General features: G+C 58.0%; 30 protein-coding genes and 1 pseudogene. 15 read left to right on the plus strand and 16 right to left on the minus strand.

The genetic code is table 11. The features are described from left to right. Both GBC55_RS22985 and GBC55_RS22990 read right to left on the minus strand, forming a co-directional pair. A pseudogene (locus tag GBC55_RS22985) lies at nt 1-695 on the minus strand (3-phytase); the annotation flags it as partial. Between the two features lie 63 nt (nt 696-758). Further along, entirely contained in the window at nt 759-3,302 is a 2,544-nt protein-coding gene (locus GBC55_RS22990; RefSeq protein ID WP_162440530.1) for a TonB-dependent receptor, read from the minus strand. Between the two features lie 394 nt (nt 3,303-3,696). Between GBC55_RS22990 and GBC55_RS22995 the strand changes: the two genes are divergently transcribed. Continuing rightward, a complete protein-coding gene (locus GBC55_RS22995; protein WP_162440531.1) occupies nt 3,697-4,611 on the plus strand; it encodes a GGDEF domain-containing protein in 915 nt (304 codons plus the stop codon). A gap of 9 nt (nt 4,612-4,620) precedes the next feature. Beyond that, nucleotides 4,621-5,658: an AraC family transcriptional regulator ligand-binding domain-containing protein gene (locus tag GBC55_RS23000; protein ID WP_162440532.1), complete on the plus strand. Its 1,038-nt coding sequence runs from the start codon at nt 4,621-4,623 to the stop codon at nt 5,656-5,658. Between the two features lie 806 nt (nt 5,659-6,464). Here the strand turns inward: GBC55_RS23000 and GBC55_RS23005 are convergent. From GBC55_RS23005 to GBC55_RS23025, 5 genes are all read right to left on the minus strand, one after another. Further along, nucleotides 6,465-6,839 carry a hypothetical protein gene (locus GBC55_RS23005; protein WP_162440533.1) on the minus strand — a complete coding sequence of 125 codons (375 nt, stop codon included), beginning with the start codon at nt 6,837-6,839 and terminating at the stop codon, nt 6,465-6,467. Next, nucleotides 6,836-7,810: a hypothetical protein gene (locus tag GBC55_RS23010; protein ID WP_162440534.1), complete on the minus strand. Its 975-nt coding sequence runs from the start codon at nt 7,808-7,810 to the stop codon at nt 6,836-6,838. Before GBC55_RS23010 ends, GBC55_RS23005 begins: the two co-directional genes overlap by 4 nt. A 7-nt stretch (nt 7,811-7,817) precedes the next feature. Next, entirely contained in the window at nt 7,818-8,306 is a 489-nt protein-coding gene (locus GBC55_RS23015; RefSeq protein ID WP_162440535.1) for a type VI secretion system tube protein Hcp, read from the minus strand. A 235-nt stretch (nt 8,307-8,541) separates the two neighbouring features. Continuing rightward, nucleotides 8,542-9,408 carry a DUF6216 family protein gene (locus tag GBC55_RS23020; RefSeq protein ID WP_162440536.1) on the minus strand — a complete coding sequence of 289 codons (867 nt, stop codon included), beginning with the start codon at nt 9,406-9,408 and terminating at the stop codon, nt 8,542-8,544. Between the two features lie 476 nt (nt 9,409-9,884). Further along, nucleotides 9,885-10,157, minus strand: a complete 273-nt coding sequence (locus tag GBC55_RS23025) for a hypothetical protein (protein ID WP_162440537.1) — start codon at nt 10,155-10,157, stop codon at nt 9,885-9,887. Nucleotides 10,158-11,023: 866 nt separating this feature from the next. Between GBC55_RS23025 and GBC55_RS23030 the strand changes: the two genes are divergently transcribed. The 4 genes from GBC55_RS23030 (at nt 11,024) to GBC55_RS23045 (ending at nt 15,688) form a co-directional block, all read left to right on the plus strand. Further along, complete coding sequence (locus tag GBC55_RS23030; RefSeq protein WP_162440538.1) at nt 11,024-12,679, plus strand: methyl-accepting chemotaxis protein; 1,656 nt, start codon at nt 11,024-11,026, stop codon at nt 12,677-12,679. 194 nt (nt 12,680-12,873) lie between these two features. After that, complete coding sequence (locus GBC55_RS23035) at nt 12,874-13,416, plus strand: DUF3833 domain-containing protein (protein ID WP_162440539.1); 543 nt, start codon at nt 12,874-12,876, stop codon at nt 13,414-13,416. A gap of 179 nt (nt 13,417-13,595) precedes the next feature. Then, nucleotides 13,596-14,888 (plus strand): MFS transporter, encoded by a 1,293-nt coding sequence (locus GBC55_RS23040; RefSeq protein ID WP_162440540.1) that lies wholly within the window; start codon nt 13,596-13,598, stop codon nt 14,886-14,888. Between the two features lie 23 nt (nt 14,889-14,911). Then, the gene (locus GBC55_RS23045; protein ID WP_162440541.1) at nt 14,912-15,688 is read left to right on the plus strand and encodes a substrate-binding domain-containing protein; all 777 of its coding nucleotides are present in this window, start codon (nt 14,912-14,914) and stop codon (nt 15,686-15,688) included. On the opposite strand, the gene GBC55_RS23050 is transcribed toward GBC55_RS23045, so the two are convergent. Further along, the gene (locus GBC55_RS23050; protein WP_162440542.1) at nt 15,678-16,583 is read right to left on the minus strand and encodes a LysR family transcriptional regulator; all 906 of its coding nucleotides are present in this window, start codon (nt 16,581-16,583) and stop codon (nt 15,678-15,680) included. The genes GBC55_RS23045 and GBC55_RS23050 overlap by 11 nt on opposite strands. Before the next feature lie 266 nt (nt 16,584-16,849). Between GBC55_RS23050 and GBC55_RS23055 the strand changes: the two genes are divergently transcribed. The 3 genes from GBC55_RS23055 to GBC55_RS23065 all read left to right on the plus strand — a co-directional run bounded on the left by GBC55_RS23055 (nt 16,850) and on the right by GBC55_RS23065 (nt 20,662). Beyond that, on the plus strand, nt 16,850-18,415 hold the full coding sequence (locus tag GBC55_RS23055) for a PAS domain-containing methyl-accepting chemotaxis protein (protein ID WP_162440543.1): 1,566 nt from the start codon (nt 16,850-16,852) through the stop codon (nt 18,413-18,415). Between the two features lie 316 nt (nt 18,416-18,731). Next, nucleotides 18,732-19,976, plus strand: a complete 1,245-nt coding sequence (locus GBC55_RS23060; RefSeq protein WP_162440544.1) for a serine hydrolase — start codon at nt 18,732-18,734, stop codon at nt 19,974-19,976. Nucleotides 19,977-20,152: 176 nt separating this feature from the next. Beyond that, on the plus strand, nt 20,153-20,662 hold the full coding sequence (locus GBC55_RS23065; RefSeq protein ID WP_162440545.1) for a DUF417 family protein: 510 nt from the start codon (nt 20,153-20,155) through the stop codon (nt 20,660-20,662). Between the two features lie 43 nt (nt 20,663-20,705). On the opposite strand, the gene GBC55_RS23070 is transcribed toward GBC55_RS23065, so the two are convergent. Further along, nucleotides 20,706-21,551, minus strand: a complete 846-nt coding sequence (locus GBC55_RS23070; protein ID WP_162440548.1) for an AraC family transcriptional regulator — start codon at nt 21,549-21,551, stop codon at nt 20,706-20,708. 240 nt (nt 21,552-21,791) lie between these two features. Here GBC55_RS23070 and GBC55_RS23075 point away from each other — a divergent pair, with 240 nt between their 5' ends. Both GBC55_RS23075 and GBC55_RS23080 read left to right on the plus strand, forming a co-directional pair. Then, entirely contained in the window at nt 21,792-22,949 is a 1,158-nt protein-coding gene (locus GBC55_RS23075) for a two-component system response regulator (RefSeq protein WP_162440546.1), read from the plus strand. A gap of 43 nt (nt 22,950-22,992) precedes the next feature. Beyond that, complete coding sequence (locus GBC55_RS23080; RefSeq protein ID WP_247266975.1) at nt 22,993-27,372, plus strand: response regulator; 4,380 nt, start codon at nt 22,993-22,995, stop codon at nt 27,370-27,372. 246 nt (nt 27,373-27,618) lie between these two features. Here GBC55_RS23080 and GBC55_RS23085 read toward each other — a convergent pair whose 3' ends face one another. The 3 genes from GBC55_RS23085 to GBC55_RS23095 all read right to left on the minus strand — a co-directional run bounded on the left by GBC55_RS23085 (nt 27,619) and on the right by GBC55_RS23095 (nt 34,334). Next, complete coding sequence (locus GBC55_RS23085) at nt 27,619-28,554, minus strand: diguanylate cyclase (RefSeq protein ID WP_247266976.1); 936 nt, start codon at nt 28,552-28,554, stop codon at nt 27,619-27,621. 11 nt (nt 28,555-28,565) lie between these two features. After that, a complete protein-coding gene (locus GBC55_RS23090; protein ID WP_162441023.1) occupies nt 28,566-33,116 on the minus strand; it encodes a CHASE domain-containing protein in 4,551 nt (1,516 codons plus the stop codon). A gap of 93 nt (nt 33,117-33,209) precedes the next feature. Then, entirely contained in the window at nt 33,210-34,334 is a 1,125-nt protein-coding gene (locus tag GBC55_RS23095; protein WP_162441024.1) for a response regulator, read from the minus strand. 359 nt (nt 34,335-34,693) lie between these two features. On the opposite strand from GBC55_RS23095, the gene GBC55_RS23100 reads away from it, so the two are divergent. Beyond that, nucleotides 34,694-34,930 (plus strand): CbrC family protein, encoded by a 237-nt coding sequence (locus GBC55_RS23100; RefSeq protein ID WP_162441025.1) that lies wholly within the window; start codon nt 34,694-34,696, stop codon nt 34,928-34,930. Between the two features lie 237 nt (nt 34,931-35,167). Beyond that, complete coding sequence (locus GBC55_RS23105; protein WP_162441026.1) at nt 35,168-35,419, plus strand: hypothetical protein; 252 nt, start codon at nt 35,168-35,170, stop codon at nt 35,417-35,419. Nucleotides 35,420-35,467: 48 nt separating this feature from the next. Here GBC55_RS23105 and betA read toward each other — a convergent pair whose 3' ends face one another. From betA to speB, 4 genes are all read right to left on the minus strand, one after another. Then, nucleotides 35,468-37,156 (minus strand): choline dehydrogenase, encoded by a 1,689-nt coding sequence (gene betA, locus GBC55_RS23110; protein ID WP_162441027.1) that lies wholly within the window; start codon nt 37,154-37,156, stop codon nt 35,468-35,470. Next, on the minus strand, nt 37,153-38,730 hold the full coding sequence (locus GBC55_RS23115; RefSeq protein ID WP_247266977.1) for a cytosine permease: 1,578 nt from the start codon (nt 38,728-38,730) through the stop codon (nt 37,153-37,155). The genes betA and GBC55_RS23115 overlap by 4 nt, the downstream gene beginning before the upstream one ends. A gap of 226 nt (nt 38,731-38,956) precedes the next feature. Then, complete coding sequence (locus GBC55_RS23120) at nt 38,957-40,468, minus strand: aldehyde dehydrogenase family protein (protein WP_162441162.1); 1,512 nt, start codon at nt 40,466-40,468, stop codon at nt 38,957-38,959. A 55-nt stretch (nt 40,469-40,523) separates the two neighbouring features. Then, nucleotides 40,524-41,525 (minus strand): agmatinase, encoded by a 1,002-nt coding sequence (gene speB / locus GBC55_RS23125; RefSeq protein WP_162441161.1) that lies wholly within the window; start codon nt 41,523-41,525, stop codon nt 40,524-40,526. A gap of 152 nt (nt 41,526-41,677) precedes the next feature. On the opposite strand from speB, the gene GBC55_RS23130 reads away from it, so the two are divergent. Together GBC55_RS23130 and GBC55_RS23135 are read left to right on the plus strand one after the other, a co-directional pair. Further along, complete coding sequence (locus GBC55_RS23130; protein ID WP_162441160.1) at nt 41,678-42,592, plus strand: LysR family transcriptional regulator; 915 nt, start codon at nt 41,678-41,680, stop codon at nt 42,590-42,592. Between the two features lie 69 nt (nt 42,593-42,661). Next, nucleotides 42,662-43,375, plus strand: a 714-nt coding sequence (locus GBC55_RS23135) for a sigma 54-interacting transcriptional regulator (RefSeq protein WP_247266978.1), incomplete at its 3' end; no start/stop codon positions are given.

Genomic DNA, 43,375 nt, shown 5'->3' on the forward strand with positions numbered 1-43,375 from the left:
GCCAGCGCACCGGCGGCACCCTTGATGTCGCCGAAGGGTTCACGCATCGCCACGGGCGTGCGGGTCACATCGGCTTCCGCGTGTGCCGGGTACGCCCACCAACCGACGTTTTCTTCGTTGACTACCAGTTGATGCGCAGCGTCGTCGACCTGACAAAATTGCGCCGACGGCGGCAGCGGCACACTGCGGACCTTTTGTGCCTGGGCGTTCAGAACGTTGCCGTTGCCCACCAGCCATTGCTCACCCTTGCCCTCCTCGCCCACCAGAAAGACAAACAGGTTGCTGGCGTCATCGCGGTACAGGCACAGGCCATTCACCCCGAAGTCCCGCGTTGGCAAATACAGCGGCGTACTCCACGTGCGCTTGGCCGAATCAAGGCCGACTACTAGCGCTTGCTGGCGGGTAGTGTCGAGGCTGGCAACGAACACCTGCTGCGCGGTGGAGCGGCTGTCGAGGCTGCTGAATGAACCGCTCATTCGCGCCAGTTCGGCGCCTTTGGCGTCCAGCAACAGCAAGCCATCACGGGGGCTGACCGCCAGGCGTTGATCGGCGGACAGGAAGGCCAGTTCCTCGACCTTGAGATTCGGCGCCCATGGCGTCAGCCTCAGCGCAGGTGTCGCCGCCAGGGTCGGGCCAGCGGCCAGGCTGATCATCGCGGCCAGCAGCCAGTGTGTGTATCGCAAAGAAATAGTCATGAACAGGCAAAGTCCTTGTCGTGCATCCATCGCGACGGCAGCACCGGGCTGCCGTCCCGGCGCTTAGAAATGGGTGAAGGTCAGGCCGAGCTTGTAGGTCGGGCCGTACTCTTCGTATTGGCCGTTGTAGGAGCGATTGCCGGTGTAGACGAAGTACGACTCGTCGGTGAGGTTTTGCGCCTCGAAGCTCACTTGCAGGTTTTTCGTCAGCGAGTAGCGCGCGCTGAAATCGACGAAGGTCTGGGCATCGACGTGCAGGTCGTGGGCCTTGTCGTTGATCGGGGCCAGCTCGTAGAGGTAGTCCGACTTGTAGTTGGCCGACAGGCGCAGGCTGAGTTTGTCGTCTTCCCAACCGAGCATCAGGTTGCCGACCGTGTCCGACTGGTTCGGCAAATCGATGCTGCGCTTGAGGTTCGTGCCACTGGCGGCGTCGAAGCCTTCGATCTCCGCATCGGAACGACTGAAGGTGGCGTTTGCCCCGACCAGCAAGCCATTCCACGGCGCCGGCAGCCAGTCGAACTGTTGCGAATAGGCCAGTTCCAGACCGTAGAGTTTTGCGCTGTCACCGTTGGCAAAGGTGTGGGCTTCGGCGAAATCTACCCAGGCCCCGGTGCCGGCCAGGTCGGTGTTGTAGACGAAGTTCTTGATATCCTTGTAGAACACGAACGCCGAGACCGTGCCGGCACGTCCCATGAAGTGCTCGATACCGAGGTCGAGGTTGCTCGACTCCAGCGGATTGAGATCAGGATTGCCAAACGTGGCCTCGTCGCCGTCGATGACAAACCCCGGCGCCAATTGACCGAAGGTCGGGCGCACCACGGTCTTGGTCCAGGCCGCACGCACCTGAGTGTTTTTGTCCAGTTGGTAACGCGCATGCAAGCCCGGCAACCAGTGGTGATATTTTCGTTTGGTGTCGGTGGCTTCGAACTCGCCATCGTTGACGCCGGTGCCTTTGGCATCGAACTCGGTGCCCTCGTAGCGCAAGCCGGCGATGAACCGCCAATCGTCGATGTCGAAGGTGTTCATCAGGTAACCGGCGTTGATGTCCTCCCTCATCTTGAAGTCGTTGACCGTCGATTCCACGGGGTCGTAGAAGTCGTCCCGGTTCAGCCCGCCGATCAACTGCTTGATCGCACTGCCGCTGATGCCGGGCCCGAACTGGCCGAGGCGGTAATCCACCGAGCCTTTGCGGAACCGGCTGAGGTTGAGCTGTTCATCGTTGAACCCCAGGTCGTCGAAGTCTTCGTAGACCCAGGCGTCGAGGTCGTTGTCCTTGTTGCGCCGGCTGACCTTGCCGCCGAACTTGACCTGCGAGGCGTAGCCGTTGAGGTCGTAATCACGGGCCAGGTCCAGGCGCAGGTTTTTCTCGGTGTCGGTGGTGTTCTGCTTTTCCCAGTCGACTTTATCGAGGGTGAAGTTGTTCGGGTCGTAGAAGCCCTGACCAATGATCGGCCGTGGCTTGTCGTTGCTATAGAAGCCGCTGTCGGTGAAATCGTCATTGGCATCGAACGCGGCGTTGGCGATGTGGCCGGGGCTGTCTTCACTGGAGCGGCTGTAACCGGCTTGACCGCTGAGGGTCCAGAGGCCGAACAGGCGTTCACCGCCCAACACGTAGGACTGAATCTCCTGGGTCTCTTCGCGCTGCTTGAGCTTGCGTTTGCCTTCGGCATCGCCCAGCTCGCCAGCCGCCTGCGGATCGGCGAATTCGATGCTGGTGGAGTTGCGGGTCTCACTGTCTTTGTAGCGGCTGTACAGGGTGCGCAGGTAATAGCTGCTCAGGTCATCGGGCTTGTAATCGAAGTTCAGGCCGCCGCCGGTGCGTTCCCGGCTGATGTCGTAGTCGCGCTGCTCGAATTCTTCCAGGCGCGCACCGCGCTGGAAGTCCCAGGCACCGCCGGTTTCGACGTTGTCCGAACCGAAGTCACGCTTCTGCCAGCTCAGGGCCGCCGCCACGCCAAAGTTATCGATGCCGTCGCCCAGGCTGAAACGGTCGCTGGCTGCGCCGGAGAATTTCGGGCTGGTCTGGTGGGTGTTCTTGTCGTAACTGGCCTCGCTGCTGCCGGTGTAAAACAGCCCCGGATGATCGAAGGCCGACAGGCTGCGCACATCCACTGTGCCGCCCAGGGAGTTGGCGTCCATGTCCGGCGTCAGGGTCTTGATCACCGACAGTGATTGCACCAGCTCCGACGGCAAAACATCGAGAGCCACGGCGCGGCGCTCGCTTTCCGGCGACGGCACCAGCGTGCCGTTGATGGTGACGCTGTTCAGGTCCGGGCCCAAGCCCCGCACGCTGACAAACCGCCCCTCGCCCTGATCACGTTCGACACTGACACCCGGCAGGCGCTGCACCGCTTCGGCGACGTTCTCGTCCGGCAACTGCGCCATGCCATCGGCATGCACCACGCTTTCAATGTTGTCGGAGCGGCGCTGCTCCTTGAGCGCCGAATTGATGCTCGCCGCCTGACCGACCACTTCGACATGCTCGACATTGGCCGTGGCGTCTGCGGCGCTCAACCGTTCGCTGACCAATGCCATGGTCAACGCCGTGAGCGTGAAACTGAAGATCCCGACGGTGCCGCGGCGCGGATGACTGCTGCGCTGGTCCATGAATGTCCTCCCCCAAAGAGTCCCTTAACGCCAGGCAAGTGGCCCGGCAACTGGGAGGGCAAGCTAGGCACGGGGCGTGACGGTTCTGTGACAGCACAGGGCAGCAAGCCCTTTAAACCGCCTGTTTGCCGGGCATTGGGGGTGGGAATGAGCTGAATTGACCTGCTGGCAATAACGGTGAGTCGGTCAGGCTCGTTGTCGGATGTGCTGATACCCGCGCCGGGACGCGGTTCGAAGCACGCCAGCGCTCATGGGAACGCACGGCGCGGCGCTGAAAAAAACAATTCACGGTGAGCTGATTCGACCTCCCCCTTCCCTTCGCGCCTCGTCACCCGACTGTCACAAACTTCTGCTGTGCTGGCGCGCATCGCTTCCTCATCCAAGGACCGCTGTCATGTTCTCAGTGCTCAAGCCCCACCGTTGGAAACTCACCGCCCTGCTGCTGGCGGCCAACCTCGGGTTGCTGCTGCACCTGGCCTGCGGCGACCTGAAAACCGTCAGTGAGTGGGTCTGGCTGGACATCATCGGCGAAGGCGGCTCGGCGCTGCTGGCCCTGGTCTGGCTGGGGCTGGTGCTCAAAAGCCGCCCTGCCGGACGGGTCACTAACTACCTGGCGCTGGGGCTCAGTTGCATCTTTTTCTCCTGGTGGATCGACAGCCTCGACGAATTCATCCGCCTGCCCGACAGCATCACCTGGGACCACTGGCTGGAGTCCGGACCGATGCCGGTCGGCATGATTCTGTTGACCATCGGCATCTATCACTGGCATCGCGAACAACTGGCGATCAGCGCGCAGATGGAGAAACGCGAGCGGCTGTTTCGCGAACACCGACTGTTCGACAAACTCACGCCGCTGGGCAGTGCCGACTACCTCAAACGGCAACTGACCGACAGCCTCGCCGACAGCATCAGGCAACAACAACCGCTGTCGCTGTTGGTACTGGACCTGGACAACTTCGCCGCCATCAACCAGCACTTCGGCCATGCCGAAGGCGACGCCGTACTGCAGGCCCTGAGTCATTTGCTGCTGCTCAACCTGCGCCGTCAGGACCTGCTCTGCCGTCTGGCTGGCGACCGTTTTGTGGTGCTGCTGCCCAACACCGGCGAGCGTCAGGCGCAGCTCCTGGCGCAAGAACTGCAACACGCCGTGCACAGCCTCGCGCACAAGACCCGCCAGCATGGCGAACGCCTGCAACTGGCAGCCAGTACGGCGGTGGTGATGGCGCTCGACGAGACGCCTGAAACCCTGCTCAAACGCCTCAACCTGGCGCTGGCACGGGCCAAGCAACCACTCGCCAAAAGCGCCTGAGGCCCGGCGATGACCGTCAAAACCACCTGGTACGAAGCCGACAGCCGATTCATCCCCGGGCATTACCAACCCGCCACCCTGATCGATCTGGCCCTGTCCCGAGACATTGACAGCCATCGCCTGCTACGCGGCACCGGCCTGTTTCACGAAGACATTCTGGCGGGCCAGACTCGCCTCAGCCCGCAGCAGTTTCTGCAACTGATCGGCAACAGCCGACGCCTGCTGGACGCCGACGACAGCAGTTTCCTGTTCGGCCAACGGTTATTGCCCGGACACTACGGCGCCGTCAGCCACGCCTTGCGCCACGCACAAAACCTGCACCAGGCCCTCGATACGCTGGTGCAGCAACAGGCATTGCTCAGCCCGTTGGCCACACCGCGCTTGCTGCTGGATGAACAGTTCGCCTACGTCTATTGGCTGGACAGTTGCGGCGCGGGCGAGCAATGGCGATTCCTGCTGGAAGCGAGCATGACCTCGCTGGTGGCCATGAGTCAGTGGCTCAGCGGCCGCCGCCTGCCGTGGGTGTGCAGCCTCAGCCACGCCGAACCGCGATATGTCGAACAGTATTGGGTGCACCTGGGCGAAGACACCCAGTTCAAACGTCCACTGGACCTGATGCGCATCCCAAGGGAATACCTCACCCAACCCTGGCCCAACGCCTCAGCCACCGCCGGCCAGGTCGCCCGCCTGGAAGCCGTGGGGCAAATCGAACAGCTTGGTTTTGCGGCGAGCTTCACCGACTGCCTCTACACCTACCTGCTCGAACAGGTGCGCCAACCCCCGAGCCTTGAACAAGCCGCCCAAGCCTTCGCCATGAGCCCCGCCACCCTCAAACGCAAACTGCAAAAACACGACACCGGGTTTCAACAACAAGTGGATCGGGTGCGCAAACAGGTGGCGCTGTATCTGTATCAAGTCAAAGGGCTTAGCAATGAGGAAGTGGCGGACTACCTGAGCTTCAGCGATGCAGCCAACTTTCGTCGCTCGTTTAAACGCTGGACGGGTAGTACGCCGAATTTGATTCGGCAGTTGTTTAGTATGGGTTGAGCGATTCCAGGAAAGCCGGAGCGATCCATTGGGCACCTCCAACACGACCACGACCACGACCACGAGGATAATTTATGCTCGCTTTGCATCTGTACATTTAGATAATCCGCTACCCATGATTCCATCCCACTTCGTTCACTACGTCGCGATCAATCGTTGCGGTGATGCGGACAGGCATAATCGAACACAAATAAAAAGCGACTCTAGTGAGCCGCTTTTTTATTTTACTCCCCCTGTTTATGCTTATGAGGTTTCAGCTCTGGATGTTCCTTTTGCTTTTCGGGCGTGACTCTCTGCCTCTTATCCGGAGTGCCATCCTCATTCGTTCTCTTAGGGCCAGGTTTGATACTCATGGTCGACTTCCTTTATCGTTCGGGTTGTTAAATCCTAATTTGTAGATATCCCACCCTCTTAAAGCTGTCAAGAGGGTTGAGTATGGGCTGCGTAGTGGCAGTGCAGTTATTCAGTAGTCAATCGACGAATGCACCACTCCTGAGCAGCCGTTTCATTACCTGCCTACCAATTCGAAAACTGTTCCACAACAACCGGACTGACAAGTCAGCCCCAGAAGGATTTTGGGTCACCTATAAATCCCCCTAGTGTTGTTGAATAACCTCCAAAACCGCCCCCCCCGTCAAGCTGCCAGCCAAAGAAGCATCCTTCACATACGTGGCCTTCGTACAAGGCGCAATGGGTGCTCGAGTCGATGACGGGGGTTGATGTTCGGTAGGTTGCGGGTCGTGGGAAGCCGCATGTTACTGGTCCTGAATTCACTATGAGGGAGTTTTAAGAAAACCAGGAAAACCTCACTTTAGGTACTTCAGATAACTTCCAAAGACTAACAGTGCCAAACAAAGCAAGAAATTCGCAGCCCATGTTACAACGAGCATCCTCTTAAACTTCTTAGGAAAGTGCTTGATCTCTTGGACGTCAACAATACCCCTCTTCGCTGTCAAATGTGGAGTAAGCAATACCATAGTGAGGAAGCCATTCCGTATAGACTTGCCGAAAATTCCAGCTTGAGAAAAGGCTTTTTTATTAGCATCAACAAAACTGCTGTTCGGCATCAACGCTTCCGCTATCTCAGTGTATACGTGCACCATATAGGTTAGCCAAACCACCATTAATATGATCGGAGCACCGATAAGTAGTCCAATTAAGCCAAATGGCAACAGACTCATTGTAAGATTCCATCGTACAAATACTCACCGAAACTTTCACCTAGTTCGCTTCCTAATGAACCACCTGCCCATCCACCTAACGCACCACCTACGACACCACATACGAGTACTCCGGGACCAGTGGTAATGCTAAGCACGACAATGCAGCCAAATGTGGCGGCAGTCCCACCTAGATAACCTAATGCGGCCCCGCCTCCCAAACTGAAAGCCAACGATGAACCCTCTACGTATTTAGCTTTTCTGCACTCATCCTCCCGCCCCAGCACACACGCGTTTCTGATTGCAATTCCAGAGGAGGCAACAGTCAATGCCGTACCGATATAGACTCCGTTCTTGATCAGCTTTGCAGCCTTGGCCACGCCAGAGACTTTTTCCGCATACCCCGCAATCTCCCCGGTATGCAAAAAGCTCTTGGTCGAAATTCCCAGCATTCGTTTTATCGAGCTTTGATAACGAAGTCCTGAGCCATACGACGCTGCTTTTGCAAGCTGCTGATCCAGCTTGCCAAACACAATGGCGCGCTCAGCTATGAATTTTTTCCTGGCAGCCAATGATTCAGTGCGCAAAAACTCCTTGTGTAGCGCCTCGATCTCTTCCAGGGTTTTCCCTATGGCCGCCATATGCCTGCTCCACCCATCACTGACGACACCCGCGCCAATTGAGCTGTATTTGAGCACCTCCTTCAGCAGCTCGAAGTTATCCAGAAAAAAGTCGTCCGCATCGACCTGATTGATCAGCAAACCAATGTGGATGTCCCGTGCCTTTGCCATCAAGTACGCTTCCTGGCTCGTACAAGATGCAGTGGACGAATCGCCGATGATAACGAGCTCGCCGGCCAACACCACGGTGTTGGCAATATGCCCATTGAGTGCATCGAATTTGCTGTTAGAGGCGCCCGTCAGTCGCAATTGAGTTTTCAGCGCTTGATAGGTTTGTGTCTGTGAATTGATAAACGCTAGAGGCTCAGCCATTTCAGCCTCACGAATACTTTTTATTGCTGATGCGATCCCAACCGCCCGCGATGTTGCCGCCGCCGGCACCGTCGCTGCGTTTTTGCTGGGTGTAGATGGTTTTGATGCGGCCGTAATTCAGTTGCACGACTTCTACGGGAATTCCGGCAGAGGCATTTTGCGTGTAGTCGGAAATGATGACCTCTTCGAGGATGATCTCGAAGTATTTGACCTTGTCGCCCCCCGCACGGCTCAGCACCAGACTGACCTCCTTCAGATGCTCCCCGGCACAGCTCGCCTCCATCAGTTTGCAGCTGGATTTGTCCAGTAACTTGGTGAACGTGAAATTGCTCAACGTCGTCCGACCGGAACCGGCGCCCCCACTGGAGCTGGCCGTTGCGGAAGTGCTTTGATGGGTGCCGAAGCTGTATCCGTTGACCTCGATCCAGTCGCGATACTGTTCATCCAAAGCTTCGCCGGGGATACCATCGATTTTTACAAATGCGTCAAACGCCATGCTTCCGCTCCTTGGTGATGGAATAGCTTTCATCTCTTGAGGAGTGAATGTACGGCGCTTCAAATAGACGACGGACCTGTTGGATGGCTTCGAAAACACAGAATCAGACCGTTCCGACCCTGTTCCCGATCCATGCTGTAGGACGTTTCCTCATTAGCAGTTTGGGTAACGGAAAAAGTAGTGACGGGCGCCTCGCGGATTTAAATCGCCTATGCCTTATTCGTCACCATTTGACCTAGTCATAATAGTACCTTGCATATTCTGGAAGAGGGCTGTCCCCGAAGCGGAGCTTTTTCTGGCTGCGTTTTTGAAACTCTATTGCGTATCGTCGCCTGTGACTTCCTTGCAGTACAGCAAGAGGCACAAGGAGCCAAGGAAGCGAAAAAGTCCATGCCAAAATTTTCTGCTCTCTGATAGTTTTCGCTACTTGCCCTTTCTGGTTGTCCAGTAAAAGATAACATATAACCTTTTTATCCCACTCGTTGGATAATGGAGCTGACGTATTATCCAGCAAACAATTGCCTGTGCTCATCTCCCAAGAGCCAGAAACATGCAGTGATTGCGGAAGGTAGGAGGTGAAGGAGAAAGCATGGCTATCGGCAACCCAAAACCATTGGCCGGTTTTATTGACTTTAAATAATGCGGCATTGGGAGTGTAAATAGCGAAAAATATCAGCGCTGCAAAAAGCAGGACTATTACCGTGAATGTTTTTACAAATTTCGGCTGAGGAATTTTGAAAGTTTGCTCAGTTGGATTGAAATAGGGCCGCGCTCGTTTGATCTCGTTCAGTCGTACGCCGGATCGGTCTGCCCAAGCGATTAATTTATCCATCGCATAAGGTGTTTTGACATTTAACTTAAACTTGAAATTAAAATAATCTAGGTCTAGCTCTTGTTGTTGATGTTTTTTTAGTTTTTCGTGATTGAATGAGTGCTTCATCCCGACAAGATCAGATATCCGATTTCTGATTATGGATAGGGACTCCGTAATTGTGCAAATATAAACTATATATAATGCACCCATCCCCGCCACGAATAGAGGCGCGACTTTCTGCCATTTTTCCACAGAGACAGAAATATAGCCAAAGAATTGTGGATCCATTAATTTTCCTTATTAAAGTTTCAAAAACATGCAGTCTAGATTGCGTCTAAAAATGCTTGTAGTTTGGCCGGAACCGTAAGTTTTGAATCGCCCCTCCTTCTGTAGACACTTCCAAGCCTCAAGAAACGGCTATTAACCCTGCGTAACCGTCTGCTTTTGGGCCGTTAGCTGCCCTTCTCGAAGGGCAAACTCGGACTATCCATTGCCATTTGTTACAGGCTCCAACCAGCCTCCAACCCGCTCTTTTTCAAACCGCTTTGCACGTCAACGATGTGAAATATTTGCTGGCTAGTCTCGTGACACGGTCAGCGTTGGTCACGAAGACCTTACCACGCTGACCTACGTATGGAGTTGGTTGTCAGGTGCCACTGGTGCCGGTGAATCCAGCAACGTCGAGCTTCCCGCCTAGTCTTTCAACGCAGCGACGGTATCGAAGACCACAACAAAACGGGCACCTTCAAGGTGCCCGTTTTTACTTACTCCGACGCCTGCGCCCGTAACCGCTTTCCAATCACTTCCATCAAATCACAACCATCGCGCAACGGAATGGCCAAGAGTTTGGAAAAGTCCGCCAGCACCACAGTGTCGCAACCAATCTCGGCGCGGAAGGCGATGTTTTCCAGCACCTGCGTGACCGTGCGGATGCGGTAATCGGCCATGGCCTGGAGGACGTCGAGTGGGGCTTGGGTGTCGATGAGCAGTGCGGCCGGGATCTCGTCGAGTCCGGAAAGGGGGGTGTATCTGTCCATAGGTAAAACTCCGATCAAGCAAAAGTTGACTGCCCCCAATCGTCGCCAAACGAATGGGTGACAGCTGTACGCAGGTTGGCGAACCGGGATCGGAATACCGGCAGACCCGAAGGTCTCCCGCGCACAGCTGCCATAAAAGACAGCTTTTGCGAGCGTGCAACAGCACCTGCAAAAAGCACAGAGCTGTCGCACCCGATCGATCAAGTCGCCAAACCTGAATCGCCATTGTGGGCGACGGGGCGGACTATAAGCTTCATCGGAACAGCGGGCAAGGTCAGGTCCAATCAGCAAAGAGGCAGTGGCCGACTACCTGAGCTTCAGCGATGCCGCCAGCTTTCGTCGCTCATTCAAAGGCTGGACCGGCAGCCACCCTCCCCCCCATAACCGGGAGCCATTTCTCGCAGCATCGCGGCTCGCGATGAAACGGCAGCAGCGCTAGCGCAGCGCATGCTCACAATTAGCGCGCCCTAGCTCACCCCCCATACAAAATACCTGTACAGAAATAGCGCTACGCATTTTTACAGCGCCCGCAGGATTCTATCGGCCCGCCCAAAGATGGCCTTGGGCTGTATCGCCGCCAAACAGTAGTCAGCCCGATAGCCAGACCTCTATTTCTCGCGCTTGCCAGAAACCGGAGGTTACTGACCGTTCATCGGGATTGAGTGATGTCATGACGACATCATTCAAATATAGCTGTACAAGACTTGTACACACGCAATAACTTGTACAAGTTTTAGCTAGCCAGCAAATAACGCCGCTACTCATTGCCGTCGAACAAAAGAATACCTGCGCAGGATGCGGACCGAGGGCGGATACATACCCCTGCAGGTGTCCCTAAAGTGCTCCTCCCATTACGTAGGTACATCATGCCATCGCACACTCCCAGGCTCTCTACACGGACCAGTCTCTATGCCGGCTATGCCAGCCTGCTCGCGTTTATGTTGCTGATCGCCGCTATCTCGCTATACGCCCTGGCTAACAGCAGTAAGGACTTTTTTCTCTACGTTAATGGCGTTGATGCACGCACCCGCCTGGCCAACACACTGAACGACGCTGCCGCCCAGCGCGCGATTGCCCTGCGTAACATCGCCTTGAACAGCAATGTCACCGCGAGAGGACAGCAGCGGGGCGCGATTGCCGTCAACGAAAAAATGGTGGCCAGCAGCCTCGCCGCGCTACGCCAGGCAATTGATAACCATGATGATGTGTCGCCCAAAGAACGTGAACTGTTCTCAACCATCGAGCAGGTCGAGAGCCGCTACAAACCGGTAGCGCAAACCATTGCCGAACACCTGTTCAAGGGTGAAAACGACGAGGCCCTGCGCATGGTCAGCGAGCAGTGCACACCATTACTGGCCGAGCTGACCCAGGCAATTGGTGAATACCTGCGCTACACCAACCAGAAGGCAGACCTGCAGGTCAGCGAAAATGACGCAAACTATCTGTCACAACGCAACCTGCTGCTCGCCATTACTGCGCTGGCCGTCTTACTGGCAGCCGTACTGGGATACATCATCAGCCGCAATCTGCTGCGCGCGCTGGGTGCCGAACCGAGTGAACTCAACCAGCTCGCCCAACGGGTTGCCAAGGGCGATTTGCGCGCCAGCGAGCGCACGATTGAGCCACCACAAGCCAGCATAATGGCCGCCCTGCTGAGCATGCAGGAGAACCTGCGGAACATGACCAAGGGCATCAATCTGTCCTCACAGACCGTGGCCGAATCCAGCCAGGAGCTTAGCCAATCGAGCCTGAGAAATGCCGAAAGCGTGGCCATGGCACAGTGCGAGGTCGAGCAGATCGTCACCGCCGTTCACCAAATGGCCGCCACCGTGCAGGATGTCGCGCGCAATGCCGAATCCGCCGCCAGTGCCGCCAGCGAGGCCGATAGCGCGGCCCTGTACAGCCAGCAGAAGGCCAAAGATGCCGTCAACATGATCGGCGAGTTGGCCGCGACAATCGAACAGTCCAACATGGCCATGGCCCGGCTGAAGAATGAAACCGGCAATATCGGCGGCGTGCTAGAAGTGATCAAGTCGGTGGCCGACCAGACCAACCTGCTGGCCCTCAATGCAGCCATCGAAGCTGCCCGTGCTGGCGAGGCCGGACGCGGTTTCGCGGTGGTAGCCGACGAGGTGCGCAGCCTGGCACAACGTACCCAGAAGGCCACCTCAGAAATTGAGGGGCTGATCGCCAGTCTGCAGAAAATTGCCGACGAAACCTCGCAGCATATGCAACGCTGCAAGCACTCCAGTGCGCAGTCGGTGTCCGGCGTTTCCGAGGCCGGTGATGCGGTAAGCACGATCGTAACCATGATCGAGCGGATCAACGGCATGAACCACCAAATCGCCGCTGCCGCCGAGCAGCAGAGTACCGTTGCCGAGCAGATCAGCCGGGGCATCGTGACCGTCAGCGAAAGCGCCGAGCAATCCGCTGCAGCCTTCCGCAGCGCTCAGCAGGAAAGCGAAGGACTGGCACGCACCAGCGTGACATTGCGAGAGAACATCTCGCGCTTTCAGCTCTAGGGTCTGTTGCCGTTTCATCGCGAGCCGCGTTGCTGCGAGAAATGGCCCCCGGTTAGGCGCAGGACGCAGGTAACGATCCGAGTCCTCCTGCATCTAATTGGACGGCGATAAACCTGTACAAAAGACTGAAAAACGTACAACAAAACGATTCGACACTTCCCCCCTCATCACCTGCGCACTCAGGGAGTAAGGCAATGACCCGATTACTGTTGTTACTAACACTGGCACTCAGCGTCGCGAGCTGCGGCAGCGTAGACGTCGCCCGTTACGCGGATCAAAAACCAGCATTGGATCTGGCGCATTTTTTCAGCCAGCCCGTCAAAGCCTGGGGGATGTTTCAGAAACGCAGCGGTGAGGTGGCCAAGCGTTTCGAGGTCGACATCGTCAGCCGTCGTGAGGGCAACAATCTGATTCTCGACGAGCGCTTCCTGTACAGCGACGGCACCCGCCAACGCCGTGTCTGGACCCTGACGCCTAAGGGCCAGGGCCGCTGGAGCGGGCGTGCGGACGATGTGGTGGGTGTCGCCGAGGGTCAGGTCGCTGGCAACACATTGCACTGGCGTTATCGCCTGAACCTGCCGGTCGACGACTCGACCTACGAAATGAGCATGGACGACTGGATGTACTTGATGGACGAGGACACCTTGATCAACCGCACCAGCATGTCCAAGTTCGGGGTAGAGGTCGGCCAGGTGACGTTGTTCTTCCGTCGCCAGGGCGCCGGAGCGAGTCAATAACAGGCGGCGACACCACGCCTACCCGCCCTCACCTTCGCCCTCATTGATCCGTTTCATGCATTAATGCATGCCAACAATGCACTTATCATATCGATCACCCTGCTCCACCATTCGCCCCAATAAGAACCGTGCGCCGCGTCCAGGCGGTGCACGTCATAAAAGCGGTGGAGTACAGGTCCATGACAACATCAAACCCTTCCGGTCGTTCACGCGCCGGTGCGATTTTTCGAGTGACCTCGGGCAACTTTCTCGAACAGTTCGATTTCTTTCTTTTCGGCTTTTACGCTACTCAGATAGCGGCCGTGTTCTTCCCGGCCAGCAGTGAGTTTGCATCCCTGATGATGACCTTCGCGGTGTTTGGCGCGGGTTTCCTGATGCGTCCGCTGGGCGCGGTGATACTCGGTGCTTACATCGACGATGTGGGTCGGCGCAAAGGGTTGATAGTGACGTTGTCGATCATGGCCAGCGGCACGATTCTCATTGTGTTGGTGCCCGGGTACGAAACCATCGGGTTATTGGCACCCGCCCTCGTGCTGGTCGGTCGCTTGCTGCAAGGCTTCTCGGCCGGTGCGGAAATGGGGGGCGTCTCGGTGTACCTCGCGGAGATCGCTACTCCAGGCAACAAAGGTTTCTTCACCAGTTGGCAGTCAGCCAGCCAGCAAGTGGCGATTATTGTCGCGGCGGCGTTGGGCTACGGGTTGAACCAGTGGATGGCGCCCGCAATGATTGCCGATTGGGGCTGGCGGGTTCCGTTTTTCGTCGGCTGCATGATCGTGCCGTTCATTTTTTTCCTGCGCCGTAACCTCGAAGAAACCGAGGAATTCGAAGCGCGCAAACATCGGCCAAGTATGGGCGATGTGTTCCGCACCCTCGCGCAGAACTGGGTCATCGTGTTCGCCGGGATGATGATGGTCGCCCTCACCACCACGGCTTTTTACCTGATCACCGTGTACGCGCCCACCTTCGGCAAAACCGTGCTGCACCTGAGTACGTCCGATGCGTTATTGGTGACCTTGCTGGTGGGTGTTTCGAACTTCTTCTGGTTGCCCATTGGCGGCGCGCTGTCTGACCGCATCGGTCGACGCCCGGTGCTGATCGCCATGGCGCTGTTAACCCTCGCCACGGCGTATCCAGCGCTGACTTATCTGGTCAACGCACCGAGCTTCGTCAACATGCTGTTGGTCTTGCTGTGGTTGTCGTTCATTTACGGGTTGTACAACGGCGCGATGATTGCGGCGCTCACGGAAATCATGCCGGTCGAAGTTCGGGTCGCCGGTTTCTCCCTGGCGTACAGCCTGGCTACGGCGGTGTTTGGCGGCTTCACCCCGGCGATGTCGACGTTCCTGATTCAGTACACCGGTGACAAGGCCGCACCCGGTTACTGGATGAGTTTCGCCGCGCTCTGCGCGCTGTGCGCCACGTTGTATCTCTACCGCCGCTCCACCGGCCGCCTGCAACCAGCGATGTCTTGAACCTGCCCTTTGTGAGAACACGAATGAACAAGCTATTAAATTTTGCCGCCCTCGGCCTGGTGGCCAGCCTCGGTTTGAGCACCGTCGCCCAGGCGGAAGAGATCCGCGTGATGACCTCCGGCGGTTTCACCGCGGCCTACAAAGTGCTCGGGCCGAAATTCGCCGCGTCCACCGGCAACACCCTGGACACCGCCCTTGGCCCATCAATGGGCAAGGCGCCGGAAGCTATTCCGAATCGTCTTTCTCGCGGGGAAAAAGCTGACGTAGTGATCATGGTCGGCTACGCCCTCGATGACCTGATCAAGCAAGGCAAAGTCGATCCCGCTTCACGGGTTGAACTGGCCGATTCCCGAATCGGGCTCGTCGTGCGTGAGGGCGCGACGAAGCCGGACATCAGCTCCGTTGACGGACTGAAGAAGACCTTGCTCGACGCAAAATCCGTCGCCTATTCCGACAGCGCCAGCGGCGTGTACATCGAGGAACAGTTGTTCAAGCGCCTGGGCATTGAAGACCAACTCAAACCAAAATCCAGGATGATTCCGAAGATCCCCGTGGGTTCGGTGGTTGCCACCGGCGACTACCAACTGGGCTTCCAGCAGGTCAGCGAATTGCTGCCGGTGCCGGGTGTGAGTTTTGTGGCGAAGATTCCAGAGTCGGTGCAATCGGTAACGCGTTTCGCTGCCGGCATTCCCGTGGGCGCGCAACACCCGGCGCAAGCCAGGGCGTTGCTGGAGTTCCTGGCGTCTTCGGCCGCTCAACCGGATGTAAAGGCCACCGGGCTGGATTCGGTCAGTCGCTGACCTGAACTTTCATTTCCACCACCAGCCGTGCCAGTTCCAGCGCCGCCGGGGTCAACGTGCGACCCCGGCGCTTGATCAGGCCGACACTGCGCATGACCTGCGGGTCGGTCAGCGGCACCCGCGTCAGAATCGGGTGATCCGCTGTCGGCATCGCCATCAGCGGCACCGCCGCCACCCCCAACCCCGCTTCCACCAAACCGATCATCGTCGTCACATGCCGGGTTTCACAGATGCTCTGTCGTTGTGGCACGACGCCGGTCAGCGCCTGATCCAGCAAAAAGCGATTGCCCGAGGTCTTGTCCAGCGAGATGTAATCCTGCTGATAGAACTCATCCCAGGTGACGCTGGTTCGTCCCGCCAACGGATGATCGCGCCGACAGGCCACGACATAACCTTCCTGCACCAATGGCTCAAACTCGACATCAGTCTCCAGCGCACCCATGAAGCTCAGACCGAAATCCGCTTCGCCATTGACCACGGCGCTGAGTACGTCGTGGGCGCTGGAGTCGAGCACTTTTACTTTGATCTTCGGGAACTGCCGGTGGTAATGGGCGATCACGCGCGGCATGAAGTAATACGCGGCCGAGGGCACGCAGGCCACCGTGACATGGCCGAGTCGGGTCGAGGCGACTTCGCTGATACCCAGCAGCGCCACGTCCAGATCGTCCAGCAAGCGCTCAACGCTGGGCATGAAGCCGCGCCCGGCCTGAGTCAAGCTGACCTTACGTGTCGTGCGTTCAAACAACCGTACGCCAAGGGCGTCTTCAAGTTTTTCGATGCGCCGGCTCAGTGCCGGCTGAGAGATACGCACGGCGTCAGCGGCCTTGCGAAAACTGCCCTGCTCGACCACGGCGCGAAAAGCTTGCAGGTCGTTAAGGTCGAAGTTTATGGCCATGGTGCGCACTCGGGATCTGACAGATTGATCAGCTTATCCTATGAATGTAACAAATTATTCCACAACGCAGGTTCCGGTGAGTTGGAGACTGTGTGCGAAATGCCCTGGCAACGATCAACGCTGGCCGTACGCCCTATTCTGGCCAGCCATAGCCATCAAAGGGCGACACCTTCTTTTCGGACGCATGACCTGCGCTTTCTGACTTACTCATTAACCTTTCTCCTATCGCAGCCGATGCCCCTTGCTTAGGGATAGGAGCAATACAGATGAGAAACAACCAACCGGTTACGCAGCGCGAGGTTGCCCTTGGGCCTCAACAGAAACTCATCTCGACAACGGATGCGCGGGGCGTCATCACGTACTGCAATGACGCCTTCGTCGAAATCAGCGGTTTCAACACGTCGGACCTGATCGGCGCGCCTCAAAACATCGTTCGTCACCCCGACGTGCCCTCCGCCGTTTTCGCTCATATGTGGGGTGCGCTCAAGCTAGGCAAGCCGTGGATGGGCATCGTCAAGAATCGCACGAAGAACGGCGACCACTACTGGGTCAACGCCTACGTCACGCCGATTTTCGCGGGGCTAGAGGTTGTGGGCTATGAATCGGTCAGGGTCAAGCCGACGGCCGAGCAGATCCGTCGCGCCGAAGCCCTCTATAAACGCATCAGCCTGGACAAGTCAGCCGTCCCGGTCAGTGATCAGTGGCAACCCGCACTGCTCGCCTGGCTACCGGTGTTGGCGATGGGCCTGGTGGGTGCATTGGGCGGCGTGTTCCTCAGCATGTCGCAGGCGATCATTCTGGCTGTCGGAGTATCGGTGCCGCTCGGGCTGTGGGTCTCGAGCCGGCAAAACCGTGGCGCGCTGCGTCTGCTGGCAATGGCTGAAGCCTCAACCTGCGACGCGTTGCTGGCTAAAATGTACAGCGACGAACGTGGCCCCCAGGCACGCCTTGAAACGGCGTTTGTCAGCCAGGCTGCCCGGCTCAAGACATGCCTCACCCGATTGCAGGATACGGCTGAGCAACTGACCGGTCTGGCGGGCCGCTCCGACGGCCTCGCCACTGAAAGCTCCCGTGGGCTTGACCGTCAACGGGTCGAGACCGAGCAGGTGTCGGCCGCCGTCAATCAAATGGCCGCCACCACCCAGGAAGTCGCCAGCCACGTCCAGCGCACCGCCGACGCCACTCAGGAAGCCAATGTGTTGACCGGGCGTGGACGCGAAGTGGCCCGGGACACCCGAGAAGCCATTCAGCGCCTCTCGGTGGTAGTGGGTGAAACCGGGCTGACAGTCGCCCAACTGGCCAAGGACAGCAATGAAATCGGCACGGTAGTCGATGTGATCAAGGGCATTGCCGACCAGACCAACCTGCTGGCGTTGAACGCCGCCATCGAAGCCGCGCGAGCGGGCGACATGGGTCGAGGCTTTGCGGTGGTCGCCGATGAAGTGCGCCAGTTGGCGCAGCGCACAACGGAGTCCACGGCGCAAATCCATGGGCTGATTTCCAAGCTGCAGGTGTCGTCCAACAATGCGGTGAAAACCATGGAAAGCGGTCATCGCCAGGCCGAAGAAGGCGTGGCGTGGGTGCTTGAGGCAGATAAGGCATTGGTCGGAATCAGCGAAGCAGTGGCGAATATCACGGACATGACGACCCAGATTGCCGCAGCGACCGAAGAGCAAACCGCCGTGGCCGAGGAAATCAGCCGCAATATCACGACCATTGCCCATCTGGCAGACCAGACGTCTGAACAGGCCAGGCATTCGGCAGCGCTGAGCAAGGAGCTGACCCAGACCGCTAATACGCAATATTCATTGGTCGAGCGATTCAATCGATAGCCTATCGACTGCTGGCCTTCCCGAAGGCCAGTTTTGCGACATCAAACTTCCCGCTTAGCCTTTCAACGCTGCGACGGAGTCGAAGACCACAAAAAAACGGGCACCTTCAAGGTGCCCGTTTTTATTTACTCCGACGCCTGTGCCCGTAACCGTTTATCGATCACGTCCGTCCGCCAGTGAGGAAGTGGACGACTAACTGCGCTTCACTTTCGTCGCTCATTCAAGCGCTGCGGCGCAATTCCAATGAGTAGGCTATGGTTCAAGCGGGCGCGCGCCCTGGCGTCCGTGAATGGCAAAAACAACAAAAGGATAGGTTATGCACTCCTCCGCTATTTCTCGTCCGGCTGTGCCTGGTCGGATGCTGCTTCTCTCGCTGGGTCTGCTCGCTGCGGGTATATCCTCGGGCGCATGGGCTGACGATTATCCCCACGCCCAGGAACCGATTGGCACCGTGGAGCAGATCTATGACGGCGCCATGCTCCCCGATCTGGCGGTCAGTACCTACCGGAACATAGACCGGCTGTTCCCTACCCACCGGATCAAGGCCGGCGATCATCCGTATGCGCTGCCGAAATCGGACAAACAATTGCCCAACGTTCGCTTCACTGTCGGGGACAAAAAGTACGACCTGTATGACTTCGTCGCACTGGACAGCATCACGGCGATGCTCGTGCTCAAGGACGGCAAGATCGTGTTCGAGACCTACCAGCGCGGCAACACCGAGAAAACCCGGTGGATGTCGATGTCGGTGGCCAAGTCCATCACCTCCACACTGGCGGCTGCCGCGATCAAAGACGGCCTTATCAAGGGCCTTGATGCGCAAGTGGTGGATTACGTTCCCGAGCTCAAGGGCAGCGCCTATGAAGGCGTGACGGTGCGCGACGTGCTGATGATGTCTTCGGGCGTGAAGTGGAACGAGACCTACACCGATCCGGCGTCTGATCGTCGCGCGCTCCTCAAGGCGCAGATATCTCAGAAACCGCATTCGGCCATGGCGTTGATGGCCAGTTTGCCGCGAGCGGCCGAGCCCGGCACGGTCAACAATTACAGCACCGGCGAAACGCAGGTTCTCGGCGAGATCGTTCGTGGCGCTGTGAAGATGCCACTGGCCGACTATCTGTCGCAGAAGATCTGGCAGCCGTTCGGTATGGAGAGCGATGCCCGCTGGTGGCTCGATTCACCTGACGGCGTCGAAATCGGTGGCAGCGGTATCAGCGCCACGTTGCGCGATTATGGACGCTTCGGGCTGTTTTTCATGAACGACGGCAAGATCAATGGCGAGTCAATTCTGCCCGAGGGCTGGGTCAAGGAGGCGACCCTGCCGACCACCCTCAAAGGTGGCAAGTCCCTGGACTACGGCTACATGTGGTGGACGGCGTGGACCGAGCCTTCGGTGAAAGACGGCGCTTATTCGGCGGTCGGTATCCAGGGCCAGAACATCTACGTCAACCCCGCCAATAACGTGGTGATTGTCACCTTCGGTGCCCAGCCCAAGCCGGTTGATAAAGAGCCGATCGACCCGATGGCATTCTTCGATGCCGTGGTAGCTGCGTTGAAGTAACTCTGCGCGTCGGATGACGTTAATCTCATCCGACGCGTCAAGACGATCTGCACCGGATGCAATACGTTCAGACGCCACGAGTGTGGAAGCAAAGGCAACACTGTGTCGACCCCCAACGCACACCCTCGCAGGGTTGCTTATTGGCGTTCCTCACCACACTCCTGGAAGCATTGATCATGAAAACCTTCGGAATCGAGACCCACGAAACCAGCAGCGCCCAACCCCGTTCAACGCTTGGGTTCAAAACCATGGCGCTGGGGATCTATGGCGCCTATTTTGCGCTCGCCGTCATTTACTTGTGGTTCGGCGGGATGAAGTTCACGCACTACGAAGCGGTCGGGCTGGTTCCGCTGGTGAGCAACAGCCCTTTCGTGGGTTGGGTTTACAACATTTTCAGTGTCGACACCTTCTCCAATCTGCTTGGCGTCCTGGAGGTCTCGATCGGTGCGCTGATTGCAGGTCGCTTGCTGTCACCGAAGCTTTCTTTGATAGGTGGCGCGCTGTCTGCCGGGCTGTTTTTCACCACCTTGAGCTTCATGTTCTCGACACCCGGAGTGATCGAGCCCGGCCTGGGTTTTCCCGCTATTTCAGTCGTTCCAGGCCAGTTTTTACTCAAAGACATCGGGTTACTTGCCGCCTCGATATTTGTGGCCGGCCATTCTCTGACGGCGATTGAACGCCGTTGAGCCGATGACTGCCCCTGCAATGGCCTGAAGCAGTTCGATACTTTCAGGTCAATGCCCGATTTTCTCCGCCTGCCAAGTCTTTGATCCATTCCTGAGGACTGTAACCAGTCTTGCGTCGAAACGCGCGCGCAAGTGCCGAGGGACTTTCATAACCGACTTCGGCGGCGATCAATGTAATCGACCGGCCTTCACGAAGACGCTTCTGCGCCAGACTGATACGCCAACTCAACAGATAATCGGCGGGCGTCTGCCCGATAACCGCCCGGAAATGTACTGCGTAAGCCGCGCGAGACATGTTTGATTCGCTCGCCAATCCCGCAACTGACCAAGCAAGATGAGGTGCGTTGTGAATCTGCGAAAGAGAGCGCGACAACCTCGGGTCAGCCAGTCCAGCCATCATCCCGGTATGCAACTGGTGGTGATCAAGTAGATGTCGAAACAACAGGATGATCAGCAGTTCGAACAACCGTTCCAGCGCTGCCTCCTTGCCACAATGCGAGCCCGCCGCCTCGCGGAACATCCATTTCAGCGTATCGGCCAGCATTGGCAGTTCATCTAGAGACAGCACCAGACAGTCGGGTAATGAAGCCGACAGCGGGTTATCGACCCCACCCCCAAACTCCATCGATGCACACAACAACTGAGCGCCTTCGGACTCACCGGCAAACAGTTGATGCCGGCTGGGACGCGGCATAAAAATCAGACTGGGCCGGGTCAGTAATAACCCCCTACCATCGGCTTTCTTTAAATTAACACTGCCCGCCTGCAGCAGGTGGATATAGCCACGTCCTTCAGCGCCGTCGTAAGACGCCAAGCCGCACTGTTTGCCATTGAAAAACAGGTTTGCGCGCACGCCGAACTGCGACAACAAGGTAGACAAGCGATCCATGGGCAATCTCTTGGCAAGAAATACACGCCAGATCATAACACCGACGAAATGCGCACCATCGTGGCTCCGATGCTGTACCCACTGTTTGCCCATCATCAATTCATCTTTGCCTGAAGTGCCTCTTCGAACCAACCTGCAGATCCAAACCTAGCGATTGCAGCTTTTCTAGCTACGCTTGCCAGCAAGAGATTGGTGCAAGTACGCCGACTCCTCAATTGTCTGGCAAGGGAGCCAACAACCATGGATAGCACTCAGGGCGTTTATCCATCAGCGACCGTTCTGGTGGTCGACGATACCCCCGACAACCTGATGTTGATCGCCGAGTTGCTGAAGGACAACTATCGGGTCAAGGCGGCCAACAGCGGCGAGAAAGCCTTGCGTCTCCTGCAGGCTGATCCACTACCCGATCTGATCCTGCTGGACATCATGATGCCGGGCCTGTCCGGTTATGACGTCGCGAAGCAGCTCAAACTTGATGCACGCATTCGCCACATACCGATCATTTTCCTCACGTCCATGACGGCCACGGAGGACGAGATTCGCGGCCTGAGCCTGGGTGCTGCGGATTACATCACCAAGCCGATCATCCCCCCGGTGCTCATGGCCAGGGTCGACACTCAGATCAAGCTCAAGGCCGTTGCCGATTTCCTGCGCAATCAGAACGATTTTCTGGAGCAGGAAGTGCAACGCCGTACCCGGGAGGTGATCGCCATCCAGGATGTCACGATCCACGCCATGGCTTCGCTGGCCGAAACCCGTGACAACGAAACCGGCAACCACATTCGCCGCACCCAGCATTACATCAAACGCCTGGCTGAACTGGTGCGCGACCACCCGCGCTTCCGTCATTTCCTCGACGAAGAGACCATTAAGCTGCTTTTCAAATCGGCGCCGCTGCATGATATCGGCAAGATTGGCATTCCTGATCGCATCCTGCTCAAACCGGGACGGCTCACCGCCGAAGAGTTCGAGATCATGAAGACCCACACCACATTGGGACGCGACGCCATCCAGCACGCCGAGGATCAATTGGGAATAAACGTCGACTTCCTTCATTTGGCCAAGGAAATCGCCTACGGCCATCAAGAAAAATGGGATGGCAGTGGCTATCCTCAAGGCGTTGCCACCGACGACATCCCGATCAGCGCCAGGTTGATGGCCGTGGCAGATGTCTACGATGCGCTGATCAGCCGCCGCGTGTACAAGCCCGGCATGTCCCATGAGCAGGCGGTGGAAATCATCCGCGATGGCCGGGGCTCGCATTTTGATCCGGACATCTGCGACGCTTTTCTCGCCAATGCCGAGCAGTTCCGCGAAATTGCCGAGCGATTTGCCGACAGCGACCAGGACATGGCCAAGCAGTTAGCACTGCTTGAGCAGATTGCCGACCGCCCCTGAGCCCCGCGCATCACTCTGGACATCCAGCTGAAAGAGGCCGTTTATGAACAGACTGTTCGAGATGCTCGAGCGCCTGTCTTTGCGCAGTAAATTGATCATCGGCTTCGCTGCGCTGCTGATATTGATCCTGATACTGGGCGTGCAAAGCCTGCGCACCCAGTATTCGCTCAAAAATGAAATGCAGCAGTTGTATCAACAGGACCTGGTGGGTATCCAGCATGTGCAGGAGGTTCGGGTGCAGTTGCCGCATCTGTTGCTCGCCATGCAACGTGCAATCGCGACCAACAACGCGGACATCCGTATCAGCGCCAGAGCCCAGATGGATGTCGCCCAGCAGCGACTTCATGAAGCGCTGGAGCAGGTTCGTCCAACACTGCGCAGGCAGAGCAGCGTCAGCAGCCTGCTGGAATTCGAAGTGGTATTACAGCGTCTGCAAAAAGATGGCGGTGAGGCTCTGGAATTGGCGGGCAAGGGCTCACTGGGGCGGGCCTTGATGTTGCTCAACAGTAACGATTTTCTTGCGCTGGAACAGGGAGGCGACGGGCTGCTCACCCAGATCGAGAACAACAAGGAAGCCGACATCCACGATACGGCGAAGAACCTGGCTGAGTACGCAGAGCGCAGCACTACGATCACCTACATCCTGCTGCTGGGCGGTTCCACGCTAGCCTTGCTGTTGACCTGGCTGGTCAGTTATTCCATTCGCGTGCCGTTGAATCGCGTCCGCGTGGCGGTGGACGAATTGGCGTCCGGCAAGCTGGACGGTCGGATCCCTCACACCGATCTTCGCAACGAAACCGGCGACCTGGCGCGTGCCATCGCCACGCTGCAGCTGGAGGCTTGTCAGCTTGAGCGCCAGCGCTGGATCAAAAACCACACCTCACTCCTGCAAGTGGATCTGCAACAGGCGGAGACACCGCAGCAATTGGCCCAGGCTTTTTTCAGCTACATCGCGCCGCGGTTGGGCATGTGCCAGGGAGCGCTTTACGTTCTCTATGAAGGCGCGGAACGCCTGCGATTGGTTGGCGGTTATGCGGTGGACAGTGTTCAGCCTCTACCCGCTGAACTTGATCTCGGTGAAGGGTTGCTTGGCCAATGCGCACTGGATCACCAACCCCGCCAGCTTCATGATCTTCCGGAACCGTTTTGGCATGTACGCACGCCATTGGGCACAGCCCCCGCCAGCGTCCTGTTGGTTCAGCCCGTGTTGCGTGGCGAACGCCTGCTTGGGGTTATGGAAATGGCCGGTTTTCGCCAGCTGGAAGAGAACGAAGCGCTGCTGCTGCAAGAAGTCCTGCCCAGGCTGGCCGGTGCCATGGCCATTATGGAACGCAGTGAGGCAGCCCAGGCGCTGCTCCTGGAGACTCGACGTCAGGCAGACGAAATGGGCGCGCAAACCTTGCAACTGGAACTCCAGGCCAGCGAGTTGGAGACCCAGCAGGCCGCACTGCGCGCCACCGAGGCCTGGTACCGTGGCATCATCGAGGCAGCGCCGGACGGCATGCTAGTGCTGGGAGCCGACGGCCGCATCCTGATGACCAACCCGCAAATGGACACCTTGTTTGGCTACGCACCGGGCGAGCTGATTGGCGCCAGCATTGAGCGTCTGGTACCGCAGGCTGCCCGCGAGCGGCATGTCAGGTTACGCGACGGGTTCATTGCCAGCGGCGGAACCCGGCAGATGGGCGGCGATCTGGATGATCTGAGCGGCGTACGCAAAGACGGCAGCCTGTTCTCGGTGGAAATCGGCCTTTCCCACCTGCCCCGCCTGGAGGGTCGTGGGGTCTGTGTGTGCGCCTCGGTGCGCGATGTCAGTGAGCGCAGGGCGATGGAAGCCAGGCTGCGCACTGCCAGCGATCGCCTGAATCTGGCGCAGGAGTCCGGTGACATCGGTCTGTTCGATGTTGATCTGGTCAGCGGCACAAACTATTGGACACCACAGCTAGAAACACTGTTCGGGCTTGAGCCTGGCGGATTCGGCGGCACGTTGGCGCACTGGAAGGCGCTGGTGCATCCCGCGGACGTGGCACGGGTCAGCAGCACATTCGAGAGCGCCGTTCAGAGTGACGATGATCGCGTCGAGTTCGACTTCCGCATCGTGCGTCAAAACGATGGGCAGGTGCGCACGTTCCGGTCGCTGAATCGCTTCTCACGCACCCCTGACGGCAAGCCATTGCGCGCAACCGGCATCAATATCGACGTCACCGCACTGGCTGAGGCAAGGGCTGCGGCCGAAGAGGCCACGCTGGCCAAGAGCGAGTTCCTCGCCAACATGAGCCATGAGATCCGAACACCGATGAACGCCATCATCGGCATGAGCCACCTGGCGCTGCGTACCGAACTGGATAAACGCCAGCGCAACTACATTGAAAAGGTGCACCGATCAGCGGAGAACCTGCTGGGAATCATCAACGACATCCTCGACTTCTCCAAGATCGAAGCCGGCAAAATGAGCCTCGAACAAGTGCCTTTCCGCTTGGAGGACGTACTCGAAAGCTTCACCTCCATGATTGCTCTGAAGACCGAAGGCAAAGGCCTGGAGTTGTTGTTCCAGATCACGCCCGACTTGCCCACGGCACTGCTGGGCGATCCCCTGCGGCTGGGGCAAGTGCTGATCAACCTGGGCAACAACGCAGCCAAATTCACCGAGCACGGCGAGATCGTGGTCGGTGTGGAGGAAGTGGGGGCGCACACGGACAGTGTGCAACTGCATTTCTGGGTGCGCGACACAGGCATCGGCATGACCGTCGAGCAGTGTTCACGCCTGTTTCAGTCATTCAGCCAGGCGGACAGCTCGATCACCCGCAAATACGGTGGCACCGGGTTGGGGTTGTCTATCTCGAAGAAGCTGGTGGAGCTGATGGCCGGCCGAATATGGGTTGAGAGCGAGCCAGGAGTCGGCTCGACGTTCCATTTCCAGGTACAGCTGAACGTGCAGCACGAGGTTCAGCCGCGTCGGATGTTCAAGGCCAACGAACTGCTGGGCATGCGGGTATTGGTCGTGGACGACAACGCCAGTGCCCGTGAAATCCTCTCGAGCATGGCGCGCAGCTTTGGCCTGGAAGTGGATGTCGCGCGCAGCGGTAGTCTGGCGCTGCACATGTTGGCCGACGCCGAGCACAAGTCATTGCCATACGATCTGGTCTTGATGGACTGGCGGATGCCCGGCATGGATGGCATGGAAGCGGTGAGCAGAATGCATTCCGCCAGTTTGATGCGCACTCCATCGGTCATCATGGTGACCGCTTTTGGCCGCGAAGAAGCCCGCGAAGAAGCCGAACGCCAGGGCATCCAGTTGCCGGTGGTGCTGACCAAACCAGTCACGCCGTCCTCTTTACTCGAAGCCATCGGCGTAGTGCTGGGCAGAGACACGAACAGCGATACTCGGGCTGGCGAACGCTTCCAGCAGAATGCCTTTACCGTAGCCAGTCTCAATGGAGCGCGGCTGCTTCTCGTCGAAGATAACGAGCTGAATCAGGAACTGGCCAGCGAGCTGCTGGAAAGTGTCGGAATACGCTTGCGACTAGCTACGCACGGCCAGGAGGCTTTGGATATCCTCGCCGAGGATGGCGACTTCGATGGCGTGCTGATGGATTGCCAGATGCCGGTGATGGATGGCTACACGGCCACCCGGCAGATTCGCCAGCAACCGCGCTTCAGCACGCTGCCAGTGATCGCCATGACCGCTAACGCTATGGATGGTGACCGCGCGCGCGCGCTCGAATGCGGCATGAACGACCATATCTCCAAGCCACTCAATGTCGAAACCATGTTCGCCACCATGGCAAAATGGATCAAGCCACGAGCCGCTCAAGCACCGTCGAACGCAGGTTTCGTCGATGGGTTTCCAGATCGTCTTGAGGGCATTGACCTGGCTGCGGGTCTCGCCACCTGCATGGGGCGGCGGGACCTCTATTTACGTCTGCTCCGCAAGTTTCGCGATACTCAGACAGACTTTGCTGAGCAATTCCAGGCCGCACTGATCGATCCGGATCCTGGTGCCGCCAGACGGCTGGCGCACAGCTTGCGCGGCAGCGCCGGCAACATCGGCGCCAAGGCCGTGGCGCAGGCCTGCGCGTTGCTGGAACAGGCCTGCCAGGACGGCGAGCCGGCTACGGCAGTGCAAGTGCTAGCGTTGCAAGTCGACCATCTCTTGCTCCCGACCTTAGCGGCTTTGGCCTGCCTCAAGGCAGATACACCGGCCGCCACAGATGACTACCTGCTGGACGACCCGGCAATCAGCGAGCAACTGAACAGGCTCAAAGATTTGTTGGACGAAGGTGATACGGCGGCTTTGGACGCGCTTGCAGGACTGCGCAACCTGCCACTCGAACGGGCGTTGGCAGAACGTCTGGCACTGGTCGCGGCGCAGGTAGAACTGTTCGACTTTGATCGTGCTTTGAAGCTTCTGCAGGATAAATGAGTGGTGTAAGGAGGTGGCTTTTCCTGCAAATCACCTCTTTGACCGTTAATTAATGTATAGCCCGCAATGGATGCATCGTAAAAACGGGGCATTGGGCGGCGGCTTTCGGCCCATACACACTCTGGGCCAGAAGCAGCCGGTCGCGGGATTATCCATTGATTTTCGCGTTAATCAGGCGCTCCCTTTACCGCCTTGCTGCCGGAAGTAAGCTCCAACCGAACATGCAGTCAGAAACAGGAGAAACGCTTAACTGGACGACATTGCAGATGAACATACCCGCGCCCTGCCCGCGTTCTTCGCTGCGTAGAGTTGCTTGTCCGCAGCTTCTATCAGAGCCTCGAATCCTAGTTCGCCAGTGGGCGTCAATGTTGCGACACCTAGAGAGATTGTCAGCACACGATCGACTTCAGAAGCAGCATGTTCGATGCCCAATGTCCGAACACGTTCCTGCATTCTTTCTGCAATCTCGACCGCACCAGAAAGAACTGTATTGGGCAGAACGCAGGCGAACTCTTCGCCACCATACCGAGCGACCAGGTCATAGGGCCGTCTAACCGTTTCAGATAACGTTTGGGCAACGGATTTCAAACAGTCATCTCCAGCCAGGTGTCCGTACCGGTCGTTGTAGCGTTTGAAATAGTCGACATCCACCAAAATGAGCGATAGCGGCTTTTGCTCTCGAAAGCACTGACGCCAATCCGCCAATAGGTCCTCATTAAATTTGCGTCGATTGGCCACCCCGGTAAGACCATCTATCAACGCCATGGAACGCAGCAGATCGCTCTGTAGTTTCAGGGTTAGATGTGTTCGCACACGTGCTCTGACAATGGTGGTATTGATGGGTTTGGTGATGAAGTCCACCGCGCCAAGCTCCAGACCCAGCACCTCATCTGACTCCTGCTGCTGTGCGGTAATGAAAATGATGGGGATGCCTTGGGTCATAGGGTCAACCTTGAGTCGACGGCATACTTCATGCCCGTCCATACCCTCCATGACCACGTCCAGCAGAATCAAATCGGGCAGTTGGGCCTGGCATACGCTGATTGCCTGCTCACCGCTGGTGGCCATGAACACATCACAGTCCTCACGAAACAGCTCATGAAGTACCCGGATATTAGTCGGTTGGTCGTCGACAATAAGGAGTTTGGGACGGTTAAAGGAATGCGGTAACCAGGTTTCCATCGATTGTTCCATCAGGCAGATCTCAGCAGGTCACGACCAATCGGCATCGCAGCGGAAAAGTCTAGCGATTGCACCCTGACAACAAGTTCGTCGAACTGTGGGCGCAGGGATTTCGGCATTTTTGACGCCAATGCGTCTGCCAGTTCTATGGCTTGAAGGTTACCCGTCTCCAGCAATAGCAAAATCTCCTCCAGGGACTCTTTCCATTGCGCCGGCGCCATGGAATCTTCGTCAGCACTGGTTTTTGCAAGCGGGCGCTGACCAAAATCGACATTCATTTGCTCAAGGCTTTGTTGCAGTAACCTGCTCAATTCGTCAAACCATGTTGGGTCTGCAAAGATGCTCGCTACAGACTCTGCATCTCCGTGTTTTAGTGTGTGCTCCAGGTTGTCGGCCAGCAGCGACACCGCCTTGGCACCCATGGTGCCGCTGCTACCTTTAATGGTATGGAGAACAAAGACGGCCCCCGATACATCTTGCCTCTGGATCTGATCCCGCAATCGGACAAGCTGTTTTTCCATCTCTGGGCCAAAGGTACATAGCACCTTGCGGATCAAATCGAGGTCACCACCAAAGCGGTCAATAGTTGATGTACGAGACTCTATAACTCTTTCTCCTGTATTGACTTGCGCCAAGGTTAAAGATGCCTGGCTATCTTCACGGCCCGATTGAAAGAGCAGCGTTACGACGAGTTGTTCCAGGTCTATAGGTTTGCCAACATGATCATTCATCCCCGCAGCAAGACAGGCTTCACGGTCGGTACTGGAGGCATTTGCGGTCATCGCTACTATCGGCAACGCTGCAAAGCGCGGGTTCGATCGAATGCGACGAGTCGCCTCCAAGCCATCAATATCTGGCATCTGGATATCCATTAATACGATGTCGAAGGGCACACGCTCATTCATCACCTTGCTCACACCTTCCAGCCCGCCTTCGGCCAGCGTTACCTGAGCACCTTCCCTTGTCAGTAACTCATCGGCGACCTGGCGATTGAGCATGTTGTCTTCCACCACCAATAGTCGCAGCCCGGCCAGACGCCGTGGCCTGTCAAACGTTGAACGAGGTACGGGAGACTGCAGCAAGTTTTTGCCCTTGAGTGCTCGCTGAACAGCGTCGGTTAACTGCTTGGGAGTGACCGGCTTGGTGAGAAAATCCACGAAGGGGGCGTCTCCCGCCTGGTGCGCGTCGGCCAATACTTCGCGGCCGTAAGCAGTGATCATAATGATCATCGGAGGTGGCACACCATTACCCTGCTGATGGATCAATTGCGCAGCGCTCAGCCCATCCATATCGGACATCCGCCAGTCCATCAGTACCACGTCGTAGGCTTCACCTAGCGCCTGGGCGTTCTTCACCCATTCCACCGCTTGCGTGCCACCACTCACGCGGTCAGCCTTCCATCCCAATGCATGCACGGTGCGCAACAGCAATTCACCTGCCATGGCGTTGTCGTCGACGACCAGAATCCGTAAGGACACATCGAGTCCAGAAAAGGCGGATTTCAGCAGTGACGTTGGCACTACATCCAGAGTGATATCGAACCAGAAACGACTCCCGACACCTTGCTGGCTCTCCACCTGAAGTTCGCCACCCATCAAGGTAACCAACCGTTTGCAGATCACCAGGCCCAGACCTGTGCCACCAAAGCGCCGGGAAGTTGAAGCCTCGGCCTGTGTGAAGCCTTCAAAAATGCGCTGAAGTTGTTCCGGGCTGATACCGATGCCAGTGTCAGAAACGGCGATGCGCAAGCTCACAGCATTTTCCGTGCGCATCAGTTGTTCAACGCTGACCACAACCTGGCCTTCCAGGGTGAACTTGAGGGCATTACCCGCCAGGTTGATCAGTACCTGTTGCAGTCGCAGGCTATCGCCGACCAAATCGTTGGGTAGATTGGAGTCCAGATCGAACATGACCTCAACCGCCTTATCGCCCTGGTTACCTGCCAGCACAACGGCGAGGTCACGCATGAGCGGTTCAAGCTCGAACGGGTGCACATCGAGTTGCAGCTTGCCCGCCTCAATCTTGGAATAATCAAGAATGTCATTGAGTAAACCAAGTAGTGATTTCGCAGCGGTCTGCGCTTTGGTCACATAATCGAGTTGGCGACCATTCAGGTCAGTGTTCTGCACCAACTGCAACATACCCAACACGGCGTTCATCGGTGTGCGTATTTCATGACTCATGTTGGCCAGGAAGGCTGACTTGGCCGCACTCCCTGCATCGGCCTGTTCCTTGGCGTAAAGCAGATGCGACTCTAGCTCGCGTTGAACAGTGATGTCCCGATTGATACCGGTCACGCGCAAAGCTGTACCGTCTGGACTGCGTTCGATCTGTGCACCGGCATGTATAAAGCGGATCTGACCGTCCGGGTGAACGACACGAAAAATGGTGTCATACACATCAGTCCCCTCGACGGCGGCATTCAGCTTTGCCGCCGCTGCCACGACATCCTCGGGGTGAACACGCGAGTACCAGTGCATATAGCTCAGACCGTTATTGCGCAACGTCAGTGGCTGCCCGTAGAACTCGAACATACGGTCATTCCACTGCAAGTTATTGTCCGCCAACGTCCAGGACCAGACGCCCAACTCGGCCACTTCAGCAGCCATCAGCAGTTGATCGTGCACCGCCATCAGTTCGCTACGTTGTTCCAGTGTCGTCTTCAGGCTCGCAGCCAGTTCCTTTTCTGCCGCTTTGCGTTCGGTGATGTCTACCGCAATACCCAGGTAACCGCTCAATACCCCATCGGCATCGCGCATGGAGGTGACCACAAGCGTTACAGGAAACCGTGAGCCATCCTTGCGTGTGTAAGTCCACTCTCGGGTTTCTGCGCCTTCAAGCTCAGGTTTATGGGTAAGCACACGGAAACCGTTGATAGTCTGAGCGTACTCCTCGCTCAGCTCAACGCCACGTGCAGCGACTTCCTCTGGGACATGGAAGAGCGCCGGGGTGTCTTTGCCTACTAACTCATCGGCGTCATAACCCAACAAATGCTCGGCGCCTTTGTTGAACACACGGATAACGCCATCGAGATCCGTCGCAATGATCGAAACCTCAGTAGCCGAGCGTAGCACGGTGTCCAACAACAGATTGAGATGCCGCAACTCGGATGTTCGTTGCGCAACCTGCTCTTCCAGGTTGGAGTTGAGTTCAAGAATTCGGGCCTCTGCCACTTTTTTCGCCGAGATATCCCTTAACGTCATGGACGCCCCAACGACGCGACCACCCTCGCCATAAATGGGTGAGATGCTGACGGAGACATCGATCAGTCGCCTGTCTTTGTGACGGCGTTGCGTATCAAAGCTGCCGATACGCTCACCCGCCCTGATGCGCGCAAGGATATGAGCTTCCTCTGTGACAAGCTCCAGCGGAACAATCATATTGGCCAGTGTCTGGCCCACGGCCTCCTCGGTGGTATAACCAAAAAGGTGCTCCGCGCCTTTGTTCCAGTTGGTGACGACGCCATCGAGGGTTTTTCCAATAATGCCATCGCCCGAGCTTTCAACGATGGAAGCCCGCCTCGCCTGCTCGACAAATATCTGACGCCGACGTTGACGGCTGACACTCCCGACACTCACCAAGGTCGCCAGAAGAAGCGTGAGAAGACCACCGAAAAACAGCACAACTTTTGGTGAAACCTGATGCAGGCGCTGGATAAACAGCGAATTTGCGTCGAGTTCGATTTGCCACCGCCTTCCGTACACCTCGCGCTCCAGCTGATGGGTCATCAGCGTTTCACGGCGAGCCGAGTCGTCGGTGCTTTCATAAAACAGCTTCTCTTGTCCTGGGACGGTGATATCCCTCAATCGCAAATGTACTGTCTCATCTTCGATGCGCAGGCCTTTGAGTACCTCCTCGGTCTGCAACACAACATAGCTCCAGCCAAAAGCAGCGGCCTCTCGTTCAGCAGCGGTCACCGGAGTGACTCCTCCGCGAAAGATGGGCATCAACACCAGAAAAGACTGCTGCGGTTTTCCCATGGCCTGTATTAGCGTGATGGGCCCAGTGATCCGTGCCGCACCGCTTTGTATCGAGGATTGTGCCGCCTCTCGCCGCGATATTTCTGACGCTATGTCCAAGCCAATGGCAGCCTGGTTACCTTCAGCCGGTTCGACATACTGAATAACGTAGCGCTCGCCTGAGTGCGCTGAGAATTGATGAATGGAGAAGTCCGCTGCCCCGTCAGCTTGAGCGTGCTTGAGAAACTCGTTTTCATCACGTTCTGGTACACGCCTGATAAAACCAAAGGCACTGGCGCCGGGGAACTCGAAAGCGAGGTCACGGGTTCTGTGATATCGGCGAAACACTTCACGGCTAATGTCATATTCGCCTGCTGTCAGCACCGCTCCACGAGCACCTCGCAAACCGTATTGGTAAAGATTGAGACGCATTAAAACCAACTCTGCGGCGTCTTCGGTCGCCGCTCTAATCGCTTCTTGAGCCTGCTGTTCATTGGTGCGTTCAAGGATCCAGCCAGCCAGAATGCTTGTCCCAAACCCCACGACCAGAGTAATGGCCACTCCCCAGTTCAATGCAAAAAACTTATGCTTTCTCACCCGCATTGTCCCTTCGCAGAAGGCCCCTAGCCTTCAAGATTAAAATTCAAACCCTGTTGGGTGGCGGCAAGATGTCCAACTTGCATGTCACGAATTTGCTCAGGTCAGGCCGGCCAATCGTTGAAGTCTTTCAATGTCTGCTTCGGGTTCGCCATTGTTCATGGCAGCGGCAAGACGCATCACCACTTGTTCGCGGCGAACGTGCATGGGAGGCAACGCATAAATAGCGCCAATCAGTTCACGTAAAACCATTGGCAGACCCCAGCGTGCTTTCAAGCGAACGGCAAAAGGCGCTGCAAAATCGCGCACTGCGTGCAAGAGCGTTTCTTCGTCCACGCTATTGCCCTGGTTCTCCCATTTCTGAGTTTGGTACAGCACACAGAGTTCGCCCATGCGGTGCAACAGGGCGGCACTTTGCAGCGGAGCGGGGTCCAGACCACATTGTTGGGCGAGAAGAACAGCCCTTTCAGCTAAACGCTCGGCATTATCCAGATGAGCCTGGATAAAAGTTTTCAGCATGCCGTCAGGTTGAGTATTGGTCTGTCGCAGGGCCTGGCTAATCGCCAGATTCACGCTGGTAAGCGCTCCTAACCGTGTCAGAGCACCGTTCAAATTCGTGCATCGCTGGCCGAGTCCGAGATACGCGGCACCGTTGGCGGCGGCAATCAAGTGGGCACAAAGCGCCGGGTCATGCTGCCAATCACTGGCGAGTTCTCGTGAATCCATTGGCGCTCCGCCATAGCCGAGCTGAAGTTTGTCTTTGACCGAGGCCAGTAAAGGTAAGTCCAACTCACCCGCCGACAAACCACTCAGATAGCTGATCAGGTCTTCAGTGTTGGCAGTGATCGCTCGGGGGGGCTCATCAAGCGGAAGGAGCGCGTCCAGGCTCTGTACGACGCGCGAAACCTGGAATGGCTTGGTGAAAAAGGCACTGACCCTCAGCGATTTCACCTCCAACACACTGTCTCGATCCGCGCGGCCGGTGATCATGATCAGCGGCGTGTCTTGATCTTTTTCGCGAATTTTTTGCAACAGGTTGACGCCGGGGGCATCCGGTAGATTCCAGTCGGCCATCACCAACTGATAGGTACTCGGTTGCCAAGCGTCTAAAGCGCTAGCGACATCGATAAAGCAATCGACCTGAGCAGCCGGACGGATGCTTAACACGAGCTGTTTTAAAAGATCTGATATCCAAGGGTCATCGTCCAGAATCATCACTCGCATTCGATAATCCTCACTGGATTGACACGTAACTTAGCAACGCCTTCGTGACTGACTATCAGTCAACAGCAAACATAGACGTCGTTGAGATCAAGGGGTGAGGTTGTAACCGAGCGATTTTGGGTAAATCACGGCAATTTCCCTTTGGCGGATGGTTAGATGGCATCCTTGAACGGTTGAATTTATTCCTGACCCGCGAACTATACAAGCAAGCAAACAGCTCACAGGTCGTCAGGCTGGAGGGGGTTAGTGCATGAAACGCCGCCATAGCGGAATTGCTTGAGTGATTCCGTCCTGCTGCTCGCTGCCCTCGGCCCCGAAAAATGCGCTGCCCCCCTCTGAGAAAGTACGTGAGGCTATCAATGGATGAAGGAGGCGACCCACGCTGGCGCGCTGGAAGCGGGTATCGTGGTGTATTAAACGAGTTGCTTGAACTGGGCACAGACGCCATCGCCGCCGTACAGGACTCAACCGTACTGGAGAACGGTGCGCAGTGGCATGCTCTCAACACTGCCTTGAACAAGGATCATGGCCCTACTGCCTACCTGTTCAAATGTCGCCACTGCGCCACACTGGGCGCTTATCAAGACAACCATTGACGCCCATAATTGAAGCCTATGAATAAAATCGAATGGCCAGCCCTTAAGCTCAGGCTTAAAAAGTACTTCGCAATTATCTTCACGCTCTGCTTTGTGGGGGGGCTTATCTATGGCTACGTGCACAAACCGGAGCTTCCTCCGAAAATAGTCCACAAGCAAAACTTCATACCTGGGGAGTGGCTTTATATCGTCGAGGAGGCCAGGGACCGATCAGACCCCAAATCGCTAAAGTTCTATATGGATCACCGTGAATCGACTGACGAATCGATGAAGGTGCTCCTGGGCAAGACGCCGCCCTTCCTGGTCTCTGACACCGACTTGAAAGACGTGGTCATCCAACCCGTCGCCAACGGCCTGCACATCAAACTCAAAGGCGCGGTCAGCACTTACCGGAGCAATCTCTACCTGAAGGACGGCGACACTTACACCACCTACCGTGTAAGCCTCGAACAGGTCGAAACCCGACCGCCCTTGGCGAGCGGTCGGTAAGCTTTTTTCAGTATCGTTCCCACGCGGGGCATGGGAACGATCACTCACTCAAACCCGCACGTTACGCCCCGGCAATGACGTGCGCTGACTGTTTTCCCAGTTCTCCACCAGCCCCACCGGCACATCTGCCGCCGGCAACATATTCACCCCGCGCACCAGATCCGAAGCCCGCTCGGCGAGCATGATGGTCGGCGCATTGAGGTTGCCATTCGGTTCGGTCGGAAACACGGACGAGTCGATCACCCGCAACCCCTGGATGCCATGCACCCGCAACTCGGAATCCACCACCGCCATGTCGTCCTCACCCATGCGGCACGAGCCACACGGATGGTAGGTGCTTTCGAGGTTGTCACGGACAAAGGCATCGAGGTCTTCGTCACTGGTCACCAGCGCTCCGGGGGCGATTTCGCCGTCGCGAAAACGATCCATGGCTTTCTGGCCGATGATCTCCCGGGTCAGGCGGATGCAGCGGCGGAAACCTTCGCGGTCCTCTTCGCGCTCCAGGTAGTTGAAGCGGATTTCCGGATGCTCGTACGGATCGGCCGAACGCACCCGCACATACCCCCGGCTTTTCGGTTTGTTCGGGCCCGTCAGCACCATAAAACCGTGGCCCTTGATCGGCTTGTTGCCGTCGTAGCGCATCGCTGCAGGCAGGAAGTGGAACTGAATGTCCGGCCAGCGCAGGCCCTTTTCGGAGCGGATGAAACCACCGGCCTCGAAGTGGTTGGTGGCGCCCAGGCCATCCTTGAACAGCAGCCAGCGCAAGCCGATCATCAGTTTGCTCAACGGGTCCATCTTGCTGTTGAGGGTCACTGGTTCCTTGCAGCCGAACTGGATGTACACCTCGGCGTGATCCTGCAGGTTCTCCCCTACCCCCGGCAGGTCATGGCGCACGCCGATCCCGGCCTTGCGCAGGACCTCGGCCGGGCCAATGCCGGAGCGTTGCAGCAAGTGCGGCGAACCGATCGGCCCGGACGAGATCAGCACTTCGCGGTTGCAATACACCTGATGGGTCTGGCCACCGTGGTCATAAATGACCCCCACCGCGCGCTTGCCTTCGAGGATGACCTGGCGGGTCATCGCATGGGTAATCACGGTAAGGTTCGCACGGCCCATGGCCGGGCGCAGGTATGCGTTGGCCGTGGAGCAGCGCACACCGTTCTTCACGGTCATGTGCATCGCCCCGAAACCTTCCTGCATGTAGCCGTTGCAGTCCTCGGTCTTGATGTAACCCGCCTCGGCACCCGCTTCGACCCAGGCCCCGTACAGCGGGTTTTTCATGTTGTTGCCGTTGGTGGTATGCAGCGGCCCGGTCTGCCCGCGATAGCTGTCGCCGCCGGACTCGTAGCTTTCGGCACGCTTGAAGTACGGCAGGCAATTCTTGTAGCCCCAGCCCTGGGCGCCGAGGGATTCCCACTCGTCGAAATCCAGCGCGTGGCCGCGGATGTACACCAGGCCATTGATCGACGACGAACCACCCAGCACCTTGCCCCGCGGGCAGTGAATGCGCCGACCATTGAGGTAGGTTTCCGGCTCGGTTTCGTAGCGCCAGTTGTACTTTTTGGTGTTCATCGGAATCGAGAATGCGCTGGGCATCTGGATCACTACGCTCTTGTCGCTGCCGCCGAATTCCAGGACCAGCACCGAGGTGGCCGGGTCTTCGCTCAAGCGGTTGGCCAACACACAACCTGCCGAGCCTGCGCCAATGATGATGTAGTCGTATTTTTGCGTAGTCATGATGATCTCCCGACCGTCGATTCAGTGAATACCGGCAGCGATTGCTTGTGCGTCAGGGTGTCGCCGGTGGTGTATTGCGGGGAGTGTTTTTCGATCTGCTGGATCACCGCTTCTTCGCGTTTCAGATCAATCGAACGGCTCAGCCAGTAGTACGCCAGGCCCGAGACGATCAGCCCCACCAACCAGGCGATGTCGATGCTGCCCAGCGCCTTGGCCAGCGGGCCTACATACACTTCGCGCTGTTCGACGCCGTCGTAGATGTAGAAGAACGGGATCATCGAGATGAAGCCGATGGCATAGGCGGCGATACCGCGCAGGCCCCAGCTGCCGTAGATGTTGCCGTGGGGCATGAAGAAGTGCGGGATGGCGTAGCGGCCCTTGCGCACGAAGAAGTAGTCGGTGAGGTTGACCGATGTCCAGGGCACCAGGAAGTACAGCATCACCACCAGATAGATACCGAGCACCGACAAGCCTTTCCCGGAACTCTGGATGCTCAGGGCCACGCCCAGTTGCAGCAGGATCACGAACGCGATGGCGAGGATCCGCGCCTTGCGGGTCGGCTCGATGTGCTTGATCGAATCGACACAGGTCAGGGTGGTCAGCTTGGCGCTGTAGATGTTCATCGCGATCACCGGCAGGAACGCCAGGATGGTCACCACCACGACCGCGGTGCCGATCAGCGGCGACACGGTGTTGCCGACTTGACCCAGGGCCACCAGCACATCGGTTGAGTGCAGGTGATCGGCCAGCCAGCCGCCGACGGAAATCATCCAGGCACCGGACAGCGAAGCGCCGAGAAACACCACAGCGATCAGCTTGCCGCTGGAGGTGTTCTTCGGCAGGTAACGCGAGTAGTCCGACACGTACGGGGCATAGGCGATGTTGTAGCTCGCCGCCGCCGCGAACTGCGCGATAAAACCGGTCCAGTTGAAGCCCAGCGGCGCCCGCGCGACCTCGCCTGGCGCCAGTGCCGGCAGCACCGCATCCGGCACCCAGCCCATCACCACCGCCAGGGTCACCAGGCCGTACAGCGGCAGCGACAGGTACAACGCCCATTTGAAACTGCGATGCATCCAGTCATGGCCGAGGATGGCCAACACCGCCGCCGGTAGGGTCACCGCCACCGCGATCACCGCAGGGTTGAAACCAAACAGCGTGTGCAGGCCCTGCATCATCAGCACCAGGTTGACGATGTTGAAGCCGGCGAACACAAACAGCGTCGCCAGCAGCACCAGAATCACGCCGCGGTAACCGAACTGCGCACGGGACTGGATCATCTGCGGCAAGCCAAGGTGCGGGCCTTGCGAGCCGTGAAACGCCATGAACAGCGTACCGAACATGATGCCCAGCGTGCCGGCGAGCGTGGTCCAGAGCGCGGTCAGGCCGACGCTCGGGCCGACGAAGCCGATGGTCATGGTGAAGAAGGTGAAGTTGCCGAGAAACCAGAACGGACCCTGGCTCGACAGTTTGTCGGTGCGTTCGTCCTCGGGGATGAAGTCAATCGAATGCCCCTCGACGACGGATTTGTCATCGAGGGAGGACACACTCGTGGCGGACTTGGCGTTTGTGTTCATGATGGACTCTTATTGTTGGAAGATCATGACGAGATAACCGCATTCTTTCGGGTGAACGACGCCCGGGGGGCCTCCATGCCGTTCCTGATGTTCAAACGTATAAATGACGAAAACCTGTAGGAGCGAGCTTGCTCGCGATGAACTCAAGGGCGCCGCATTTATCCTGAATGCTCGCGTTATCGTTAACGTCCTTCGCGAGCGAGCTCGCTCCTACAAAGGGCAGGTGTCAGCCTGGCAACGTGATCCACACGGCCTTGGTTTCGAGCAGGTAATCGAGCTGCTCGGCGCCCAGGTCCTTGCCGAACCCTGACTGCTTGTAGCCACCGAACGGCATCGACGGATCGAGTGTGCCGTGGGCATTGACGTAGACAGAGCCGGCCTTGAGCCGTGGAATCAGGCTGTGCACCTTGCCCAGGTCGTTGGAATACAGGGCGGCTGCCAGGCCATAGAGCGAGTCATTGGCCAGGGCCAGCGCCTCTTCCTCATCATCGAACGGCGCGGTCACCAGCACCGGCCCGAAGATCTCTTCCTGGACGATGCGCATGTCGTTGCGGCAATTGGCGAAGATGGTCGGCTCGACGAAGAAACCAGGGCCATCGACGGCTTGGCCGCCGTAGACCAGTTCGGCGCCTTCCGCCTTGCCCGTCTCGATGTACTCGGTCACACGCTGCTTTTGCAGGGCCGACACCAGTGGGCCGATGAAGCAGTCCGGGTCCAGGCCCGGGGCCATTTTCAGGGTGCGTGTGTAGGCGATCAGCTCACCCAGGAATTGCTCGTAGACGCTGCTATGAATATAGGCCCGCGTGCCGGCGTCGCATACCTGACCGGAGTTGAAAAACACCCCGTTGGCGACCGCTTGTGCCGCCGCCGGAATATCGGCATCGGCAAACACGATGACCGGTGATTTTCCGCCGAGTTCGAGGGTCAGGCGCTTCATCTCGTCCAGCGCCGCACGGCCAACGGTTATCCCCACCGGGGTCGAACCGGTGAAGGTCAGTTTGTCGATGCCGGGGTGGGTGGCCATGGCCGCGCCAACCACGCTGCCGCGTCCGGTGACGATGTTGATCACGCCGTCCGGAATGCCCGCTTCTTGCACCAGTTCTGCGAAACGCAGGGCCGACAGCGAAGTCAGTTCGGCGGGTTTGACCACCACGGTGCAACCGGTGGCCAGCGCTGCGCCCAGTTTCCAGGCCATGGTTTGCAGCGGGAAGTTCCACGGCACGATGGCACCGACCACACCCACCGCTTCCTTGCGGGTATAGGCCAGGTAATTGCCCGGCAGCGACGGCTCGACCGTACGCCCGTGGAGCTTGGTCGCCCAACCGGCGAAATAGCGCAGGGTATCGACGGTGCCCTGGATGTCGACATCCTTGGCGAAGGCGACCGACTTGCCCATGTCGATCGATTCGATTTCCGCCAGTTCGGCGGCGTTCTGTTCGATCAAATCCGCCAGGCGCTGGATCAGGCGTTCGCGCTGCGCCGGTTTGGCCTGGCTCCATGCGCCACCGTCGAACTGCGCACGGGCGGCTTGCACGGCGCGGTCCAGGTCAACGGTCGTGCCCATCGGAATACGGGTGATCAGGCCTTCGGTCGACGGCTCGATGACGTCGGAAGTCTGGCCGTCGCTGGCTTCAACCCAGGCACCGCCGATGAACATTTTCTGCACCTTGCTGAGGAAGGTCTGGGTGGCTTCGCTGACGCCGAATTTCTGCAGGTAACTCTTGACGATCGTGTCCATATTTATGCTCTCTGCCCGGCAGTCAGGTCCTGCCGGGACGCTGTGGTTTCGATGATCAGGCTGGCGTGGTTTCGCTGGCGGCGGCCGCCCGCACCTTGCCCCGCTCGTGGAAGATGAAACCGATACTGTTGAGCAGCAGTTGCGCGGCGAGGATCGAGGTCATGCCGGTCGGGTCGTACACCGGTGCAACTTCCACCAGGTCCATACCGACGATGTTGCCTTTGCTGCGTTTGGCCAGGGCCTGGATGATTTCCAGCACTTCGTAGTAGAGGAAGCCGCCGTGGCTCGGGGTGCCGGTACCCGGGGCGATGGACGGGTCGAAGCCGTCGATGTCGATGGTGATGTAGTAGTTGATGTTCTGCGGGATCAGCGCCAGTACACCGTCGACGCCGAGGCGACGCACATCGCGCACCGAGAGGATCTTCGAACCGGCTTCGTGAGCCGCTTCGTAGTCGTCGCGGTTGGACGACGAGACGTTGCGGATGCCCATCTGGGTCATGCCGACGATGTGGTTCATTTCCGAGGCGCGGCGCAGCGGGTTGCCGTGGCCGTAACGCACGCCGTGGCGCTCGTCGACGAAATCCAGGTGCGCATCGAAGTGGATGATGTGGATCGGGCCACGGCCTTCGAAGGCCTTGATCACCGGCGCGTGAACCGAGTGATCGCCGCCGAGCACCACCGGCATCACACCGGCATCAAGGATCTTGCGCACGGCGTATTCGGTGTTCTTGTTACTGGTGACCATGTCGGTGTGGACGATATCGGCATCACCGACGTCGACCATGCGCACGTCCGAGGCGGTGAGGTACATCACGTCATCTTCGTGGTCATAGGCGCCGGCGTGGCCGAAGGAAAACAGCGTCGATGCTTCGCGAATCCCGCGTGGTCCGAAGCGTGCCCCGGAGCGCCACTGGGTACCCATGTCGTTGGGCACGCCAAGCACCGCGACGTCGGCATCCAGGGCATCCCAATCGGTGCACACCGGGGATTTGCCAAAGGTGCAATGACCCACGAATGGCAGGTTCAGACGACCGGATTCATAACCGTTGTTCGACATTTCTAGCCTCTCCACTTCTTGTTATCGGCTTGGCGGAACTGCAAGGCGACCGCCGTTGAAAGAGACTATGGGCGCAGGTTTTCGTGGAAAAAATGCCAAACATCAGATACTCATATCGGCATTACCGATGCATCCACAGGCCGGAGGTCAACGTGATTCAACTGCACGATGTCGATCTGAAGTTGCTCAGGGTGTTTGCCACCATCGTCCGCTGCGGCGGCTTCTCCGCCGCCCAGGCGGCGTTGAATGCCGGGCAGTCGACCATCAGCGAACAGATGACTCATCTGGAAACGCGCCTTGGGGTCAAACTCTGCCAGCGCGGGCGCAGCGGTTTCCGCCTGACCGAACAAGGGGTGGCGATTCACGAGGCCACCCAGCGCTTGCTGTCGGCGGTGGAAAATTTCTGCATGGACGCCGACGTGCTCAAGCAGCACATCAGCGGCAAGCTCAACCTGGGCATCATCGACACCACCATCACCGACCCGGACTCGCCCATTCCGCGCACCACCCAGCGCTTCGTATCGCGCGGGCATGATGTGCACCTGAACGTGTACGTCGGCACCCCCGCCGAACTGGAGGAACGGGTGCTCGACGGCCGCTTGCACCTGGCCATCGGGCACTTTCCGATCCATGTGCCGGGCCTGCTGCAATCGCCGTTGTATCAGGAAGCACTGGGGCTTTATTGCGGGCGCCGGCATCCGCTATACGGGAGCAAGGCTGAGGGCGAGGAACTGCTCGAAGAAGTCGCGGCCGGGCGCATCGTCGTGCGCGGCTACATGCAGCAATACGACCTCGAACACCTGGGCGTGAGCAAGGCCGCCGCCACCGTGGACAACATCGAGGCCACGGCGATCCTGATCATTTCCGGCGCCTACCTGGGTTTCCTGCCGGAGCACTTCGCCGCCCAATGGGTCAAGAGTGGCGAGATGCACCAGTTGGCCCCGGAGAGTCTGCGCTTGCGATCCCCCTTCGACGTGATCACCCGGCGCGGCGTGGCACCGCCGCCGATCCTCCAGGCGTTCCTCGAGGACCTGGCGGCCAGTGCACGCAAAACGGCTAACGGATGACGTGACGCTCGCCAAATTCAAATTCGCCCCGGCATACTGATTTTCGTTTGCCAATCTTGCAGGTCCGTCATGCGCATCCACGTCACCTTCATCGACCGCGTCGGCATTACCCAGGAAGTGCTGGCCCTGCTCGGCGGGCGCAGCTTCAACCTTGATGCCGTGGAGATGGTGCCGCCGAACGTCTACATCGATGCCCCGACCCTCGGCACCGAAGTGCTGGAGGAGTTGCGCGAGGCCCTGTTCGGCGTACGCGGCGTGCAGGCGGTGACCATGGTCGACATCCTTCCGGGGCAACGTCGGCGCCTGCAACTGGATGCCCTGCTCGCCGCCAGCTCCGACCCGGTGCTGGCGGTGGACGATCGCGGGCATGTGCTGCTGGCCAATCCGGCATTGATCGCCCTGTGCGGTCGCGAACCGGCCGGTGAATCGCTGAGTGCGCTGTTCGACGATGCCGAATTGCAACGCACCTTGATCGCCCACCATTTCCGCCTGCCGATGCACGAGGTCAGCCTCGGCGGCCACACCCTGCTGCTCGATGCCATGCCGATCACCGACGCCGGCGCCCTGCTCACCCTGTATCAACCCAACCGCATCGGCGAACGCCTCTCGGCGCTGCACCATGATCACGCCGAAGGTTTCGATGCGCTGCTCGGTGACTCACTGCCGATCCGCTCGCTCAAGGCCCGCGCGCAACGGGTGGCGGCCCTCGATGCGCCGCTGTTGATCCAGGGCGAAACCGGCACCGGCAAGGAATTGGTAGCCCGCGCCTGCCACGCGATCAGC

The organism is Pseudomonas sp. TNT3, assembly GCF_010095445.2.
Classification (GTDB): domain Bacteria; phylum Pseudomonadota; class Gammaproteobacteria; order Pseudomonadales; family Pseudomonadaceae; genus Aquipseudomonas.

What these genes read in the sequence shown, in the direction of transcription:
- GBC55_RS22990 (WP_162440530.1), bottom strand. Translation starts at nt 3,302, where the DNA reads ATGGACCAGCGCAGCAGTCATCCGCGCCGCGGCACCGTCGGGATCTTC.
- GBC55_RS22995 (WP_162440531.1), top strand. Translation starts at nt 3,697, where the DNA reads ATGTTCTCAGTGCTCAAGCCCCACCGTTGGAAACTCACCGCCCTGCTG.
- GBC55_RS23000 (WP_162440532.1), top strand. Translation starts at nt 4,621, where the DNA reads ATGACCGTCAAAACCACCTGGTACGAAGCCGACAGCCGATTCATCCCC.
- GBC55_RS23005 (WP_162440533.1), bottom strand. Translation starts at nt 6,839, where the DNA reads ATGAGTCTGTTGCCATTTGGCTTAATTGGACTACTTATCGGTGCTCCG.
- GBC55_RS23010 (WP_162440534.1), bottom strand. Translation starts at nt 7,810, where the DNA reads ATGGCTGAGCCTCTAGCGTTTATCAATTCACAGACACAAACCTATCAA.
- GBC55_RS23015 (WP_162440535.1), bottom strand. Translation starts at nt 8,306, where the DNA reads ATGGCGTTTGACGCATTTGTAAAAATCGATGGTATCCCCGGCGAAGCT.
- GBC55_RS23020 (WP_162440536.1), bottom strand. Translation starts at nt 9,408, where the DNA reads ATGGATCCACAATTCTTTGGCTATATTTCTGTCTCTGTGGAAAAATGG.
- GBC55_RS23025 (WP_162440537.1), bottom strand. Translation starts at nt 10,157, where the DNA reads ATGGACAGATACACCCCCCTTTCCGGACTCGACGAGATCCCGGCCGCA.
- GBC55_RS23030 (WP_162440538.1), top strand. Translation starts at nt 11,024, where the DNA reads ATGCCATCGCACACTCCCAGGCTCTCTACACGGACCAGTCTCTATGCC.
- GBC55_RS23035 (WP_162440539.1), top strand. Translation starts at nt 12,874, where the DNA reads ATGACCCGATTACTGTTGTTACTAACACTGGCACTCAGCGTCGCGAGC.
- GBC55_RS23040 (WP_162440540.1), top strand. Translation starts at nt 13,596, where the DNA reads ATGACAACATCAAACCCTTCCGGTCGTTCACGCGCCGGTGCGATTTTT.
- GBC55_RS23045 (WP_162440541.1), top strand. Translation starts at nt 14,912, where the DNA reads ATGAACAAGCTATTAAATTTTGCCGCCCTCGGCCTGGTGGCCAGCCTC.
- GBC55_RS23050 (WP_162440542.1), bottom strand. Translation starts at nt 16,583, where the DNA reads ATGGCCATAAACTTCGACCTTAACGACCTGCAAGCTTTTCGCGCCGTG.
- GBC55_RS23055 (WP_162440543.1), top strand. Translation starts at nt 16,850, where the DNA reads ATGAGAAACAACCAACCGGTTACGCAGCGCGAGGTTGCCCTTGGGCCT.
- GBC55_RS23060 (WP_162440544.1), top strand. Translation starts at nt 18,732, where the DNA reads ATGCACTCCTCCGCTATTTCTCGTCCGGCTGTGCCTGGTCGGATGCTG.
- GBC55_RS23065 (WP_162440545.1), top strand. Translation starts at nt 20,153, where the DNA reads ATGAAAACCTTCGGAATCGAGACCCACGAAACCAGCAGCGCCCAACCC.
- GBC55_RS23070 (WP_162440548.1), bottom strand. Translation starts at nt 21,551, where the DNA reads ATGGATCGCTTGTCTACCTTGTTGTCGCAGTTCGGCGTGCGCGCAAAC.
- GBC55_RS23075 (WP_162440546.1), top strand. Translation starts at nt 21,792, where the DNA reads ATGGATAGCACTCAGGGCGTTTATCCATCAGCGACCGTTCTGGTGGTC.
- GBC55_RS23080 (WP_247266975.1), top strand. Translation starts at nt 22,993, where the DNA reads ATGAACAGACTGTTCGAGATGCTCGAGCGCCTGTCTTTGCGCAGTAAA.
- GBC55_RS23085 (WP_247266976.1), bottom strand. Translation starts at nt 28,554, where the DNA reads ATGGAAACCTGGTTACCGCATTCCTTTAACCGTCCCAAACTCCTTATT.
- GBC55_RS23090 (WP_162441023.1), bottom strand. Translation starts at nt 33,116, where the DNA reads ATGCGGGTGAGAAAGCATAAGTTTTTTGCATTGAACTGGGGAGTGGCC.
- GBC55_RS23095 (WP_162441024.1), bottom strand. Translation starts at nt 34,334, where the DNA reads ATGCGAGTGATGATTCTGGACGATGACCCTTGGATATCAGATCTTTTA.
- GBC55_RS23100 (WP_162441025.1), top strand. Translation starts at nt 34,694, where the DNA reads ATGGATGAAGGAGGCGACCCACGCTGGCGCGCTGGAAGCGGGTATCGT.
- GBC55_RS23105 (WP_162441026.1), top strand. Translation starts at nt 35,168, where the DNA reads ATGGATCACCGTGAATCGACTGACGAATCGATGAAGGTGCTCCTGGGC.
- betA (WP_162441027.1), bottom strand. Translation starts at nt 37,156, where the DNA reads ATGACTACGCAAAAATACGACTACATCATCATTGGCGCAGGCTCGGCA.
- GBC55_RS23115 (WP_247266977.1), bottom strand. Translation starts at nt 38,730, where the DNA reads ATGAACACAAACGCCAAGTCCGCCACGAGTGTGTCCTCCCTCGATGAC.
- GBC55_RS23120 (WP_162441162.1), bottom strand. Translation starts at nt 40,468, where the DNA reads ATGGACACGATCGTCAAGAGTTACCTGCAGAAATTCGGCGTCAGCGAA.
- speB (WP_162441161.1), bottom strand. Translation starts at nt 41,525, where the DNA reads ATGTCGAACAACGGTTATGAATCCGGTCGTCTGAACCTGCCATTCGTG.